We start from the raw sequence: 55,720 nt of genomic DNA, 5'->3' as shown, positions 1-55,720 counted from the left end.
GACCGCCGGGCCGCTTCCGGGTCGGGCCGGAGGCTGGGCCGGACTGGGAACACGTCCGGCCGGGAACGGGTTCCGGGTCAGGTCCGCATCAGGCGGGCGATGGCGGCGGTGGCCTCTTCGACCTTGGCGTCCATCTCGGCGCCGCCGTCCAGCGCCGCGTGGGCGACGCAGTGGCGCAGGTGCTCCTCCAGGAGCTGGAGCGCGAAGGACTGGAGGGCCTTGGTGGAGGCCGAGACCTGGGTGAGTATGTCGATGCAGTAGACGTCTTCGTCCACCATGCGCTGGAGTCCGCGGATCTGGCCCTCGATCCGGCGCAGCCGTTTGAGGTGCGCGTCCTTGTTCTTGGTGTAGCCGTGTTCGCCGGTGACCTGGTGTGCCGAGCACGCCTCGGAGGTGGCCTCCGCCACAGTGTCCGGCGTGTGCGCCTCTGGCGACGTCATGAGGTCCTCCCGTGGTCGAAGAGGGGCGGACGGTTGTGTTCCACACCTCGTCTCGATACCCCTGGCGGGTATATGATACCGGACTTCGCGGAGCCCGCTTCAGTGCGCGAGCCTCCATGGGTGACACTGGGGGTCGCCGGTTCGCCGTGGCCGGATGATGCGCCTAGCATCAACTCGACCGACACCGATGCATTCCGAGGACCCCCAGTGCGCTTTCGTCTGACCCCCAGGGAGACGAGCTTCTACGACATGTTCGCGGCATCCGCGGACAACATCGTGACGGGCTCGAAGCTCCTCATGGAACTGCTCGGGGCGGATTCCTCCGCGCGCGCCGAGATCGCCGAACGGATGCGGGCCGCCGAGCATGCGGGGGACGACGCGACGCACGCGATCTTCCACCAGCTCAACTCCTCCTTCATCACGCCGTTCGACCGTGAGGACATCTACAACCTCGCGTCCTCGCTCGACGACATCATGGACTTCATGGAGGAGGCCGTCGATCTCGTCGTCCTCTACCAGATCGAGGAGCTGCCCAAGGGGGTCGAGCAGCAGATCGAGGTCCTCTCGCGGGCGGCCGAGCTGACCGCCGAGGCCATGCCGAACCTGCGCACCATGGCGAACCTCACCGAGTACTGGATCGAGGTCAACCGCCTGGAGAACCAGGCCGACCAGATCCACCGCAAGCTGCTCGCGCACCTGTTCAACGGCAAGTACGACGCGATCGAGGTCATGAAGCTCAAGCAGGTCGTCGATGTGCTGGAGGAGGCGGCCGACGCGTTCGAGCACGTCGCCAACACCGTCGAGACCATCGCGGTCAAGGAGTCCTGACCCTCCGTGGACACCTTCGCGCTGATCATGACCGTCGGGGTCGCGCTCTTCTTCACCTACACGAACGGCTTCCACGACTCCGCGAACGCCATCGCGACCTCGGTCTCCACGCGCGCGCTGACCCCGCGCGCCGCGCTGGCCATGGCCGCCGTGATGAACCTCGCGGGTGCCTTCCTCGGCAGCGGCGTCGCCAAGACGGTGAGCGAAGGGCTCATCCAGACCCCGCACGGCTCCAGCGGCATGGGCATCTTGTTCGCCGCGCTCGTCGGCGCCATCGCCTGGAACCTCGTCACCTGGTACTTCGGCCTGCCCTCGTCCTCCAGCCACGCACTGTTCGGCGGCATGGTGGGCGCGGCGCTCGCGGGCGGTATCGCCGTGCACTGGTCCGGCGTGATCGAGAAGATCGTGCTGCCGATGTTCATCTCGCCGATCATCGGGCTGCTGCTCGGCTACCTGGTGATGTGCGTCATCCTGTGGCTCTTCCGCAAGTCGAACCCGCACCGCGCCAAGAGGGGCTTCCGTATAGCGCAGACCGTCTCCGCCGCCGGCATGGCGCTGGGGCACGGCCTCCAGGACGCGCAGAAGACCATGGGCGTCGTGGTGATGGCCCTGAGTATCGCCGAGGTCCAGGAGCACAACGAGATCCCGGTCTGGGTCAAGATCGCCTGCGCGGCGATGCTTTCGCTGGGTACGTACGCGGGAGGCTGGCGGATCATGCGCACGCTGGGGCGGCGCATCATCGAACTCGACCCGCCGCAGGGTTTCGCGGCGGAGACCACCGCCGCCTCCGTGATGTACACCGCGTCGTTCATGTTCCACGCGCCGATCTCGACCACGCACGTGATCACTTCGGCGATCATGGGCGTGGGCGCCACCAAGCGGGTCAGCGCGGTGCGCTGGGGGGTCGCGAAGAACATCATCCTGGGGTGGTTCATCACGATGCCCGCCGCGGCGGTGACCGCGGCCGTCGTCTTCTGGGCGGTCAAGCTGGTCTTCGGCTGAGGGCCGCGGTTGGGCTCGCGCCGGTTCGGCTCTTGCCCCCGCCTTTTCACCGTTTCCTTCTTGAGGCGGCCGGGCCTCCTGGTTTCTGTGCCCCCACATCGCCGGACGGGCTGCGAACAGCCCGTCCGGCGATGTGGGGGCACCTCCCGGCCCGAAGGCTGGGGGAGAGCCTGAACGCAAGCGGGGGCGCCGCCGCAGAGGTAACGACACCGCACCTCACAACAACGCGCCCCCGCCCGGAGGGAAGGGTGCCCGCGGTGGCACCGCCATGCAGCACCGCGGGCGGTCAGTGGGGTGAAAGCCGCCCGGCCTTCACCCGTCGGCGTTCACCCGAAGCGGCCCGAGATGTAGTCCTCGGTGGCCTGGACCGACGGGTTGGAGAAGATCCGCTGTGTGTCGTCGATCTCGACGAGGCGGCCGGGGTCGCCCACCTTGGCGAGGTTGAAGAACGCGGTGCGGTCCGAGACGCGGGCCGCCTGCTGCATGTTGTGCGTCACGATGACGATCGTGAAGCGCGACTTCAGCTCGCCGATCAGGTCCTCGATGGCGAGGGTGGAGATCGGGTCGAGTGCCGAGCACGGCTCGTCCATGAGCAGCACCTGCGGTTCGACGGCGATGGCGCGCGCGATGCACAGCCGCTGCTGCTGGCCGCCGGAGAGGCCCGAGCCGGGCTTGTTCAGGCGGTCCTTGACCTCGTTCCACAAGTTGGCGCCCTTGAGGGACTTCTCGACGATGCCGTCGAGGTCCTTCTTCTTGAAGTCGCCGTTGAGGCGCAGGCCGGCCGCGACGTTGTCGTAGATGGACATCGTCGGGAACGGGTTGGGCCGCTGGAAGACCATGCCGATGGTGCGGCGTACGGAGACCGGGTCCACGCCCGTGCCGTACAGGTCCTCGTCGTCGAGCATCACCTTGCCCTCGACCCGGCCGCCGGGGGTGACCTCGTGCATGCGGTTGAGGGTGCGCAAGAAGGTGGACTTGCCGCAGCCGGAGGGGCCGATGAAGGCGGTCACGGAGCGGGGTTCGACGGTCATGGATATGTCGTCGATGGCGCGGAAGCCGCCGTAGTAGGCGGACAGGCCGCTTACGTCGATGCGCTTGGCCATGGGAATCACTCTCTTAGTGCTTGGGGGCCTTCCAGCGGGCGATGCCGCGGGCGACCAGGTTGAGGATCATGACGAAGGCGATCAGCACGAGGGCGGCTGCCCAGGCGCGGTCGTAGGACGGCACGTTGCCGTTGGCCCACTGCTCGTAGATGTAGTACGGCAGCGAGGACTGGGCGCCTTCGAAGGGGTTCGCGTTGATCTGGGCCGAGCCGAAGACCAGCAGCAGGACGGGGGCCGACTCGCCCGCGATGCGTGCGACGGCCAGCATGATGCCCGTCGTGATGCCGCCGATGGCGGTGGGCAGCACGACCTTGAGGATCGTCTTCCACTTGGGCACGCCCAGGGCGAGCGACGCCTCGCGCAGCTCGTTGGGGACGAGCTTGAGCATCTCCTCCGTCGAGCGGACGACGATCGGCATCATCAAGATGGCCAGCGCCATGGCGCCCGCGAAGCCCGAGTATCCGAAGTCGAGGATGATGATCCAGAAGGAGAGGACGAACAGGCCGGCGACGATCGAGGGGATGCCGGTCATGACGTCCACGAAGAAGGTGACGGCCTTGGCCAGCTTGCCGGTGCCGTACTCCACCAGGTAGATCGCGGTCAGCAGCCCGATGGGCGCGGCGATCACGGTGGCGATGCCCACCTGTTCCAGGGTGCCGATCAGCGCGTGGTAGATGCCGCCGCCCGGCTCCAGGGTGATCACTCCGTTCATGGAGTGACTCAGGAAGTAGCCGTCCAGGATCTTCGAACCCCGCGCGATCGTCTCCCAGATGAGGGAGGCCAGCGGGATGACGGCGATCAGGAAGCAGACCCAGATGAGGCTGGTGGCCAGCCGGTCCTTGGCCTGCCGGCCGCCCTCGACCGCGCCGGCCAGGGCGGCGGTGAGTGCGACATAGAGCAGTGCGGCGATCAGGCCCCACTGGACGCGGCTGTCCAGTCCGCCCAGCACGCCGATGGCGACGCCGAGCGCGACCGAGGCCGCGGCGATCCCGAGCGGGGCCCAGCGCGGCAGCCGGGGCTGGCGCAGGGTGGGGGTCGGCTGGTCGGGTTCCACGGGGGCTTCGGCGGGGTTGGTGGCGAATGTCTGGCTCATCAGGCGTTCGCTCCCGAGTACTCCTTGCGGCGGGCGATGATCAGCCGGGCCGCGCCGTTGACCAGCAGGGTGATGAGGAACAGGACCAGGCCGGAGGCGATCAGCGCGTCACGGCCCATGGATCCGGCCTCCTTGAAGCCGGCGGCGATGTTCTGCGCGAAGGTGCCGCCGCCCGGGTCGAGCAGGCTGGCGCTGATCAGGAAGCTGGGGGAGAGGACCGTGGCGACGGCCATCGTCTCGCCCAGCGCGCGGCCCAGGCCCAGCATCGAGGCGCTGATCACGCCGGAGCGGCCGAAGGGCAGCACCGACATGCGGATGACCTCCCAGCGGGTGGCGCCCAGCGCGAGCGCGGCCTCCTCGTGCATCTTGGGCGCCTGCCGGAAGACCTCGCGGGAGACGTTGGTGACGATCGGCAAGATCATGATCGCCAGCAGGATCCCGACGGTGAACAGGGAGCGCGCGGCGCCGCCGCCGTAGGTGAACAGCCCGGTCCAGCCCAGGAAGCCGTCCAGCCACTCGTAGAGGCCGGTCAGATGGGGGACGAGGAAGAGCGCGCCCCACAGGCCGTACACGATCGAGGGAACGGCGGCCAGCAGGTCGATCACATAGCCGAGGGGGGTCGCGAGCTTGCGCGGCGCGTAGTGGGAGATGAACAGCGCGATGCCGACGGCGACGGGTACGGCCAGCACCATCGCGATGATCGAGCTGACGACGGTACCGAAGGCCAGGACGGCGATGCCGAAGACGGGCGGGTCCGCGTTGGCGTCCCACTCGAAGGTGGTGAGGAAGTTGCCTTCGTCGGCGCCGATGGCCAGCGCGGCGCGCCAGGTGAGGAAGACCGCGATGGCGGCCATGATCACCAGGAGGGCGATTCCGGACCCCTTGGAGAGACCGAGGAATATCTTGTCGCCCTTGCGGGTCCCACCCCTGACGGGCGGGTTTTCTGTAGCCATGGTTTCTCCGGTCTGACTGGTGCGGGCCGCTGCGCGCTTCGCGTTGCTGCGCGGACCAGCCCTTGGCGGTGCACCGGATGTTCACTTTCCGCGCTTTCCGGGATATTTGGGGCGCGGTGTGGCGTGCGAGGGAGCGGTGGCGGTGGGTTCGGCACCGCCGGACCGCTCCGTCTCGCTGTTGCCGTTCTTCTGCTGCTTCTGCTTCTGCTGTCGCCGTTGCCGCGGGGAGGCCCGCGGCAACGGCGGTTCAGGTCAGCTCAGGCTGTCCACCGTCGTGCGGACCTTGCCGATGATCTCGTCGGGGATCGGCGCGTAGCCCTTGTCGGAGAGGGCCTTTTGGCCGTCCTCGCTCGCGGTGTACTTCAGGAAGGACTTCGTCGCCTTCAGCGACTCCTTCTTGTTGCCCTTGTCGCAGGTGACCTCGTAGGTCGCCAGGACGATCGGGTAGGCGCCGTCCGCCTTCGTCTTGTAGTTCAGGTCGAGGGCGAGGTCCTTGCCCTTGCCGACGACCTTGGCCTCCGAGATGGCCTTGGAGGCGTTGTCCGTCGTGGCCTCGACGGGCGCGCTGGCACCGGTGTCGAGCTTGACGGTGTTCAGGTCGTTGCCGGTCGCGTAGGACAGCTCGACGTAGCCGATGGCGCCGTCGTTCTGCTTGACGTTCGTCGCGATGCCGGAGGAGCCGTCGGCGCCCTGGCCGCCCTTGCCGGCCCACGCCTTGGCGGGCTCGTGCTTCCAGGCGGCCGGGGCCGCGGTGTTGAGGTACTTGGTGAAGTTGTCGGTGGTGCCCGACTCGTCCGAGCGGTGGAACGCCTGGATCTTGGTGCCCGGCAGCTTCGCGTCCGGGTTGAGCTTCTTGATCTCCGGGTCGTTCCACTTGGTGATCTTCGAGTCGAAGATCTTGCCCAGCACGTCGGCGTTCAGCACCAGGTCATCGACGCCGCTGACGTTGTAGGTGACGGCCACCGGGCCGCCGACCATCGGCAGGTTGATGCCCTGGCCGCCCTTGCAGACCTTCTTGGACTGGGCGACCTCGTCCGGCTTGAGCGCCGAGTCCGAGCCCGCGAAGGCCGTCTTGCCCTGGAGGAACTCCTGGATGCCCGCGCCCGATCCGGTGGGCTTGTAGTTGAGCTGGGTGTTGCCGCACGCCGACTGGTAGGTCTGCGTCCACACGTCCATCGCGTTCTTCTGCGCGCTGGAGCCGGAGGCGAGCAGCTTGCCCTCACCGTCACACTTGATCTTGCTGGCGGCCTTGGTGTTCTCGCCGCCGGATCCACCGGAGTTGTTGTCCGAGCCGCAGGCGCTCAGGACCAGGGCGCCACAGGCCGCGAGAGCGCCGAGAGCTACGGCGCTGAGCCGGTTGGTGCGCTGAAGCTTCACTTTCGTTCAGTTCCTTCCTGGACCCGGAGAGGCGGCCGGGCGGCCGTCTGGCTCTCTGGCTATGGGGCGCGGTCCCCGCTGAACGGAGCGACGCGCTCTTGGTACGGCCGAAATTAGGCAGATCAGGTGAATCGGCCAACGGAGCTGAGTGAACGCGGAGTGAACCTCGGCGGTCAGCCCGGTGCCCCAGTCTGCCGGGGGCCTCGCACCCCCGGTGCGGCCCGCCGCACTCGTACCCCCGCCGCCGACGGGGACTCTCTCCCGGCGCGTACTCATCAGTACACGGCTCTGTCGGTTTCGGGGACGGCATGGCACCATCCGCTGAGTTGGCCTCAGTTGACCATACAAACAGGGGGTGGCCCGGGTGGGGTGGCCGCAGACCAGTTCGACCCTCTTATCGGAACGAGACGGCTCTCCCGGGGTGCCCGGCACGCGCGGCACCTCGGCGCCGCGTGACGCACAGGGCACGCACGGTGCCAGGGTGCGCGGCATGCGCGGCGCCCTCGTCGTCGCCTGCGCCACGGCGCTCCTCGCCGGGTCCGCACTCGGCACGGCTCACGCGGAGCCCCGCACGCCCGGGCCCGGGAAGCCCGGACCCCGCGCCGAACCGGACAACCCCAGGCCGGATGAGCCCCATCTGGGCAAACCCGACCTGGAGCGGATCCGCAAGGACATCGAGCGGCTGCACGATCGCGCCGAGTCCGCGACGGACGCCTACAACGCGGCCGAGGACAAGGTCGAGAAGCAGCAGAAAGCCATCGTCCAGCTCGCCAAGCGCATCGACTCCACCCAGGGCAAGCTCGACAAGCTCACCACCACCGCGGGCGCCATGGCCCGCGCGCAGTACCGCTCCGGCGGCATGCCCGACGAGGCCAGGCTGATGCTCGCCGACGACCCGGCGAGCTTCCTGCACGACGTCTCCCTCGTACGCAAGGGCCAGCAGGCCACCCGTGGAGTCCTCGGCAGCCTCGGCAAGACCCGCGCCACGCTGGAGGATTACGCCGCGGACGCCACCGACGAGTGGAAGAAACTGGAGAAGAACCGGAAGAAGAAGAAAGCCGCCAAGAAGAAGATCACCGCGCAGCTGAAGAAGGCCGAGTCCATCGAATCGGGGCTCAAGGAGAAGGAGCGCGAGCGGCTGCGGCGGCTGGAGAGCAGGGCCGCCAGGGCGGCGCAGGCCAAGTGGCTGAGATCCGGCGCGATCAAGGGCCTGGAGAAGAGCGCGGCCAAGGCGTCCCCGGCCGGTCGGCGCGCCATCGCGTGGGCGTCCCGGCAGATCGGCAAGGACTACGTGTGGGGCGCCGAGGGCCCCGACACCTTCGACTGCTCCGGGCTGACGATGCGGGCCTGGGGGGCGGCGGGCAAGCGCATTCCGCGCACCTCGCAGGAGCAGTGGAAGCAGCTGCCCAGGGTCCCCGTCGGGAAGATGCGGCCGGGGGACCTGATCATCTACAAGAAGGACGCGAGCCACGTCGGGATCTACGTCGGCGACGGCGCGCTCTTGCACGCGCCGCGCACCGGGCGGCAGGTCACGGTCGAGGGCGCGGGCACGATGCCGATCCTGGGCGTCGTACGGCCCGACAAGTGAGCCGGGTCACCGTACGGGGGTTGCGAATCGGCGCCGCCGTGGGCGGGTGGGCGGTGGGCTGTCGGAGCCGATGCCGGTGTCCGGCGATGCCGGTGCAGGCGAGGCTGGTGCCCGGTGGTGTGACGCTGGTGCCCGGCGGTGTTCGGTGCCGGCGGGGTGAGATCGGACACGGCGGGGGCCGCGTGACGTTGGTCATGCACAGGCCGACATTTCCTGCCCTTTGAGAGGCGAACTCCCGTTTTTCCGGCGGCATATGACGAAGGCGGGTTGCCCTCAGCCATTCCGTACGTGTGCGCGAGAGCGCTAAGGTCTCGTCCGATAGCCCGGGATGACGAGCGGCCGACCAGCGCGCGCGTTCCGGGCTGAACCATGGTGGCGGGCCATCTGGTGCGCCACCACGCCGCCCTCGGGGGAGGGAGAGGTCCCATCATGTCCGTAAGCGCGCCTTCAGCGGCCTCCGCGCCGCAGACGGCGGCACAGGCCGTGTCCGGCCAGGCTCCGCCCGCGGAGCAGCAGGGCGCGGGCGGCATCGGTCTGACCCTGCTCGTGATCGAGGACGATCCGGCGGGTGCCCTGAGCGTGCCGCGCATGCTGGACGAAGGCGGCAGGCCCGTCAAGGTGCGCACGGCGCGCAATCTGACCGAGGCCGCACGGCTGCTCACCGACGATGTCCACTGCATCCTGCTCGACCTCTCGCTGCCCTGCGACGAGGCGGGCGGGGACAGCGCCGACCGCATCGACCGCATCGACCGTAGCGACCGTTTGGACAGCGCCGCCGCCGCGCGGGAGTGCCGCCTCCGGGGCCAGGGCGACGGCGACGGGACGCGCGTGCGGGGCGCGCGGTACGGGACCGGCGCGGCCGGTGGGGGCGAGGCCGGGCGTGTGGGCGACGCGGCACCCGCGTACGACGCGCCGCACGCGCCCCATGCGAACGGCGAAAGGCACGCCAGTGGCGAGTGCTACGCGAGTAGCGGGGCGTACGCGAGCCTCGGGAGGGGCGTGAGCGCCGGGACGGACGTGAGCGCCGGAACGGGGGCGGGCCTCGGTACGCGGGCGGGCGAAGGGGCGCGGGAGACGGAGGGGACCCGCGGGGACAGCGACGGGACGGCTCGCGAGGGCGCTGCGGCGGAGTCGGGCGAGCTGGAGATCCTGCGGCGGGTCCTGCGTATGGCGCCCCGGCACGCGGTGCTGGCGCTCACCGACGGCGCCGACGCGGAGCGCGACGCCGACGCCGTACGGGTCGGCGCACAGGACTACCTCATCCGCGACGAACTCGACGGCAGGCTGCTGACCCGCGCCATCCGCTACGCCGTCGAGCGCAAGCGCAACGACCTGGCCCAGCGCCAGCTCACCGAGACCCGGCTGCGGGCCCAGGAGAACGCCCGGCTGGAGCGCGGGCTGCTGCCCAGACCGCTGCTGGAGGGCAGCGAACTGCGGTTCGCCGCGCGCTACCGCCCCGGCCGCTCCCGCGCCCTGCTCGGCGGCGACTTCTACGACACCGTGCGCACGCCCGACGGCACGGTGCACGCCATGATCGGCGACGTGTGCGGCCACGGCCCGGACGAGGCCGCCCTCGGCGTCGAACTCCGTATCGCCTGGCGCGCGCTGACCTTCGCCGGGCTGTGCGGGGACGCGCTGCTCAGCACACTCCAGAAGGTGCTGGAGCACGAGCGGGCCAGCGAGGAGATCTTCGCGACGCTGTGCACCGTGGACATCGACTCCGACGGCCGCAGCGCGGGCATCTGCCTCGCGGGGCACCCCTCACCGCTGTTCGCGGGCGCCGGGGGCGCCGCGCCCAGGGTGCTGCCCTATGACGAGAGCGGGCCGGCGCTGGGACTGCTGCCGAAAGCCCGCTGGCCGCGCCGACGGGTGGCACTGGGCCGCGCCTGGAGCCTGATGATGTACACGGACGGGCTGATCGAGGGCCGCGTGGACGAGGGCGCGGGCGGCAAGGAGCGGCTCGGACAGCAGGGCATGCTCGACATCGTCTCCCGGCGGATGGCGGAGGGAGCCCGCGGCGAGCGGCTGCTGGACGCGACGATGAACGATGTGCGGCACCTCAACGGCGGCGAGCTGACGGACGATGTGGCCGTCCTGCTGCTGGACCGGGCCGCTGACCGCTGAGCTGCCGAGCCGCTCAACTGCTGAGCCCGGCGAGCCGGCCGCGAGCAGCGGACTTGGGCACCCAGGCTTGGGCGCGTGGGTTTGGGCGCGTGGGCTTGGGGTGCTCGGGCCCACCGAGCGCCGGGGGCCGGGGAGTGCGGGGGCGGGAACCGGGAGCGGCGGGGCAGGGGAGGGGGTCAGCGGCCGTTGAACGGTCCGTAGGGACCGTCGCTGCTGCTGCCGCCCCTGCGGCGACCGCCTCTGCCGCCACCGCTGATCTGCTTGAGCGCCGGGCGGACGTCCACGATGTAGACGATGCTGGCGACCAGGCCGGCGAGCGTGAGGAGCATCCCGAGGCCCGGGATCGGCAGCAGATTCACCACGACGGCGATGCCCAGGATGATCAGCCAGAACTGCTTGGTCTGCTTGTCGGCGGCGCGGTAGGCGTCCTCGCGCCGGATCGCCCCGTCGACAAAGGCGAACACTGCCAGGGCGAGGATGACGAGGTTGATCAGCCCCATCACTGTCGTGAAGCCCTGCATCAGCATGGTGTCCACACTCCTGGTCGGTCTCGGTCGCTGTCTCGTCGCTCTCCGGGCGCGGGCGGGCCGTTGGCCGTCGGGTCACGGTACCCCAGCACGGGAAGAACGGGCCGGGCACGTGAATGGTGCCCGGCCCGTCCGTATCCCGTCCATCTCCGTCTGCCGATGCGCGGTCTGCCGATGCGCGGTCTGGCGATGCGCGCGGGCAGGACGGTCGGGACGGTCAGGAACCAGCCTTGGGAGGCGAGGACGGCTTGCGCGGCGTGGCGTTCTTGCGGGTGGTCCCGCTCTTCTTGCTGCCGGCCGCGGAACCGGAGGATCCGGAGGCCCCGGGGGTCTTGGCGCTGGAGCCTGTTGCGGAGGTTGCGGAGGTTGCGGAGGTGCCGGAGGCGGACTCGGGCCCGGTCTTCGTCCCGTTCGAGGGGGTGCCCGTCGCGGTGTCGGCCGGGGGCTCGGCGACCTTCACGGGCTCGCGCCGCACCGTCACCTCGGTGACATCGGGCTCGTCGTCGCCCTCGCCCCGCCAGTTCTTGACCGCCTCGCGTCCGCGTACGGCCAGTTCGTCGTAGGTCTCACGGGCCTTGACCGCGTACTCCGCCGCGACGCCGAGGCTCTGGAGCGCGAGATGCTGCGCCTGCTCACGGAGCTTCTTGATGTCGGTGTCGATCCCGCCGAGGGTCTCGCTGACCTTCGCCTGGGTCTCCTTGGCCTGCTGGGTGACCTTCGCCTGTACTTCCTTCGGGTCCGTCTCGCGCACGGCGGCGAGGGCCTGCGGCGCCTCTTCGCGGAGCTTGTCGAGGACACCGGCGGCGAAGTAGAGCGGCGTCGGGTCGGTGAGGGTCTTGCGCAGGTCGTTCGCGTTGGGCATGAGGGTGCGCCTCCGTGGCTGAACTCGTTGGCCGGCTGAACTCGTTGACTCGTTGACTCGTCGCTCGTGAACTCGCGGCATGGGCTGATCCGCGGTGCGGCTCCGGCGTTGCCGTTCGTACGTCTGCTGCTCTCAGGTCCGCTGCCCGTCGGACCCGGGCTCAGGTCCGGAACCGGAACCGGTGCCGGGCCCGGAACCGGTGCCAGGTCTGGACCCGGCGCCGGGGCGGTCCGGGCCTGCCTCCTGGGCGGGCTCCTCCTGCCCCCGGCCGTTCTCCTTGCGGAACGACTCGTAGATCTGGAGCAGCGCCTGCTTCTGCTGTTCGTTGATCGACGGATCCGCGAGGATCGCGGCGGGCACCTGGAGCAGGTCCTGCCGGTCGCGCTCGTCGAGAATTCCGGCCTGCACGTAGAGCGTCTCCGCCGAGATCCGCAGTGCCTTGGCCAACTGCTGGAGGATCTCCGCGCTCGGCTTGCGCAGGCCGCGTTCGATCTGACTCAGGTACGGGTTCGAGACACCGGCGGCGTCGGCGAGCTGCCGCAGGGACAACTTCGCGTTCCGCCGCTGCTCCCGCAGGAACTCCCCGACATTCCCGACATTGAGCGAGGCCATGTCCCCCAGCGTGCACCCTGTTGCTAACTTTTGCAAGCATCTCGCTTGCAAGTGTGGCCCTGCGGTGCGGAGGGTTGGCGAGGCTGAGCGCGGTAGGTGTCGTCTGGGCGAGACATCTGCCGTATGCCGCCTACCTGATGACCGGCGGCTGCGGGATGCGCGTGCGAGGGTCTGGTCAGGAGGTGGGGAGGAGCCAGGGGCAGGTGGACCGTCATGATCAGGTGGCAGGTCTCGTCGCCCGCTCCGCGGTAGGTACGGGGGGTGTCGCCGTCGAAGGTGGCGGTCTGGCCGGTCCGGCCGGTCCGGCCGGGGTGCTCCGTGCCGTCGAGGACGAGGACCATCTGGCCCGAGGTGACGCTGACGGTCTCCACGACTCCGGCCTGACGGGGATGGCTCGGGTAGTCCTCCCCCGGCTCCAGCCGCCAGAGCCACACCTCGACCGAGGACTCCGCCCGCGTCGCCTTCCTCCTCGAAACCCTCCACGCCAGCCGCGACGGCCGCCTCCTCAAGACCGCCGCCGAGGAACTGACCGGCCTGCTCCTGCCCCACACCGAGCAGACACGGGTGCACTGACTCGGCCCGCAGCGGCCCGAGGCAGCCGTCCTCGCCCTCTGAGCGCGTGCGGCTGCTGAAGCGGCGACGGCCGCGACCGGGCCCGGGGCGGTCAGCGGCCGGGGACGGGCAGGGCTCCCTCGGTGTACTGGGCGCGCCCGAAGCCGAACGACCAGTCCTGGGGGCCGTTCTCGAAGACGGAGACGAAGACGTCCTCGCCACCGATACCGAGGGATTCCAGCCGTTCCGCGAGGGTGCGGAAAACGCGTTGCTTGACCTCGGTGGTGCGGCCTTCCTGGGTGAAGATCTGGATCATCACCAGCTGGTCGCTGCGCTCGAAGCCGAGTCCGGCGTCGAGGGCGATGACGTGGTCGGCGTCGTGCTCGGTGACGATCTGGAACCTGTCCCGCTCGGGGATGCCCAGCACGTCCACCAGCGAGCGGTGCGTCGCGTCGGCGATGGCCCGTAGCTCGTCGGGACGGCGGCCACGGATGAGATCGATGCGTACCAGAGGCATGCCGGTGGCTCCTTGTGTGGGGTGTGGGGCGTCGTGTGTGGTGCGGAGGGCTGTGGGGTGGGCAGGTCAGCGGGGCAGCCGTACCCAGGTGCCGTGGTCGGCGACCGCCGGCAGGGACGACAGGCCGGCCTCGTAGAAAGCGTGCTCGATCTCAGACCGGCCCTCGGAGAAGTGCGCCCAGCCGTCGTAGTGGGCCGGGATGACGAGGTCCGCGCCGAGGACGGCGGCTGCGGCGGCGCCGCGGCTGTCCAGGGACAGCGGACGGCCGTCGAACTTCGCCGGGACGCGTGCCGCTCCCGCGTGCAGCACGGCCACGTCGATGCGCGGCGCCTCGCGGGAGATCTCCGCGACCGTACGGATCGAGGCGTTGTCGCCGCTCACATAGACGGTGGGAAGCCCCTGTCCCGCCAGCACGAACCCGATGACCTGGCAGTTGACGTGGCCGTCGTCGCGTTCGCCGTCCTCGGGGCCGTGGACCGCGGGCACCGCTGTGACGCTGAGATCGCCGCCGTCCGGGCGTTCGAGGGTGTGGGTCTGCCAGGCGGCGAGGCCGGTCGCGGGAGTGCCGAGGCGCTCGGCGCCGCCCGTGGCGGTGTGCAGCAGCGGGGCTGCCCGCGCGAAGGCGCGGCCACGCTCGTCGAAGTTGTCCGCGTGGCTGTCGTGGCTGACCAGCACCAGATCCACTGGCCCCACCGCGTTCTCGTCGGCTGCGGGACCGGCCGTCTTGGTGAGGTATCCGTGCGGGCCGGGCTCGTCGAAGGTCGGATCGCTGACGATGCGCAGCCCGCCGAGGTCGATGACCGCCGTGGGGCCGCCCGGGACGGTGATCGCGCATTCCTGCCGGGGCAGTTGTGCCGTGCTCATCGGCGTCCTCGCTGCGTGGTCGGGGTGTGGTGCTGCGTGGCCGGGTCGGGCGTGTGTCGCCTGTTGCCCTGTTGCCGTGTTGTGGCTTGTTGCCTGTCGTGTGACCGACGCTAATGACCGCCTTGTCCGGCCGGAAATGCCTGGCACGACGCATGCATGGATAACAGGCATGGACGCAGCCCATCGGCGCGCCGCCGCGCGCGTCAGGGCGTTGAGCCCCAGAGGGCGGCGTCCAGGAACTGGCGGATCAGGGTGCGCTGGGGTGCGTCCTGGCGGTGGATGAGGCTGACCGGGCTGGGCGGGGCGCCGGTCAGGGGTACGAAGCGGAGGGCCGGATGCCGGGTGCGGCGGCGGGCGACCTCGGGGACGATGCCGATACCGCGGCCGGTGGCGACCGTCTCCAGCCACTCGTCGTAGTTGGCTGTCTCGATGATCTGGGCCGGGCGCAGGTCGGCGGGCCAGGACCAGGGGCCGGTGGTGCCGCTGACCGTGTTGACGACCAGTGGCCAGTGCCGCACGTCCGACCAGGCCAGGTGGTCCATGCGTGCCAGGTCGCAGTGCTCGGAGCACACGGCGATGCGCGGTTCGTCGGCCAGCCGTACGGCACGGGCGCCGCTGGGGGTTTCGACGTCTCCGCGGACGAACGCGATATCGACGGTGTGGCGGCGCAGGGCCTGGAGGGGGTCGTCGGTGCGCGTCAGGACGACTGAGGCGCCCGTGGTCTTCTCGAAGGAGCTGACCGTCTGCTGTGCCCAGGGGTCGGGCAGCAGCCAGCTGAAGCCGAGGCGCAGCGTGACGCGGCGGCTCACCGACGCGAGAGCCTCGTCCATGGTCGCCAGGACCCGCTCGGCGTGTACGAGGAACTGTGCGCCGGTCTCGGTCAGTTCGACGTGCCGCGAGGAGCGGTCCAGCAGGCGGACACTCAGCTTGCCCTCCAGTTGCGCGATGGTGCGGCTCAGGGCCGGCTGCGTGATCAGCAGTTCCCCGGCGGCCCGGGAGAACGAGCGGTGGCGGGCCACGGCCGTGAAGGCCCGCAGGTGGCGCAGCTCCACGTCCGTGACGTCCATGCCCCGGCCGCCCCTCTCACTCGTCCGTGTCCGCTCACTCGTCCGTGTCTGCCATGCCTGCGGCGCCCTCCGCTGCATGACGGCAGCCCTGCCTGCGACGCCTCCGACGCATCACGCCAGCCATGCCTGCGGCGCATAGTGGCAGCGTAATCGGCATTTCACAGGTGCGCAGGGGCTGCTTAGCGTCGAAGACAGCCCGTGGACCACACCAGGAAGGTGCCCCAGCAGTGAAGTCGTCAGCAGCCGTCCGGCCCCCGGTGGCCGGAAAGATATCGGCTCCGCCCCGCCCGGGAACACCGTCGCCGTGGGCGATCGTCGCCCAGGCCGCGTCCGCCCTCGCCGTGGCGATGGGGATCGGCCGATTCGTCTACACCCCGATCCTTCCCCTCATGCACGAGCAGGCGGGACTCTCCTCGGCGCTCGGGGCGAACCTGGCCACGGCGAACTTCGCCGGCTACCTCGCCGGTGCCCTGGCCGGCATCGCCGCCCCCGCCCTCGTACGGTCCACCCTGGCGCTGCGCAGTTCGCTCCTCGTCCTGGTGGCGACGCTGGCGCTCATGCCGGTCACGCACGACGGCACCGCCTGGTTCGGCCTGCGCCTCGTGGCCGGTGCCGCCAGTGCGCTGGTCTTCGTGATCGCCGTCAGCGCGATGCTCTCCCGCCTTCAAACCCACCCCCACCCCCACGCCCACCACCTGGTCGGCTGGGGCTTCGGCGGGGTCGGTGCCGGGATCGCCCTGTCCGGTCTGCTGGTCGCCGCGGTGCAGGCCGCCTCCACCTGGCAGGCCGCCTGGTGGACCTGCGCCGCGCTCGCCGCCGTACTAGGCGCCCCGGCCTGGCGGCTCGCTCTGCAGCCGGAAGCCGCCGGCACCAGAACTCCTGCGGCGCCGCACGCCGAACGACCCCGTACCCACCGCTGGTTCCTCGCCCTGTTCGCCAGCTACACCTTCGAGGGCATCGGCTACATCATCGCCGGAACCTTCCTGGTCGCCGCGATCCAAAAGGATGTGGGCGGCAGGCTCGGCGGCGGAGCCTGGATCGTGGTCGGCCTCGCCGCCCTGCCCTCCTGTGCGCTGTGGACCCGCCTGGCCCGCCGCTGGTCCCGCCCGGCCCTCCTGCTCACCTCGCTGACCATCCAGGCCGCCGGTATCGCCCTGCCCGCGCTGCTCGGCGGCGCCACGTCCGCGCTCGTCTCCGCCGTCCTGTTCGGCGCCACCTTCATGGGCGTCAGCACCATCGCCCTGTCCATCGGCAGCCATCTGCGAGTGCCCCGGGCCGTGGCCCTGTTGACCGCCGGATACAGCATCGGCCAGATCCTCGGCCCGTTGCTGGCCGCCCCGCTGCTCCACCACGGTTACCAGCAGGCACTGCTGCTCGGCAGCGCGATGGTCCTCGCCGCCGCGACCGCGTCCGCCGCGGTCTGCGTCCGCTTCCCGCACCACCTCGGCTCTGTGACCGCGACGGCCTGACACCTCCACATTCACCAGGGCCTGACTCCGCTGCCTTCACCAGGGCCTGACTCCGCTGCCTTCACCAGGAGTTGTCGTGCGCGCGTTGATATCCGACCTCGGAACAGACCTTCCCCGCGTACATCCTGGGCTCGCAGGCGCGGGCGATGCCATCGCCATCGTCGTCACCACCTCCACCTCCACCTCCACCTCCATCTCCATCGCCCTGTCCCACCGCCGCGATCCCAGCCCAACGGACCTCGAAATCCTCCTGTCCGCCCCGAAAAAGCACAGTTGCCCCGCCCCAGGGTGCGCACTAAGGTCGCCCAGGTGACTGCCGGGTCGGCCATGGGCCACACACGAGTGAGGCGCCCGGCCTCGGCGTGAGCGCGAGGCGGGCAAGAGCCCCGCCCCCTCTCCGGATCTTCCCTCCCAGCGCTCTTCCAGCGCAGCGCACTTCCAGCGCCCTCCCAGAGCCCTCGCACGGCGCTCTGCCCAGCGGATTCAAGACCCGGAGACACGCCTCAGATGTCACTAGATCAGCAGCGGCACGAAAACAACTCCCCGTTGGCCACGGCCGGCGTCCAGTTGAACCACACCGCTGTTTACGCCGCCGACCGCCAGCTTTCGGCCGAGTTCATCGCCACGATCCTGGGCCTGAAAGTCAGCGCTCCGTTCGGGCCGTTCCTGCCCGTCGACCTCGGCAACGGTGTGACGCTCGACTACTACGAAAAGCGCGACGAGCCGATCCAGCCCCAGCACTACGCGTTCCTCGTTCCCGACGAGCAGTTCGACACCATGATCGCCCGGCTGGACGCGGTCGAGGTCGTCCACTACGCCGACCCCCACCACACCGAACCCGGCCGTATCAACCGCCTCTTCGGGGGACGGGGCGCGTACTTCGCCGACCCGGACGGCCACAACATGGAGATCATGACCCGGCCCTATGTCCGGCCCTAGAAGGCCGTCCGACGGCAGCATGTCGGGCTCCACCCCCGCCTCCGGTCACCCGCCTCCGGTCACCTGTCGCTCGTTGCCCGTCGCCAGTTGGGCCTCAGCGTCTCGCTCGATCTGAGACATCGCACGTCAGGGCGCTGCTCTGCCTGACGTGAGCGGGTGCGGAGTCTGTCGTGCGCCGTCACGGCCACGTACCTTCGCGGCATGGATGACGAGGTCTTCCGGGCTTGCCGGGCTTGCCGGGCTTGCCGGGCTTTCCGATCTTTCCGGAATGTCCGGGATATCCGGGTGTTCCAGTCTTTCCGGGAGCGTCGGCTGGCCGCGATCTATGATCCGCTCGATCCCGACCGCAGCGACCTGGATGCCTACCTCGGCCTCGCGGATCGGCCTCGCGGAAGAGTGCGGAGCAGGACACGTCCTGGACATCGGCTGTGGCACAGGTGTCTTCGCTCTTCTCCTGGCCGGGCGCGGGGTCGGCGTTGTCGGCGCCGACCCCGCTGCGGCTTCGATCGACGTGGCCAAGTCCAAGCCCGGCAGCGAGAAGGTCCAGTGGGTCTGCGGGGACGCGACAGTGCTTCCCCCGCTCCACGCCGATCTCGCGACCATGACGGCGAACGTCGCACAAGAGATTGCCGAGCCCGAAGCGTGGCGGGCGAACTTGCGCGGTGCTTACGAAGCCCTGCGGCCGGGCGGGCAGTTGGCGTTCGAGACGCGGAACCCGGCGCGGCGGGCCTGGGTGTCATGGAATCGCGAGGCTTCCCACAAGGTGACAGAGGTGCCCGGCGTCGGCACCGTGGAGAGCTGGGTGGACCTGCTCGATGTGACCGGAGCGCTCGTGAGTTTCCGTTGGAACTACGTGTTCGCCGCGGACGGGCAGGTGCTGGCGTCGGATTCGACGCTGCGGTTCCGTGAGCGCCAGGAAGTCGAACGCGACCTGGTCGCACACGGGTTTGTGGTGGAAGACGTACGCGATGCCCCTGACCGGCCGGGCAGGGAGTTCGTCTTCATCGCCTCCCGCCCGGCATCAACTCGCCGCTCGCCGAGGGCCGGTCGGGGCCGGTCCCGCAAGTGATCCGAGGCACGTGCCGCCATCTTTCGGCTCTCGTGCTGGGCCTGGGCTGGTCCTCGGCTGGGCCTGTCGGGGGTTTCGGCGGGCCTGATATGGGTCTGGGCGGGGGTTCGGTGGGTCTGGGCGGGCCTGGGGTGGGCGGCCCTTCAGCGGCGTACGGATTCGCGGCGTGGCGCGGGCGCCCACCCGTGCGCCGGGTCACCACCCGGCGCCCCTCGTGCGCCGGGTCACCAGTTGATGGCGTTGTCCATCGACGTCTGCCAGTACGTGACCTTGATCGAGTCGTCCACGTAGACGCCCTTGGCGGGGAGCGCGGGGTGGGCGCCCTTGCCGACGCTTTCGTTGCCGGAGCGGCCCTGGAAGTAGACGGCCAGGGAGTTCTCCGTCCGGCCGTTGGAGCCGCTGCCGTCGGTGGCCGACAGGTTCACGCCCGCGTAACCGGACTCGCCCGGCCGGAGGCCGACGACCGCCTGCGGCTTGGTGTTCTCATCGACCGGCGGCACCGACTGGGCCTCACCGAAGGCGACAGCCGGATACCCGTACAGGAAGCAGGTCTTCTTGCCGGTGTTGGTGACGGTGAGGAGCATGCGGTTCACCGGGCGCTTCAGCGGAGCCGCGACGGTCTTGGTATTGGAGCCCTCGCAGGTGACGAACTTGCCGGAGGAAGCGGAAGCCGGGGCCGACTTGGCGACAGGGGCCGACTTCGCGTCGCCGGACGAGCCGTCGGCTGACGCCTGCTTGTGCGCGGACGCGGCCGACTTGGTGGAGAAGCTGGACGTGGACGAGTTCGCCGGCGCGCTCTTGTCGTCCCCGCTCTTCGCGCTGCCGCACGCGGTGAGGGAGAGCGCGGCGAGCGCGACGGTCGCGGCGGCCGTCACCAGCCGGGTACGGGAGTGGGGGTGGGCGTGGGAGGGGGTGTGGGTGCGGGCGGGAGTGTGGGAGGGGGTGCGGGGGTGGCGGATGCTGGACATGTGGGCAGTGCCCCTTCGGTGTTCGAGCGGGAGTGATGCTTGGATGACTGGAGCTTGTGGGGTGACCCGTCCCAGCCGCCATGATCTGCTGCCAGTTGGGGACGCTGGAACACTGAAACAGGCTCTGAACTGGGGAAACGTAGGGTCCTTGGAATGCGGGAATGGGACGTGGGGGAGTAGTGGAGCGAGTGTCGGAGGCGACGGGGGCCGGGGGGCGGGACGGGTTCGCGGCACTGCTGCGCGAGTTGAAGGACCGCTCGGGCCTGAGCTACGGGGCGCTGGCCAAGCGGCTGCACATGAGCACATCGACGCTGCACCGCTACTGCAACGGCACGGCGCTCCCGAACGAGTACGCGCCCGCTGAGCGTCTCGCACGCGTGTGCCGTGCGACGCCGCAGGAGCTGATGGAACTGCACCGGCGATGGATCCTCGCGGACGCGGCGCGCAGGGGGAGGGGCGAGCAGGGCGCGGTGGCCGGGTCGTCCGGGGCGGGGGAGGCGGCTGGCGCGGCTCGGGGGGACGGCTCGTCGGAGGCGGCGGATACCGGTTCGACGGGGGACGCGGCGGAGCGGTCGAATACGGCGTCCACGCCGGGACCGGACCCAGCATCTCCGTCCACGCCGGAGCCGACACCGACACCGACATCGGCCTCGACATCCGCTTCGGGATCGGCGCCGACACCGGCATCGGTATCGGTATCGGCGCCTGCGGTCACATCGGACTCCGCCGCCGCCCCGGATGGGGCGTCCTCGCCCGGCCGGGACAGCGCGGACGGCGAAGGCGGGGAGGACGGCGAGACTGCCGGGGACGGTGGCGAGGACGGCGAGGGTGGCGGCGAAGTCGGTGGGGGCGGTGAACCGGTCGCGATCGACGCGCCGGGCGAGCCCACGCCATCGGTGCCACGGGGCCGTCGTCGTAGCGCGCTGATCGCCGCCGCCGCGGTGACCGCCGTGCTGGGAGCCGTCGCGCTCGCCGTCAGCGTCCCCTTCGGCGGGGGCGGCAACGGTGCGGCGAACCAACGGGAAGCCGGTGCCGCCGCGACCACCGGCGGCCCGGAGCCGTCGGGCGTACGCTCCGCCCCCCGCTCCCCGGGAGCCAAAACCCACGGGCCCTCCGGCTCCGCCCCGGCCTCCGCCGACGAGTCCGGCAAGAGCAGACCCGGCGCCTCGCAGGGCGGGGACGGGCGGGGTGTGGCCGGGGCCGACAAGGGCGGCGGTGCCGCACCGCTGAACGTCGCCATCCGCCCCTACGTCTACGAAAGTCCGTGCAGCCAGCACTTCCTCGTGGACAGCGGGCCCGAGCAGGTCGGCCCGCCCGCGAACGAGCAGGACGCGCCGCGCTGGGCCGCCGCCTACGGCGCGGTCTCCTCGGGGGAACAGCGGGTCGCCCTCACCGTTCAGGGCACCGGGCGAGAGACGGTCGTGCTGGAGGCGTTGCATGTGCGCGTCGTCGCCAAGGGTGCGCCGCTCGCCTGGAACGACTATGCGATGGGTGTCGGCTGCGGTGGCGGAGTCGGCACCAAGTCGTTCGACATCGACCTCGACAAGGGCAGCCCCCGGGCTGCCGTCAAGAACGGCCAGCGCGACTTCCCGTACAAGGTCAGCGAGTCCGACCCGGAGGTCTTCTACGTCACCGCGCACACCAAGGCGCACGATGTGCGCTGGGACCTCAGCCTGGAGTGGTCCAGCGGCAGCCGCCGCGGCACGGTGCACCTCGACAGCGCCGGTACCCCGTTCCGCACGAGCGGGGGCGCCGGCCGGCCGGGCTACGACTACCCGTTGGGCGGCGGCGAGTGGGTCGAGCGAGAGGGCTGACCGGTCACGCGGCGGGTCAGGGCTGCGGTGCCCCGGCCCGCGCGGCAACTCCGGCGGGGCCGTACAGGCCGGACTTCGTCGTACTGGGCCGACGTCGCTGTCCCGGGCGGGCTTCGGGGCTCCGGCGACCCGGGGCGGTGGCCGACGATCGCCGCCGCACTCGGCGTTTGCGTGTGCGGCACGCCGCGCGGCCATTTCCTTGCGGATACGGGAAGTGATCACACCGCACGCCCACAGCCGCCCTAGCGTTCGGGCATGACCCGAACGCACCCGCACACCCACACTCCCACTCACCCCGACGCCAACCCCCATCCCCATCCCCATCCGCACTCGCACTCCACTCCGCACCCACTCCATGCCGACGATCAGGCCGACATCGCCGACCAGGCCGAGATTCTCGACCTGGACGCGGAAGTCCTGGCCGAACACATCGCGGCCCTCACCCGATGGCTTCCCCTCCAGTCGCCCCCTGCCCGGATCGTGGATCTGGGCTGCGGTACGGGAGCGGGCACCTTCGCCCTCCTGAACCGCTTCCCCGAGGCGCGCGTCACCGCGGTCGATGCCTCGGCCGGGCACCTACAGCGCCTGCGGGAGAAGGCAAGCGCCCGGGGCGTGGAGGGACGCGTGCACACCGTCCAGGCCGACCTCGACGAAGCCGACTGGCCCGACCTCGGCGCACCCCAACTGGTGTGGGCGTCCGCCTCGATGCACCACATGGCCCACCCCGGCCGCGCCCTGCGCAACGTCCACGCCCTGCTCGCGCCGGGAGGGCTGTTCGCGGTGGTGGAGCTGGCCGGCTTCCCCCGCTTCCTACCCGAGACGGCCCCGGAGGACCGCCCCGGTCTGGAGGAGCGCTGCCATGAGGCGAGCGACCACTTCCACGCCGAGCACGTGTCCCACCGCGGCGCCGACTGGGGGCCGATGCTGACCGAGGCCGGATTCACCGTCGAGGGCGAACGCACGCTCGCCGTGGGCATCGACGGCACCCGTGACGAGGCGGTCGGCGCGTACGCCCTCGGCAGTCTGCGGCGCATGCGCCACAGCGTTGCCGACGCGCTCTCCTCCGAGGACCTCGCAGCGCTCGACCGGCTGCTCGACACCGACAGCCCCCACAGCGTCCTCCGCCGCGAAGACCTCGCCGTGCGCACGGAACGCACCGTCTGGGCGGCGCGCCGCGACAACTGACCCCCGGCCCGCCGCTCTCGCTCTCGGCGAGGGTGTCGCCCCGCGTCTCTCCCGTCTCCTGTGAAGGCCGCGTACCGGCGCATCCCTTGTACGCGGGACGCGTGTACCCGGCGCGGGCCGACCGGCTGGCGGTTCGGCGTCATCGATCCGGCGCCTTCGAGGAGTCGGAGGTGAAGGCGCCGGCCCGGGCGGCGAGCACCGCGGCGCGGGCCGCGCGTACGGGAAGCCCGGGGTCCGGCTCGTTCCTGAGCAGGACGCGCTCGTGGTAGACGGGGGCGGTGGCCGTGACGAGGAGCCCGCGCGCGTCGACCGCTTCGAGGGGGCCGGGCAACTCCTCGCGGTCCACCGCCCGGTGCACCACCTCCGCGCAGCGCTCGTAGCGGTCCTCCCAGAAGCGGTGCAGGGCGCTCGCCGCCTCGTCGGAGCGGAACGAGGCGGCGATCAGCGCGTATGTCACGGGCGGGTCCTCCTCCATCGCGTACTGGACCTCCTCGTTCAACGCGGTCAGGTCGCCCTCCAGCGAACCCGTGTCCGCCGGGTGCCAGGTGTCGTCGCCGGCGGCGTCGAGCACGTCGGCGAGCAGCCCGCCGACATCCCGCCAGCGGCGGTAGACCGTCGCGCGGTGCACGCCGGAGCGGGCCGCGACCGCGTCGATCGTCAGGCCGTCGTAGCCGAACTCGACCAGCAGCGGCCCCACGGCGTCCAGAACCTGCGAGCGCACGCGCGCCGTACGCCCGCCGGGCCGCCGCGGGCGGTCCCGTTCCCCAGGGGTGTCCGCTCCGTCCTCGTCCGCCGTGGTCATTTTCCGAACCCTGTTGCCATCTCGGTTCTCGTCATGCCAACATCTTAACGCGACACACGTCGCGGTAAAACCCCCCGTGGTGAACCCGTCACGGGAAGAGAGCGAGAAAAGGAGTCGCCGATGCTCTTCCGAAGCGTCCATCTGGCCCCTCGGCCCGCCCCGGCCGTCCCACCCCCGACCGCTCCGGAGAGCACGCATGCCCACACAGATCACGGCACGGGCCGTCACGAAGTCCTACGAAGGCCGGACCGTTCTCGACGGGATCAGCTGCGCATTCTCGGCGGGTGAGCGCGCGGGGATCGTCGGGGAGAACGGTTCGGGGAAGACAACCCTGCTACGCCTGCTCGCCGGGCGCGAGGAGCCCGATGAGGGCGAGACCATCCTGCGCGCGGACGGCGGCGTGGGCTACCTCGCCCAGGAAGAGCCGCTGCCACCGGAGTTGACCGCCCAGCAGGTCATTGACCGGGCAATGGGCGAGCTGCGCGCGATGGAAGACCGCCTGCGCGCCCTGGAAGCGGCGATATCCGAGGGAGACGCCTCGGGGCTCCCCGAGTACGGCGAGCTGCTGACCGCCTTCGAGGTGCGCGGCGGCTATGACGCGGAGGCACGCGTCGAGCGTGCGCTGCACGGGCTGGGCCTGGGAGAGCTGCCCCGGGGCCGCACTGTGGACAAGCTCTCCGGCGGCGAGCGTGTGCGGCTGCGCCTTGCCGCTCTCCTCGCCGCGAGCCCCGAAGTCCTGCTCCTGGACGAGCCCACCAACCACCTCGACGACGCCGCGCTCAGCTGGCTGGAGGAGCACCTGCGTGCCCGCCGCGGCACCACGGTGGCGGTATCGCACGACCGGACCTTCCTGGAGCGCTTCGCGACGACACTGCTGGAGGTGGACGCCGACCGGGCCCAACTCGTCCGCTACGGGAAGGGATATGAGGGCTATCTCAAAGAGAAGGCGGCGGTCCGAAGGCGCTGGGCCGAGGCACATGAACGGTGGCTGTCCGAGACGGAGCGGCTCCGCGAAGCCGTGGCGACCACGGCACGCAGGGTCGCCCCGGGAAGGGGGATGAAGGATGGCAACAAGATGGCGTACGACCGCGCGGGAGGCCGCGTCCAGCAGTCGCTCGCCGGCCGGGTACGCAACGCGGAGGAACGGCTGCGCCGCCTGCTGGACAATCCCGTCCCGCCCCCGCCGGTACCGCTCCGCTTCACCCCGGCTCCCCACTGGGGCGGGCGGCACGAGAGCGGTCCGCACGGCAGCGGGCCGGATGGGGGTGGGGGCGGCGGTGCGGTGCTGGAGGCTGAAGGGGTCGGCGTCCGGGGGCGGCTGGCCCGCACGGATATGTCGGTCGCGGCGGGAGACCGGCTGCTGGTGACGGGGCCGAACGGCGCGGGTAAGAGCACCCTTTTGAGCGTCCTCGCGGGAGAGCTGGCCCCCGAAACCGGCCGGGTGACCCGAAGAGAGCGGGTGGCCTACCTCCCCCAGGACCCCGGGCCGTCCTCCGCCCGGCCGGGCGTGACGCTGCTGGAGGCGTACGCGCAGGGCCGGCCCGGCGCCCCGGAGGCCCACCGGGAGCATCTGCTGTCCCTCGGCCTGTTCGCCCCGGAGCGGTTGGAGGTGCGGGTGGACCGGCTGTCCACCGGCCAGCGGCAGCGACTGGCCCTGGCACGGCTGCTCGACGTACGAGCCGGTGTACTGCTGCTGGACGAACCGACCAACCACCTCTCGCCCGCGCTGATGGAGGAACTGGAGGAGGCCCTGGACGCGTTCGAGGGCGCGCTCGTCGTCGTCAGCCACGACCGCAGACTGCGGCAGCGCTGGCGGGGTACCCAGCTGACCCTGACCGGAGAAGCGGCCTCGGCGGGGCCCCGGCAGCGAAGACACACGAGGAAGACCAGAGAGGAGGGAGACAGCAGTGCGGGAGACCGACATCAGGGAGACCGACATGCGAAAGACAAGCATGAGAGGGGAGGAGTCCTCGATGAGCAGCCGGGTTCCTGAGCGCGGCACGCGCGAGGTCGTCGTAGAGACCGTCGCGGCCCTGCCCGAGGGTGCCGGCCCCTATGACGTGGTCACCGGAGCGGACGGCGCGCTGTGGGTCACCCTCGTACACGCGGGAGCCATCGCCCGCCTCACGCCCGAGGACGACGGCGCCGCCACCTGCGCCGTCACCACCTACGGCCTCGACGTGCCGAGTTGTGGCCCCACCGTGATCACGCCGGGGCCGGACGGCGCGCTGTGGTTCGCCCGGACGCGGGACCACCGGATCGGGCGGATCACGGTGGACGGCCGGGCGGAGTCGTTCGCGCTGCCAACCCCCGAGTGTGGCCCGTACGGCATAGCGGCGGGCCCCGACGGCGCCCTGTGGTTCACGCAGACCAACGCCGACCGGATCGGCCGTATCACCACGGCGGGAGAGGTCTGCGAGTTCCCTCTGCCCATCATCGGCGCGTTCCCCTCCGCGTTGGTGGCGGGACCGGACGACGCACTCTGGTTCACCCTCAACCAGGCTGACGCGCTGGGCCGGATCGACGTGGCAGGGAAGATCACGCTCCACCCGCTGCCGACCAAGGGCGCCGGACCTGTCGGCATCACGTCCACCCCCACCCCCACCCCCGCTCTCTCCTCCGGTGGTGCGAGCGGCGGGGACGTGGGAGGGCTGTGGTTCGTGGAGATCGGCGCCGGCCGGCTGGGCCGGCTCACTCCGGCCAGCCGCAGCCCGAGAGCCCGCGACGGGCAAACCGCCGCGTCGAAGAGCCACATCGAGGAGTTCATCCTCCCCGACGCCGAAGCGAGACCGCATGCCGTGGTCGTGGACCAGGACGGCGGGTGCTGGTTCACCGAATGGCAGGCGAACCGCGTGGGAGCACTCACACCGGACGGCCGCCTCACCGAACACGACCTGCCCGCCCCCCGGTCGGAACCGCACGGCCTGACGGTGGGGCCGGACGGTGCCGTCTATGTCGCGCTGGAGAGAGGGGAGGTGGTTCGCGTCCGTACGGTGGTGACCCGGCCTGACCGCAGCCGGTGACCTGACCGGACATCGGTGGCACGACTGGACGTCACTGGCCCGACTGGACGACGCCCACTCGACCGGACGTCAGCGGCTTGACCTGGATGTGGCGGCTGACCGACTGGGCGCCCGACCCGACGCCTGACCCGGCACCCGGCACGGGTCCCGCCCCGGGCGGCAATTCGGTTGGTCAGGGGGCCTGGGCGCTGTGAGGATGCGGTCATGGGGCGCTCTTTTGATGATCTCGTGGCAGAGGCCGGTTCGGCGACTGTCGATGGCTGGGACTTCTCCTGGCTGGAAGGCCGGGCGACCGAGGCGCGGCCGTCGTGGGGGTACCAGCAGCTCATGAGCGGACGACTGGCCGCCGCCTCGGCCGCGCTGGACCTCCAGACCGGTGGCGGCGAGGTGCTCGCGGGAGCGGAGAAGCTGCCGCCTGTGATGGCCGCCACCGAGTCCTGGCCGCCCAATGTCGCCAAGGCGACGGCGCTGCTGAGGCCGCGCGGGGTGGTCGTCGTCGCGGACCCGGACGAGCCGCCGCTGCCGTTCGCGGATGGGGCCTTCGACCTGGTGACCAGTCGTCATCCGGTCCGCGCCTGGTGGGCCGAGATCGCCCGCGTCCTGGAGCCCGGCGGCAGCTATTTCGCCCAGCATGTGGGCCCGGCCTCGGTCTTCGAGCTGGTCGAGTACTTCCTCGGCCCGCAGCCCGAGGCGCGCGAGCGGCGCAGGCCCGAGGACGAGCGCGTGGCGGCGGAGGATGCCGGGCTCCGGGTGATCGACCTGCGGTCCGAGCGGCTGCGCATGGAGTTCTACGACATCGGCGCGGTCGTCTACTTCCTGCGCAAGGTCGTCTGGATGGTGCCGGGGTTCACCGTCGAGCGATACCGCGAGCGGCTGCGGGAGTTGCACGAGCAGATCGAGTCCGAGGGCCCCTTCGCCGCGTACTCGGCCCGTTTTCTCATCGAGGCCCGCAAGCCCGAGTCCGAGTCCGAGTCCGAGTAACACCCGCCGACCGCGCCCCCCGGGGCCGATGAGTCCGTCTGCGTCCGTTGAGCCGGTGCTGTCTCCCTCACTCGTGGGAGCACCGACGTGGAGCCGGGGCGCCCCATGAGGTGCGGGCAACCTCGTGGGGCAAAACGGCGTCTTCCTCCCCAGATGGCCACTGAGCCGACAAGACCGCTGGTGGCCAGGCCAGTTCACGTCCAACGGGGGGACGATCTTGTCCGAGATCACGGAAAAGATTGAGCACTTTTTCCAGGACGGCACCGGAGCCGATGGAGGTGCCGCAGCCGAGGGAGCCACCGGCGCCGCGGGCGTCACCGGAGCTACCGGGGTTACTGGTGACGCGGCATCCGGCGCCGAGATTTCCGGCGCGCCGGACACCCCCGACGCCGCCGAGGCCATCGCGGGCGCTCCCACGGCCGACGGCCTGACGCCCTACGTCGATGGGCTGCGCGTACCGCCCACGCTGCGGCCCGAGCCGACCGGCGACCCGCGCGGCAGCCAGGTCGAGGTCGAGTTGACCGAGACCTGGACGCGGCTGCACTCCCAGCTCCCGCCGACCCGGGTGTGGGCCTACAACGGCCACTTTCCGGGACCCACGTTCGAGGTGCGCCGGGGCCAGCGGATCCGGGTGGCCTGGACGAACCGGCTGACGGGGGTGTTCCCCGTCACCCATGTCGCCGTGGGCGCCGGCACGTCGGCGGATCCCCTGGTCAACCACCCTGGCAGGGACGGCGTCAAGCCCGATCCGGATGTCGCGGCGCTGCCCGGCTGGAGCGTCACCCACCTGCACGGTGCCGTGACCGGCGGCGGCAACGACGGCTGGGCGGAGAACGCGGTCGCCTACGGCGACACCCAGCTGTCCGAGTATCCGAACGACCACCAGGCCACCCAGTGGTGGTATCACGACCATGGCATGAACATCACCCGGTGGAACGTCTACGCCGGCCTGGTCGGCACGTATCTCATCCGGGACGCGGAGGAGGACGCGCTGGGTCTGCCCCGTGGCGCGTACGAGATCCCGCTGGTGCTGGCCGACCGCAATCTGGACGAGGACGAGGACGGGCGGCTCAACGGCCGGCTGCTCCACAAGGTCCGCAATCTGGGCCCCGATCCGGAGTCCGGCAAGGACGTCACCCTTCCGGTTACCGCGCCCTTCTCAACGGTCAACGGCACGATCTGGCCTTATCTGGACGTCGAGCCGCGCTGGTACCGCTTCCGCCTGCTCAACGCCTCCAACGCCCGCGTCTACAACCTCGCCCTGGTGGACGAGAAGGGCACCCCGGTGCCGGACGGAACGGTCAAGCAGATCGGCAGCGACGGGGGCCTGCTGCCTCGTCCGGTGGACATCACCTTCGCCGACGACGCCGACCCCGCGAAGCGCAAGCTGTTGTCCGCGGCGCCCGCCGAGCGCTTCGACCTGCTGATCGACTTCCGTGCGCTGCGCGGCAAGAAGCTGCGGCTGGTCAACGTGGGCAACGCCCCCTTCGGGCAGCCGGATCCGGCGAGGAACATCCCGTATCCCCAGGTCATGGAGTTCCGGGTGGGTGCCGGGCCGGTGGCGGAGCCGTTCGTGCTGCCGGGGACCCTCTCCGGTTCGTTCGAGCGGCTCACACACGACATTCCGCACAACCACCGGCTGATCGTGCTCAGCCCGCCCGGCACGGTGGGCGGCGGCGGTCACCCGGAGATCTGGGAGATGACCGACATCACCGAGGAGGTCGGGGAAGGGCCGGTCCCGCAGGCCGAAGGGGTCGTGCGGGTACAGGGCCGGGACGGCAAGCTGAAGACCTACCGCCGCATCGCCCGGACGTTCGATGACACATTGGGCTTCAAGGTCGCGCAGAACGACTACGAGCAGTGGAGCTTCCTCAATCTGGGCGGCCCCACCCACCCCATGCACATCCATCTGGCCGACTTCCAGGTGCTGAGCAGGGATGTCTTCGACGTCTCCGGCTTCGACCCGGCGGCGGGCGGCACCCAGGAGGACAAGCCGGTCGTCTTCGACCCGGCCAGGCCCGTTCCCGTCGCGCCGAACGAGGCGGGCTGGAAGGACGTCTTCCAGGTCCCGGCCGGCCAGATGGTGAACGTCCTCGGCCGCTTCGACGGGGCGCACGGACGGTTCATGTACCACTGCCATCTGCTGGAGCACGAGGACATGGGCATGATGCGGCCGTTCGTCGTCATGCCGCGCGAGGTCCTCAAGTTCGACCATGGCCACGCGGGTCACGGCGGTGGTCACGACGGGGGCCATGACGGTGGTCACGGCAACGGCCACAGTGAGGGCCACGGCGCCTAGTTGCACCGACGCGCGTCACCCTGGCCCGCGCACCGCGCGCGGCCGCGCTGTCGCGCCGGGCGAGGACGCGCCGTCATGCCCGTTCCCCGCCGCACAGCAACGGTGCGGCGGGGCATGACATGACATGACACGGCATGGCAGGGCGAGCGGGGGGAGCAGGCGGCTCAGGTGTCGCTGCCGAAGAGATCGAGCAGTTCCCGTTTCTCGAACATCCGGGCGGAGTCCACGGCCGAGGGCGTCCCGCCGTGCGGATCGGCGCCGGCCTCGAAGAGGATCCGCACCACGTCGTCCTCGCCCTTGAAGACCGCGCCCGCGAGCGGGGTCTGGCCCCGGTCGTTGGCGCGTTCCGGGTCGGCGCCGCGGGAGAGGAGGGCGCGCACCGTCTCGGGGTGGCCGTGGTAGGCGGCCAGCATCAGCAGGGAATCGCCCTTGTCGTTGGTGAGATTGGCGGGAACGCCCGCGTCCACGTAGGCGCCGACGGTGTCGGTGTCGCCGTGCCGGGCGAGATCGAAGATCTTCTGGGCCAGCTCAAGGACCTCGGGGTCGTGTGCGGGCTCGTCGCTGGCGGGTGTGGGTGCGTCGGTCATGCGGCCACCCTACGCACGAGGCCGTGCCCGGCCCCGTCCAAGCCACCGGCCCCGTCCAAGCCGCCGGGCCCGTCTACGACGCCGGTCCCGTCCACGATGCCGGTCCTGCCCAAGACGGCCGGTCCCGTCCGAGCCGCCGCGGTGGGGGAGCCGCACAGCCGACAAGCACCCGCACCTTTGTGAAGCACAGTCGGGGGGCGCCCCCGAAGGGGCGCGGGGAACGGCGCGCCCAGCCCATGAGCACCCGCACCCTGCGAAGCACAAACAGGGGCACCCCCGACCAGCACACTCCGCCGGAAGGCGAAGGAGCCCGCCGCCAGGCAACAAACCGAGCCCCGCCTCCGTCCGCCGAGCCCCGCCTCCATCCGCCGAGCCCCGCCTCCATCCGCTGCGGCCGTCCGCTGCGGCTGTCCGGCGGGCCCCCGTCCGCCCCGCTACACATGCGCGCACGGGTCCACGGCCAGCAGCACCTCGCGCAGCGAGGAGACGATGTGCGCGGCCCCCGCCTCGCGCAGCTCCCGTTCCTTGCGCTTCCCGTGCGGCGCGTATCCCACGAACGCGACGCCTGCGGCCCGTGCCGCCGCCAGGTCGCGCGGTGCGTCCCCGATCATCACGGAGTCCTGTGCCGCCACCCCGGTCGATGCCAGGGCCCGCAGCAGACAGTCGGGGTCCGGTTTCATCCGCAGCCCGTCCCCGTCGTAGAGGCGGCCGTGCACATGGCCCTCGAACGGTTTCAGCAGGTCCCGGGCCGCGAGGTACCGCTCGACCGCCTCGCGCGAGTTGTTGGTCGTCACGGCCAGGCCCCGCCCGGTGGCGTGCAGCGTGCGTATCAGTCTGTCCGCGTACCCGGTGGGGTAGGCCCCCTCGGCGGCGGTCATCTCTTCGCGGGTGAGCGCCTGTTCGATGCGGAGTGCGGTGCCGTCGGCCACCAGTGCGGGGTTCTCGAAGGCGGCGGCGAGCACGGTCTGGGGGTCGTCGTCGGGCGGCAGCGACCCGTCCATGTCGTAGGCGCAGCGCAGCCGTGCGGCGATTCCGCCCGGACGGCGGCTGTGGAAGAGGTCGCATACGGGTCCGTCGAAGTCGAGCAGTACGGACTTCGCGGAGCCGACAAGTGCGTGCATCGGGGTCGTCCTCCCGGTCGTACGGGCCGTACATGTCGTGCACAGGTCATACGCAGCCCGTATGCGGGCCGTATGCGGGCCGTGCGCGGGTCATACGCGGCCGGGTGTGCCGTACGCGTCATGGCCCGGGACAACTATCCCCAGCTGCGCACCTGCCGTACAGCGCCGAACGCCGCGTAAGCGTCCTCCACTTCGGCCGGGGTGGGCACCTCGCGCAGCCCCAGCTCCTCGGCCCCGCGTGCCAGCACCTGGTGCACCTCCTTGGCGGAGGCACGCAGCCGCTCTCGCCGGAGCCGCGCGGACGCGACACCAGCACCAGCACCAGCGCCGGTGCTGGTGCCGGCACCGGCACCGGCATCTGCCCCTGCGCCGCGTGCGCCGAGGAGCGCACCGGCGTGCCGGACGACGTCGGTGTAGACGGACTGCGCGCGCTTGTAGGCGAGGTAGCGGGGCAGGTCCGCCTCGGTTCCGGCGGTGGACCCGGGCAGGACGCGGGACATGACGTCCTGCCAGCGCTGGATCACCTCGCGACGCTGGCGGGCCGGGTAGTGCGTGAGGTAGAGGTGTGTGGCCAGGTCGTAGAGGGGGTCGCCGAGCATGGCCAGCTCCCAGTCGATGGTCCACAGGTCCCCGGCCTCGTCCACGATGAAGTTGGCGCGGTGCAGGTCGCCGTGGAGCAGGCAGAAGGGCCGGGGGGTGAGCGCGGCGGCGGCTGCGGCCAGGGGGGAGCGCGCGCCCAGCGCCCCGCGCGGCAGCCCGAGCTGGTTGAACAGCCGCCCGTAGCGCGGCAGATGGCGTCGGTAGGCCCGTTCGCGGGTGAAGCGGATCAGCGAGCGCAGAAAGCCGGCGCTGTCGCCGTCGGCCGGGCGGTCCTCGGCCCGGCACAGTCGGGGGACGGGGAATCCGGCGGGCCGCATGGCGCCCAGCCGCGCGAACGTCTCCATGATCTGGTCCAGGTGTCCCGCGCCGAGGGGCGTGCCCGCGGGGGCGAGCGCGTCGAGCGGGGTGCCCTCGATGAAGCCGTGCAGTGACGGGCCTTCGCCGAGACGGTGGACCGGAGGGATACGGGGCAGCCTGCGCCGGGCCAGTTCGGTGAGCAGGGCGTCCTCGGAGGCGAAGCAGCGGCGGTCGAACCACAGGGCGTCCTCCCGGGGTTCGCCGACCTTCACCCGGCCGGTGCCGGGGAAGTCGGCGGAGGGGCTGACGACGTACCACTCGCGGTGGTAACCCCGCAGCGGGCCGTGCACGCTGCCGACTTCCGTGGCCTTGTGCAGCGCTGTCGATGTCATGCGAGGGCCTCGGCGGTCGGCTGGGCGGTGCGCGCGGGGCGCGGACCCGGCACTGTAACGCCGTACCCGGAGCATCCCCTCGCAGGGCGCTCGCCCTTCACCCGAAGGAGGGCGCGCCACGGCACCCGTGCGGGGAGGCGCGCGCCCCCGCCGGGAAGACCGGCCCGGTCGGGGAATCCGGCCCGGTCGGGGACATGGGGTACGCCGGGGAAACGAGCCGCACCAGGGAGCCCGGCTCCGCCGGAGAAACGCGGACTCGGTCCGAGGCGGCTCCGGATCATTCCGAGGCGAAGGGGACGGAGATCGTGCTCCACAGGGAGTCGAAGAACAGCTGCGACTCCTCCACGAAGACCGACTCCTGTTCGTCCCGGGCCTCCGCTCCCCGCGTGGAGCGGAAGATCTTGGCGGTGAGGCCGAGGACGTCGTAGATCGTCATCTGCTCGCCCTCGAAGTCGGCCTCCTCGTTGCGGACGACTTGGTAGTAGCCGATGAGCGCCTCGTCGCCGTTGAGCAGGTACAGCTTGTGGGTCGGGGTGAGCGGAACGGTCCTGACCGTGACGGAGACCTCTACGTTGTACAGCGACAGTGAGGCCAAGGTGCTCTGCAGGACGGCCACATAGGTGGACTGCATCCGGTGCAGGCGCCTGCGCGGCTTCGGGTCGTCGGGGTTCTCGACGAGCCGGGGCAGCGCCAAGTGGGCATCCAGGCTCGGGATGAGAACGCGCGCGGTGACCGAGCGGGGGGCGAGCCGGCGGTCCATGATCTGACGCACCGGCCAGGCCAGCGCGTTGTTCAGCGTCTCGGTGGTGAGCGAGAACGCGTCAATGGTGACGTGCTCGGCTTGAAATGCCGCATGGAGACGGTCCGTCAGCTCGACTCCTGCGATGCGCGGCGCCTCGTCCTGATGACGGGGCTCGGCCACGGTCGGTGAGGCGCCTCTGCCCACGTTGTCCAGGAGGCCCTCCTGGGCGAGGGCGGCGAGGGCCTCGCGTACGGCGCTGCGGCCGACGCCGAACTCGGTCTCCAGTCGGCGCTGGGTGGGCAGCCGGTCGCCGGGCTGGAACTCGCCGCTCCGGATGCGCTCACGGAGGGTGTCGGCGACCACCTCGCGCGGGCGGCGGCCGTTTGTGGAGGCGCGCTTACTGGTCACGCCAAGACCCTACAACTTCCGGCCAGGAGGTGGGAGTTGTAGGCCAAGTGTTTTCAGATGGCTGATAACTGGGAATATACCGAGTGAAGTTGGCTGACAACTTCACGATATCGCAACCAAGTTCGCCAATTGGTCGCCGTCTCCGCTGCCGCCCCCTGCGCCGGAGCCGCGCAATCCCCGCCCGTCCAACGCCGCACGGGCGCCCCGCATCCGGCATCACCGCATCCGGCATCACCGCATCGGCATCACCGCCCCCGGTACCGCCGCAGCAGTACCGGCGTATCCGGCATCACCGCATCCGGTTTCACCCTTCCCCCGTGTTCCGAGAAGGAGGGATCTCCATGCCATTGATCGCGCTCATCGCCGCAGCGGGCGTCGTCTCGTTCGAACAGCTCGTCCAGATGCGTTTCGGAGGGCTCGGCCTCGTGGGTTGCCTGCTCCTGAGCATCGGTCTCAAGGCCAAGCACGTGGGGTGCAGCTGCGCGGGAGCCCTCGTGCTCGCGACGCTGCTGCTCCAGACCTAGTGCTCTGACTCAGAGATCCTCGACAAGGTCGCCGCTTACTGTCGACGACTCTCTGACTCGGATCACTGGCTGCGTCCGACAGGCACAGGTCGCGGTCACCTGCCGAAAGCGGACCCCCTCCGGGCCGGTCCGCTCCGGTCCGGCCAACCCGGTTTCGCCAACCCGGTTCCGCCCCGGCCCAGTCCGCCCGGCCGCCGTCATGCCGCCTTCCCCTCTCTTGCCCCACGCCCCCGGGGGAGGCGGTTTGAGGACGGCCTCGGGGCGCGAACAACCGCCGATGGGCGCCGGGCCCCCGGAAGGCCGGGTCTCAGAAGGAGTCGGGGCACCACGGCCGCCGGGCGGTGCGGAAGAGCCGTTCGGCCTCCGCCACGGCGCCGGGCCGCTCCTCGGTCACCCGGCCCAGTGCGTGCAGCCGCACCGCGGACTCGTCGCCCAGATACAGCGCGCCCAGTTCGGACACGTCCAGTGACAGACCGGGCTCCTCGTGGGTCGCCTCGCACGCGGCGCCCTCCGGTCCGGCCTCCAGGCGGTAACGTCCGCCCGCGTAGCCGTCCTTGTCGCGTACTTCCAGCACCAGCGAGCCCGCCGTCGGGTAGGTGCGCGCCGCCAGCATGCGCGGTACGTCCAGGGGGCGCAGCCACAGGAAGTCGGCGTGGGTGAGCGTGCGGGCCGCGCGCGGGTCGGGCAGCAGCAGCGGCAGGAGGTCGTCGGGGGCGCGCAGTCCGGTGCGGACGCGCTGGATCCAGTCCATCGAGAGCACGAACCGCCACAGCGCCCGCTCGCCCGCCGGGGCCGTGGCGAACAGGTCCGCCACCGTGACGGTCTGCTCGGGCAGTTTGGCCCGCCACACGTCGTCGGAGCTGTAGGTCACGGCGCCGCCCACCGTGCCGTCGGCGTCCCGGTAGACCGCGTGGAAGGGGGGAGCCACGGGCTCGGCGAAGCGGAGGATGCCGCACTGGAGGTCCCACCAGCGGTCCGTACGGTCGATGGCCCCCTGTCGCCCCGCACCCGCGCGGAACCTCTCGTGGGCCTCGGGTGCCAGGCGCCGGAAGTCTCCGGCGTCCACGATCTCCACGCTGCCGCCGTCACCGAGGTCGGCGGGGCCCGCGTAGCGCCGGTCCAGCCCGGTACGGGAGACGGTGACCTCCCACTCGGTGACCCAGCTCGCCGGACCGAACCCGAAGCGTCCGTATATGGGGTATTCGGCGGCTATGAGGGAGGCCATGGCGTCGCCGCGCTCCCTGGCCGCCCGCAGCGCGTGGGCCATCATTCCGCTCAGCAGCCCGCGCCGCCGGTGCGTGGGTGTGACGGTGACGTTGGTGACGGCGCACACAGGCAGTTCGGCGCCGCCGGGCACGGTCATCCGCTGCGGCATCGTGCGGAAGGTGCCCACGCAGCGGGCCCCGTCGTACGCCCCCTGTGTACGGGCCGGGTCGGCGCCGCCGGAGCGGACCGCCACTTCCTCGTCGGTGACGGTCGGGCCACGGTAGAAGCCGGTGGAGACGGCGCGCAGCCACTCGGGAAGTTCCTCGGGACCGGCCAGCGTGCGGATCTCGACGGGGTTCGGCATGCGGCACACCGTAGGCAGCCGGTACCGGCCGCCGCACCTGTATTTCGCCCCCCGGCAGCGGCCGGGGGTGTGTTTCCCCTCGGCGACCGGGGGCGGGAGTCAGCGCGCCGGGCCCTGCGCCGACTGGTCAGAACGCCGCGCGGATCTCGCCGACGGGCTCGCCGCCGCCCAGCAGCGGTGCCGCGGCAAGCCGTTCCAGGACCGGGGAGCGCACGCCCAGTTCGTCCTTCAGTACCCGCGCGAGCACCGGACCCAGAGCGCGGAGCGCGCCGTCGTCCAGCTTGAGGGCGAGCGCGCGGCCGTCCGGCAGCGCCAGCCCCTGTACGCCCTCGGCGCCCACCTTGCTGACGGTGCCGGGCAGCTCGCGCATCAGCCAGGTGTCGTGCCGGCGGCTGCCCGCCACGTACTCCGGGTGCGCCCGCATCGCCTCGGCGACCTTGCCCTCCGGCGTCTCGGGCGAGGCCAGCGCCAGGGTGCGGAAGCCGCGTGCGAGCCCGGTCAGCGAGACGGCCATGAGCGGCGCCCCGCAGCCGTCCACCCCGGTGTGCGCCACCGGGTCGCCGGTCGCCTCCTCCAAGGTGGTGCGGATGACCTGCTGGAGCGGGTGTTCCGGGTGGAGGTAGCTCTCCAGCGGCCAGCCGTTGAGCTTGCAGGCGGCGAGCATCGCGGTGTGCTTGCCCGAGCAGTTCATCGTCGTACGCTCGCGCGCGTGCCCCGAGGCGAGATAGGACTCCGCCTCTTCCGGGTCCAGCGGCAGGTCGGCGGGGCAGCGCAGGTCGGAGGCGGCCAGTCCGTGCTCGGCGAGCATCTTGTGGACCAGGTCGAGCTGGAAGGGCTCTCCCGAGTGGCTCGCGGAGGCCAGCGCCAGCCGTTCGCCGGACAGTGGGAGCCCGGTGCGCAGGACCCCGGCGGCCTGGAAGGGCTTGTTCGCGGAGCGCGGGTAGACGGCGGCCTCCGGGTCGCCCAGCGCGAACGTCACACTTCCGTCGGCGGCCAGGGCCACCAGCGAACCCCTGTGCTGCCCCTCGATGAAGCCGGACCTGACGACCTCGGCGAGCACGGGGGGTATGACAGCGGGCATGGATGGGGACCTTTCGGGGCGATTCGGGCACATGCGCGGACGCGCACAGCCTTCACCGTAACCGGACATCCCCGTACGGAATCCGGACGCCCCCCACCCGCCCCGGCGCGGGCGGCGGACCGGCCGCCCGCCACGGCAGCGCGACCGCCATCCCTCGCGTCAGCGGACCGGCCGTCCCGTACGGCGACAACGAGGGCCGGTCACCGGTCACCGGTCCCGGCCACCGTCGTCACCGGCCCCGGCCACCGGTCACTGTCGTCGTCGCCGGTCACCGGCCACCGGTCACCGGTCACCGGTCACCGGCTTCACGGTCACGGCAGCAGGTCGTCCACCTGCGCCTCGCCCTCGCGGTAGCGGCGGGCGATCTCGGTGCTGCATCCGTCGGCGGTGCGCTGGAGGGACTGGCGGTGGCGCGAGACCTGTTGCTCGTAGTGCACCAGGCGGCCCATCGCGTCGTGCAGTTCCTCGTCCGTGCGGGCCGTGAGGTCGCTCAGCTCGACCTCGGCGAGCATCTCCTCGGCCAGCTGCCGGTACTCGTCGCTGCGCGGTGCGCCGAGCGTCACATGCCGCGCCGAGGAACGGTGGCTGGAGGGGCCGTCGGCCAGGATCTCCGGCAGCAGGTCCAGCAGCGGCGAGCCCGGCGAGGTGCGGCGGGCCAGCTCCGCGCGGAGGATGTCGATCCGCCCCTGGAGCAGCCGGCGCACATAGCTGAGGTCCGCCTCGTCCTGCTGCGCCTCACGCCGCAGGGTGCGCAGCTCCGGCAGCCGCAGTGTGTGCAGTTCGGGCCCGCTCTCCTCGCGGAGCGCCTCCCGTGCCCCCCGCTGCCGTGGCGGCAGGCAACGTACGGGTGTCCGGCCGGCTCCGGTTGTGCTCATGGGCGTGTCCCCTCATCCCCATCGCGCGGTAACTGCTGAACGCACCGCGTGTGCGCATCGTGCCACTGTGTGGCGTCCGCGTGCAGCGGCCCGGCACCCATACGGCGGCAGCGCGGCGTGGCGAATGGCGACGCGGCATCATGGCGGGATGCGAGCTGTGGTGCAGAGAGTGGACGGGGCGAGTGTCGTCGTGGACGGGGCGACCGTTGGTCGGATAGTCGGCGAAGGTCTGTGCGTGCTGGTGGGAGTCACCCACGATGACACGGCGGCCAAGGCGGCGCAGCTGGCACGCAAACTGTGGTCCGTGCGGATTCTCCACGGGGAGAAGTCCTGTTCGGACACGGGCGCGCCGCTGCTGGTCATCAGCCAGTTCACTCTCTACGGTGACGCGCGCAAGGGGCGGCGGCCCACCTGGAGCGGGGCCGCGCCGGGCGAGATCGCCGAGCCGCTGGTCGATGAGGTGGTCGCCCAACTCCGCGCGCTGGGCGCGGAGGTCGAGACGGGGGTCTTCGGCGCCGACATGAAGGTCTCCCTCACGAACGACGGCCCGTTCACCGTTTCGGTGGAGGTCTGAGGGCGCCGGGCGGGCGGGATGCAGCCCGCCCGCCGGGCGGGCGGGATGCAGCCCGCCCGGCTATCGAGGACGAGCTCCCCCGCCTCCGGCCGGGAGGTGCCCCCGAGAGCCTCCGGCCGGGAGGTGCCCCCAGCGCGATTCCTGGACGGGGCGGACGGGGTGGACGGGGTCCGACAGTCGGGGGCCGCTACGGCGCGACGACGACCTCCTGCGCCGCCGCGGTGGCTTCCTCCCCGGCGATCAGCGCGGCGTCCACCGGCACGTTCCGCTTCACCAGGGCGAGTGCGATCGGACCCAGCTCGTGGTGGCGCGCCGAGGTCGTGATGAAGCCGATCGCGCGCCCCTCGGCGCCGTCGGCGGCGAGCCGCACCGCGTCGCCGTGCACCGGCAGCCGCACCTCGCTGCCGTCCAGGTGCAGGAAGACCAGACGGCGCGGAGGTTTCCCCAGGTTGTGGACGCGGGCGACGGTCTCCTGGCCCCGGTAGCAGCCCTTCTGGAGGTGGACGGCCGAGCCGATCCAGCCCACCTCGTGGGGGATCGTGCGGTGGTCGGTCTCCATGCCGAGGCGCGGCCGGTGCGCCTCGACGCGCAGGGCCTCGTAGGCGAGTACGCCGATCGCGGGGGCGTGGCTGTCGGCGAAGCCCCCGAGCGAGCCGCGCGGCAGGAACACATCCCGCCCGTGTGCCGCCTCCCGTACGGCGGCGGTGTCCTCGGGGACGGTGGCGATGGAGCCGGCCGGCAGGTGGACCACCGCGAACTCGGCCGTGCGGTCGGCGATCTCCACGCGGTAGAAGAACCGCATGCTCTCCAGGTAGGAGATGAGTTCCCGCTGTTTGCCGGGCTCGGTGTGCATCCACACCGTCTCCCCGTCGTCCACGAGCTGGAGCGCCTGCTCGATGTGCCCGTTGGCGGAGAGGATCAGCGCCTCGGTGGCCTCTCCGGCCGGGAGCTTCTCCACGTGCTGGGTGAGCAGGAGGTGCAGCCAGGAGAGCCGGTCGGCGCCGGAGACGGTGACCACGCCGCGGTGGGAGAGGTCCACGAAGCCGGTGCCGTCGGCGAGGGCGCGCTGCTCCTTGAACAGGTCGCCGTAGTGTGCCGCGACCCCCTCGTCCGGGGCCTCGGCCGCCACCGCGCCCGGCAGGGTCAGCAGGGGACTGGCGACGGGGCCGGCGCTGGGGCTGGAGGAGCTGCTGGAGGACATGCGTCCAGCCTACGACGCCTCGTCGGGGGCCTTCGAGACGCAGTTTCCGCAGCGGCCGAAGATCGCGAAGTGCTTCATGTCGGTCTCGAAGCCGAAGCGTTCGCGCAGGGTGGCGGTGAAGGGTTCGGCCACCGACAAGTCGGCCTCGATCACCTCGGTGCAGTCCCTGCACACCAGGTGCATGTGGTGGTGCCGGTCGGCGAGGTGGTAGGTGGGGGCGCCGTGGCCCAGGTGGGCGTGGGAGACCAGGCCCAGCTCTTCGAGCAGCTCAAGGGTGCGGTAGACGGTCGAGATGTTCACGCTGTCGGCCGTGCGGCGCACTTCGGCGAGGATGTCGTCCGGCGTGGAGTGCTCCAGCTTGTCCACGGCCTTCAGGACGAGCTGACGCTGCGGAGTCAGCCGGTATCCGCGCGCCCTCAGATCGCTCTGCCAGTCGGTGGTAGCCACGGCTCCAGTGTAGGAGAGCGCGGCCCCGGCGGACGCTCCCGAGCGGCGGCTGCCCCGCGCCCGGCCCTGCCGCGCTCCAGGAGCCCGTACGCCGGGAGGGGGCGGGAGGGGGACAGGAGGGGAGGGGCCGCCGCCCCTCCCCTCCTGTCACTGCGACCGGTCGCCCCTCCCGGTCACCGCGGCTGCCGCGACCGCGAGGGCGGCAGCCGGGGGTTTCAGTCCTTGGCGGTCTTGCGGCGCTGTGCCAGGAAGACGGCCGCGCCGCCGACCACGACGAGGGCGCCGGCCCCGCCGAGCAGCAGCGGGGTGTTGGAGTTGCTGCCGGTCTCGGCCAGGTCACCGCCGCCGCCGGAGCCGCCCTTGTCCGAACCGCCGTTGGGTGCCGGGGTGTTGGAGTCGTCGGAGGGCTTCTCGGTGGGCTTCTCCGAGGGCTTCGCGGTGGGCTTCTCCGTGGGCTTCTCGGAGGGCTTGCCGGTCGGCTTGGTGGTGGGCTTCTCGGTCGGCTCCGGGGGCTTCGGCTTGCTGGTGGGCTTGCCGCCGTCCCAATCAGGTGCGTCGACCGAGTAGTTCATGGTCTTGTCGTTGTTGGTGGTGTCCGGGTCGGTCTTGTCGCCCTTGATGCTGGTGCGCAGCGTCTGCTTCTTGCCGGAGATGAAGCCCGGGATGTTGACCGTCTCGGCCTCGTCCTGGTCGCCCTTCAGGTCGAACGAGACGACGACCTGCTTGTCCGAGACGGACTGGACGGTGAGGTGGTGGTTGTACGCCTTGCCGTCTTCGACGTCGCGCTTGAAGGACGGCTTGTTGCCGCCCTTGCGGGTGTCGAAGTGGATGTTCTTGGCGCCGGTCACGGTGAGCGTGGCCCGGGTGCTCTCGGGGCCGGTGTTGCCCACGACGATGCCGAAGCCGTCCTTGACCTCGCCGTTCGCCTTGTTGTAGAGGAATCCGGTCGCGGGGCCGGCGTTCAGGTTGGCGCCGCCTGCGGCGAAGGCGGAACCCGCGGCGGCGAACTGAGTAGCCGTCAGGCCGCCGAGGAGTGCGACGGTTGCGGCGGCGGCGGTGATGCGTGAACGATTCACAGAAGAGCCTTTTCCCCGTTGGGACAGCCGAGTGGCGAGGTGGTACGCGTTGCAGAAGCGCGACCGCACTCGTGTCGGGTGAATGAATGGGCCATTCTTATCACTCGGTGGCACGCATTAGTAGTCGTACCGACAGCCGCCCGACGGCTCAGTAGCGTGCCCATGCGCCCTTGACCTGCAACTTTACGCGGACAGGACGCCCGTGGTGGTAGGGAACGTTCAGATCTGTCGACGGTCTCTCGCATGCTCTCCACATTCGTGACCGCCCCGATACGCGGAGTGCGGGCCTCCGCCGGGAGGGCGCGTGAAGGCGAGAAGGCGTGAAGGCGAGAACATGAGAAGGCGGCCGGCGGTGACCGCCGACCGCCTGGAAGCGTCGGGAAAAAAGGGGTGCCGGGGCCGCCGCGATGAGCCGCTGCCGGGGCGCCGGGACGGGGGACCGGACCCCTCGGGGCCGGTACGAGCCGCCGCTCGGGGCTACTTGAAGAAGGCGATGCCGTCGTCGGGCAGGTCCACGATGTCCTTTGCCCACTCGCTCGGATCGACGACCTTCTTCAGGTGCGCCGACATGTAGGGCTGAAGCGGCACCTGCGGGGTGGACTTCTCGCCGACCCACATCAGATCGCTGTTCACATACCCGTACAGCCGCTTGCCGCCGCTGTACTCACCGGCGGACGCGGTACGCGCCACGGCGTCGGTCACCAGGTCGATCTGCGGCTTCTGATCGGCCAGTTCGCCGTACCAGATCTCGGCGATGCCCTGGTCGCGGATCATGACGACCTCGACCTTGCGGTCCTTGTCGATCCGCCAGTAACCCGTCTCGGTCTCCAGCGGGCGGACCTTTTTGCCCTCCTGGTCCAGCTCCCAGGAGTGGGAGACGTACTCCAGGAAGTCACGGCCGTCGTGGCTGAAGGAGACCTCCTGGCCGAAGTTGCACTTGTCCTGGCCCTCGCCCTGCTCATTGTCGAGGGCTGCGACGCCCGCGCCGGTCCACCTGCCGAGCAGGAAGGCGAGGGGGACAAGGTCCGGGTGGAGGTCGGACGGGATCTCGATCATGTCAGCGCTGGCCCTCGTAGAGCTTCTTGAAGGTGAGACCGGCGAAGGCCACGGTGCCGACGCAGACCAGGACCATCAGGGCGGTGAAGAATGCCTCAAGCACGGGGGCTCTCCTTGTGCGGTGTACTCGGACGCGGCCGAGTCTAATCGCCATGCGGAAAGCCGGCTTCCCGAGGCCCCGCCCCGGGACCTCGGCGGAGGTCAGAGCCCGGAAAGGGCCCTCATCAGCGGACGAGGTCCGGGGATCAGTAGACGAGGGCCTGGGCGCCCTCGGCCATGATCTCGCTGACGAAGACGGGCGCTCCCGCGATACGGACACCCTCGATGACGTCCTCGGCGCCGATCTCCCGGCGGGCGGCGCACTGGGTGCACAGCGTGATCCGGCCGTTCGCCCGCACGGCGGCCATGAGATCCGGCAGCGGCGCCGCGTGCGGCAGCGTGAACTCGGCCGCCTTGCCGGGGAGCGCGAACCACGCGGACTCGCCGGTCAGCCACAGGCTCACCGGTACGCCGCTCGCCGCCGCCACGGAGGCGACGGTGAACGCCTGCGAACACCGCTCGGGCACGTCGGCGCCCGCGGTGACCTTGATGACCAGCGTGCTGTGGGCTGCCATGCCCCCACCTTACGGTCCGGCGGGCGGGCGCTCCGCCCTCGCGGAACGCCCGCCCGCCCGACCCGTGCGGTCAGCCGGCCGGTCAGTCGGACGGGCGGCCGGTCAGACGGCGATGGCCACCTCGGCGACGCCGCCCTGCTGGGCGACGACCTTCCGGTCGGCCGTCCCGCCGGGGACCAGCGCCCGGAGGGTCCACGTGCCCTCGGCCGCGTAGAAGCGGAACTGGCCGGTCGCGGAGGTGGGGACCTCCGCCGTGAACTCGCCGGTCGCATCCAGCAGCCGGACGTAGCCGGTGACGGGCTCGCCGTCACGGGTGACGCTGCCTTGGATGGTGGTCTCGCCGGGCTTGATCGTGGCGGCGTCCGGGCCGCCGGCCTGTGCTCCGCACATGGTGTTCTCCCTCAGTGGTTCGCGGGCTCGGGGAATGGGTCAGGGACAGGAGACAGCGGGGCCCCGGGGTCAGTTCGAGCCCAGTTCGACCGGCACGCCCACGAGGGAGCCGTACTCGGTCCAGGAGCCGTCGTAGTTCTTCACGTTCTGCTGGCCGAGCAGCTCGTGCAGCACGAACCAGGTGTGAGCGGAGCGCTCGCCGATGCGGCAGTAGGCGATGGTGTCCTTGCCGAGATCGACACCCTCGCCCTCGTACAGCGCCTTCAGCTCGTCGTCCGACTTGAAGGTGCCGTCGTCGTTGGCCGACTTCGACCACGGGATGTTGCGCGCGCTGGGCACGTGCCCGGGGCGCTGCGACTGCTCCTGCGGCAGGTGGGCCGGGGCGAGCAGCTTGCCGCTGAACTCGTCGGGGGAGCGCACATCGACCAGGTTGAGGGAGCCGATGGCCGCCACGACCTCCTCGCGGAAGGCGCGGAGGGAGGTGTCCTGCGGCTTGGCCTTGTAGTCGGTGGCCGCGCGCTCGGGGACCTCGGAGCCGTCGACCAGGTCGCGGGAGTCCAGTTCCCACTTCTTGCGACCGCCGTCGAGGAGCTTGACGTCCTGGTGGCCGTAGAGCTTGAAGTACCAGTACGCGTAGGCGGCGAACCAGTTGTTGTTGCCGCCGTAGAGCACGACGGTGTCGTCGTTGGCGATGCCCTTGGCGGAGAGCAGCTTCTCGAAGCCCTCCTGGTCCACGAAGTCGCGGCGCACCGGGTCCTGGAGGTCCTGCTTCCAGTCGATGCGGACGGCGTTCTTGATGTGGTTCTTGTCGTAGGCCGAGGTGTCCTCGTCCACCTCGACGATGACGGTCTTGGGGTCGTCGATACGGGCCTCGACCCAGTCGGCATCGACGAGGACGTCGCTGCGGCTCATGCTGTGTCTCCTCATGGGGTGGGTGGATACGGCGGAACGGCTGGAGGGGAACGGGTGCGCGCTCGCACTGCCGGCCGGGTGCGCGGATGCACGAGTACGCGGCGGTGCGGTCGCGCGGCTGCGCGAGGGTGCTCGCGTGCGGATGCGGCACCCCGTGCACGGCGCTGTGCGGCGGTGACGCGGCGGTGCGGGTGCGTGGCTGCGCGGTTGCGTGCGATGCCGCGCCATCGGGCGCGGGGAGGCGTACGGACTGCCTCGCGGCGGCGGAGATGCCGGGCGTGCGCCCCGTCAGCGGGAGCCGCGACAGAGCATGGCGGCGATGCGGCACAGGTCCACTGCCCGGCGCTTCGTGAGATCCGCCTGTCGCTTCATGGGCTCGATCGTAAGGACGAGTACGGGGCCGTGTCACCGCCGATCCGCACTCTGAGACGCATTTGTCCGCGATGCGAGAAGCGATGAAAGGCGTGCCCCGGGATCCGTGCCGCGGTGCGGCTGTCCGCCTGCGGATTTCTGCCCTGCGGTCCTGAAGGTCTCGCCCCTCGGACGCGGTGGCCGCGCGGGGCGCACGGGGCGCGAAGGCGGAGGGCGGTCCGTGGGGGTGCGGTCCTCCGGCACCACCGGGCGGGTGCCTCGTGGCCGGGCGCCGTCGCGGCGGGAAGGGAGGGGCTTGTCGCCCCTCGGCCCGCAGCGCGTGTCGTCACGGGCGAGGCCCGGTGTCCTCGCGCGTGCGTCGCCGGAGAGCGGGTCGCCCTCGCGGTGGTGTTCAGCGGCGGTGTTGGACTGTGTCGGACGGTGTTCGGCCAGGGCGGCCCGGTCCGGCGGAAGCCGGAAGGCGGCGGCCGGTCCGGCGGGCCCCCGCGGGAGCGGTGTTCCGGCACCGCCGGGCAGGTGCGTGGTGGTCGGGCGCCGTTGCGGTGGGAGGTGAGGGGCGCTCAGCGCGCCAGGCTGATGTCGCTGCCCGTCATGGACAGGTCGATGCCGGTCCTGGTGGTCTTGACCTTCTCCAGCTTCAGGCCCTCGGGCAGCTGGTCGATACGGCGCTCGAAGTCGATCTTCCTGCGGATGGTGCTCTCGACCCCGGGGATCTTGTGGCCGGGCACCTCGCGGGCGTGCAGCCGCAGCGTGTCGCCGCCGGCCACGCTGACCGTGCTGAGGACGCTGCGCTCGATGGGGTGGTCCACCAGCGGCACCATCACGCTGGCGGTCACCTTCACCCGGTCCTTGCCGGACTTGTTCTTGCCGCCGTAGCCGACGCGCACGCCCTCGTCCGCCGCCTTCGACAAGTCGGCGTAGGAGATGTGGACGCTGCCGGTGACGTGGTCGGCGACGGCGGAGCTGAGGTCGCTGGCGAAGGCCACCTCGCGGGCCTCCATCGTGATGTCGGTCAGCCGCACCTGCCGGCCGCCCGTGGACGCGGTGATGCTGCCCACGTCCACGCTGACCTTGTCGAGGTTGCCGAAGGCGGCCTGGGTCAGGAAGGGGAACCCGCCGATCGAGACGGAGGCTTTGGTGGAGGCGGGCAGGTCCAGCTCGTTCTTGAGCCGGTCGGCAGCCTCGTCCTCCGCCATGCCCACCGCGATCCTGTCGGCCGCGACGAAGAGCCCGGCAAGGACCACCAGGACCACAAGTCCTATGCGGAGTGCGCGCATTTCCTCGGTTCCCCTATGAGTTGGCTGACCGTGAGCGTAACCCGCTACACGCACCGCGCCCGCACACAGGTTCCACTCCCCCCGCGCACTCGCACGTACGTACCTCCTGCCGGGCCGGTCCGCCGGTTGCCGGGCCGGCCCTCACGGCCGCCGCTCACATCAGGGCGCGGCCCAGAAGCCAGAGGGCCGGGGTGGCCAGGGTCAGCGGGAGGGCCACGCCCGCGGTCATGTGGACGAAGCGGGAGGGGAAGTCGTAGCCGGCGACCCGCAGCCCGATCAGCGCGCACACCCCGGCCGCCAGGCCGGACAACGCGGCGGAGGGGCCCGTTCCGGTGAGCTGGCCGAGGGCCAGGCCCGCGCCTGATGCGGCGGCCAGCGCCACCAGCGGCGAGACGTACGCGGGCAGCGGCAGGGCACGCGCCAGCGCGGCGACGGCCACCGCGCCCGCGCCCACCGTCACCGCGTCGGCCTCCGAGGGGATCATTCCGGCGGCCAGCACCGTGAGCGCCGTCGAGGCCAGCCCCGCCGTGAGGGCGTAGAGGCGTTCGTCGGGGCTGGAGTGGTTGCGCAACTGGAGCACCAGGGACAGGACGCACCAGACGCCGACGGTCCCGATCAGCACCGTCGGCGCCCGGTCGCCCTCGGTGAGGAGCAGCCCCACATCGGCGGCGATACCCGCGAGGAATGCCAGTGCGATGCCCTGCCGTGCGGGCCACATCCCGTTGAGGCGGTACCAGCCGGCCGCCGTGAGGGCCTGGAGCAGCACCACGGGGCCGGTCAGCGCGCCGTGTCCCAGCTGCGCGGCCCCCGCCAGCAGCGCGGCGAGCACGGCCGTGACCGCCGCGGGCCGGATCCCCGGCGCGATGATCGGCGACCCGGTGCGCCGCGGATCCCCCTCGGGCGCGGACGCCTGCGGGGCCGGACCCGGGGAGGACGGTGCGGGCGTGGATGTTCCCGCGGGCGCGGGCCGGGGCTGGGGTTGCGCCTGACGCGGTTGTGGCTGCGCCTGATGCGGCTGCGGGCGATGCGGCTGCGGGTGCGGGTGTGATTGCGGGTGGGGCTGCGGTTGTGCGTAGGGGTGTGCCTGCGGCTGCTCGTACGCCTGCGGCGGCTGGGCGTACGGCTGCGCCTGCCGGTGCCGCTCGTAGGGCTGCGGTTCCGGGTGCGGCTGCGGTTGTGGCTGGGACTGGCCGTATGGCTGGGGCTGGGGCTGGGCGTACGGCTGGGGCTGGGCGGTGTGTTCGGGAGGGAGCGGGCCGGCGCCCGGACGGGCCGGGAGCTCGTGCGGGTAGGGCTGCGCCTGCGACGGGGACTGCGACTCGTACGGTGCGGGGCCGGTGTCCCGCGTGACTTCGTACGTCGGCTCGAACGACTGTTGCGGACAGGGTGCTTCGTACGGCATCCCGTAGGCCCCCTGCCCCCCGTAAGCGCCGTGCCCCCCATAAGCGCTGTGCTGCCCCTGCTGTCCGTAGGCGCCGTACGGGTCCTGGTATCCGCCCTGGGGCCCGCCCTGGCCGACTGCCCCGTACGCGTCCGGGCCGTACGCCTCGGACCCGTACCGGTCGGCGCCGGGGTCGTCGTACGGCCACGGCTGCTGCGGGGGCAGTGGTGGGGACTGGTCATCGGGGGTGCCGGGGCTGCCGGAGTCGCGGTGCGCCCCGTGGCCGTCCCCGTGTCCGCGTCCGTGTCCGCGTCCGTGTCCGTCCCCGTACTCGTACCGGCCCTGGCCGCCCGTCACAGCGCACCCCCTGCGAACGGCGGGAGCACCTCGACGGTGCCGCCCTCGCGCAGCGGAACCGCCGCGTGCTCGCGCGCACCGACCGGGTCGCCGTCCACGAGGAACGAGCAGCGCAGCAGCACCCGGGCGAACTCCGGGCGCTGGGTGTGCGTCTCGCGGGCGCGGTGGAGCGCCTCGGCGAGCGTGCTGGCTTCGTATGGCTCCTCCGCCGTACCGGCGGCGGCCTTCGCCGCGGCCCAGTAGCGGATCGTGCCGCTCGCCATGGTGGGGCTCCCTCTCAGCCGTCCGTGCTCTCGTCGCCCGCTGTGCTGTCGGCGCCGCCGGTTTCGCGCGGGCCGCCCGCGCCGCGTGGGCCGTCGGCGGCGCGGCTCCCATGATGGCGCCTCGCGCCGGATGTCCGTGCACGGGCCGGTGCGCTGTCGCGGAGCCGCTCACCCACCCAGTCCCCGATCCGGTGCAGCAGCGGCATCGCGGCGGCGTTCTCCGCGTGCCCGAAACCGGGCACCACCCACAGCTCGCACCCCTCGGGGCCCGCCGCCTGCGCGAGGGAGCGCGGGTGGTCCAGGGGGAAGTACGGGTCGCGGTCGCCGTGCACCACCAGCAGCGGTACCGGGGCGATGAGCGGCGCGGCGGCGACCGGGGACAGCGGCACCGGATCCCAGTCCTCGGGGTGGATGCGGGTACGGAGCCCATAGCGGGCCACCAGCCGGCCGAGCGGACGCTGCACCGCCCAGTGCAGCCGCCGCATGGGCGCGGTTCCCCGGTAGTACCAGCGCGCGGGTGCGCTCACCGCGACGACGGCGTCGGCACCGGCGTCCGCCGCCGGCCCGGCGCCGGGAGCGCACGCACCCGTGCGCCCCCCATGCCCCGCAGCGGCGGACGACGACCGTGCGTGACCATCCGCCGTATGCGGGCCGTACAGCGCACCGTGTCGCAGGACCACCGAGCCGCCCATCGAGAAGCCCACGGTGGCCACCTCGCGGTGCCCCAGCGAACGGGCCCAGGCGACGGCCGCCGCCAGATCGAGCACCTCCAGGTCACCCACCGTCGAACGTCCCCCGGAGCCGCCATGGCCCCGGAACGAGAAGGTGATCACCGCCGCGTGCTCGGTGAACGCGGTCGCCGCGCAGCGCAGCGCGGGGCGGTCCAGGTGCCCGGTGAAACCGTGCGCGAGCACGATCGCACCCACCTCGGCGCCGCCCCGCGGCCCCCGTCCGCGCGGGCCCGCGTACGGCTCGTACAGCGCCTCGATGCGGACGCCGTCCGCTGCCCGCAACTCCTTGCGCACCGCCCCCACTTCACCACTCTCCGTGACGGGTGTGGGGGCGTGCGGACGGGAAGCGCGAGCGAGGTCACATGCCGGGCGGTCGGTCATGTGGGTATTCTGCTCGGCAAGGAGGATCCGGGCAGCGTCGCCCCCGGGTCCTTTTGTGCTTTCCGGAGGCCGCTCCTGCGGGAGGAACCGGCCACCGGGCAGCGCCGTACGAAGCAGTGCCGACACTTCCCCCGGGCACCCGGCCCGGGTGGCACCCCGCAGCGGGGTGCCAGGAGGGAACTCGACGTCATGGGCAAGCGAAAGCGAAACGTGCAGAACCGAGACCGCTCGAAAGCACACCATCCGACTCCGCCGCACGCCCTCCCGGCGAAGGGGGCCGGCCGCGCATGAGTTCGCTGCTTCTTCTCACCAACGCGCTCCAGCCGTCCACCGAGGTGCTCCCCGCACTGGGCCTGCTCCTGCACAACGTGCGCGTCGCACCCGCCGAAGCCGCCGCGCTCGTGGACGCGCCGCCCTCCGACGTGATCCTCGTCGACGGGCGCCGCGACCTGCCGCAGGTCCGCTCGCTGTGCCAGCTCCTGCGCTCCACCGGGCCCGGCTGCCCGCTGATGCTGATCGTGACGGAGGGCGGGCTCGCCGCCGTCACCGCCGAGTGGGGCGTGGACGACGTCCTCCTCGACTCGGCCGGCCCCGCCGAGGTCGAGGCCCGGCTCCGCCTCGCCACCGGCCGTCGGCAGCTCGCCGCCGACGACAGCCCCATGGAGATCCGCAACGGAGACCTGTCGGTGGACGAGGCCACCTACAGCGCCAAGCTGAAGGGCCGGGTCCTGGACCTGACGTTCAAGGAGTTCGAACTTTTGAAGTTCCTGGCCCAGCACCCCGGCCGCGTGTTCACCCGCGCCCAACTGCTCCAGGAAGTGTGGGGGTACGACTACTTCGGCGGCACCCGCACCGTGGACGTCCACGTACGGCGGCTCCGCGCGAAACTCGGCCCCGAACACGAGGCCCTGATCGGGACCGTGCGCAACGTGGGCTACCGCTTTGTCTCTCCCGAGAAGGGGGACGCGCGGAAGGGCGGCGAGGGCCGCCCCTCGGCGGAGGAGAGGTCCGTCGCGGACGAGGCGACGCGGGTTGCCCGGGCGGCGGCTGTGGAGGCCGGCGCCTCCCGCCGCCCCGACTCCCGCTGAGACCTCCCCATCGGAGGGGCGGCCTCGCCGCTGGGGCTGGTGTGCGTCGCGGTCTGCGAGCGGCGCTGTGGTCGCTCGCGCAGTTCCCCGCGCCCCTGTCGGGGCGCCCCGACAGGGGCGCGGGGAACTGCGCGCTCAGCCGGTCGCCGGGCGGCAGGCGGGGTGAAAGCCTGACCCTGGCGGTGGGTTGCCGCCCCGTGGGGGCCGGCACCGGGCGGAACCGGGCACCGTATGAGTGGACGGCACCCCGCGAGGGGGACACGCGTAGACTTCCGCGCGTGGCCAAGGTGACGCGCGACGACGTGGCAAGACTGGCGGGGACCTCGACGGCCGTGGTCAGTTATGTGATCAACAACGGCCCCCGGCCGGTCGCACCGGCCACCAAGGAGCGGGTGCTCGCCGCGATCAAGGAGTTGGGGTACCGCCCCGACCGCGTCGCCCAGGCGATGGCCTCGCGGCGGACGGATCTCATAGGTCTGATCGTTCCCGACGCCCGGCAGCCGTTCTTCGGGGAGATGGCGCACGCCATCGAACAGGCGGCGGCGGAGCGCGGACAGATGGTGCTGGTCGGCAACTCCGACTATCTCGACGAGCGCGAGGTCCACTATCTGCGGGCGTTCTTGGGGATGCGGGTCTCGGGTCTCATCCTGATCAGCGCGGGCCCCAGCGAGCACGCGGCGGCGGAGATCGACGCGTGGGAGGCCCGCGTCGTGCTGATGCACCGTCGGCCCGAGGCCATCGACGACGTGGCCGTCGTGCTGGACGACACGGGCGGCGCGCAGCTGGCGACCCGTCACCTGCTGGAGCACGGGCACGAGTACGTGGCGTGCCTGGGCGGGGTGGAATCGACGCCCGAGCAGGGCGACCCGGTGACCGATCACATCGAGGGCTGGAGCCGGGCCATGCGGGAGGCCGGCCGCTCGACGGAGGGCCGGCTGTTCCAGTCGCCGTACAACCGCTACGACACCTACCGTGTCGCGCTGGATCTGCTGGCGGGCCCGGACCGGCCGACCGCGCTGTTCTGCGCCACGGACGACCAGGCCATCGGGGTGCTGCGGGCGGCGCGGGAGCTGGATCTGGACGTACCCGGCGAGTTGGCGGTGGTCGGTTTCGACGACGTGAAGGAGGCGGCGTTGACGGATCCGCCGCTGACGACGGTCGGCTCGGACCGCGAGGCGATGGCCAAGGCCGCCGTGGACCTGGTGCTGGACGATTCGCTGCGCGTCTCCAGTACGCGCAACGGGGGCGTGCAGGGGGGCAAGGGCCGGGTACGGCAGTTCCCTTCGGGCCTGGTCATCCGGCGCTCGTGCGGGTGTCACCCGCCGAAGCCTTACTGATCTTTTCGTAAGTTCGGTGGGTGTGGTGGGTGGATGGTCAGGCCGGTATGGGTGAGGAATGACCATGGCAGTCGGGGGTTGGTGTTGATGCGGTGGATGCCTTGCTCGGTGGCGTCGGCGACATCGCGAGGTGGTCGCCTGCGGGGTTGGCGAGTTCACGCTTCTTGAGCGAGGACCGCAGCAGTTCCACCGGGTTCAGCTCGGGTGCGCAGGGATGTCCACGGCCCTCACGACCGCCTGGCCGGCCGCGGGCTCGACGTCATCACTCCCGCGCCGGCGGACCGCGCGTTCGTCCACCAGGTCATCTTCAATGGACACAGCCGGAAGTGTGCGTCGAACCAAACGGTTTGGGCGTTGTTCTCAGTCCGAGCGAGGGAACATGCGCTCGACGGCGGCCACCAGCGCGGCGCGGCGGGCGGCGATGGAGGGGTCCACGGCCTGGCCTGCGGCAGCGGCGGCGATTTCGGGCTGACCTGCCCAGGTCATGGCGATCTGGTTGATCAGGGCGAGGACGTCGACCGGGTCCCAGGCCGGGTCGAGCAGTCCGATGCGCTGTGCGTCGCGGAGTTGGTCGAGCTTGCCGGTGATCGTGGCCTGGAGGGGGCCGGCGGTGTTGTCCGCGGGCTCGGTCAGCTCCAGGCGGCCCCACATGATCAGGCGGTAGTGGTCCGGACGTGCCGTGAAGTGGTCGAAGAGGATGCCGGCATATCCGGGCAGGTCGGCCGGGTCCAGCCGAGTGGCCTCGATGAGTGCGGTCGTCTCGCGTTCGGCGACGTGCGCGTACAGGGCTTCCTTGCTGCGGAAGTAGGCGTAGACGCGTTCCTTGCTCGTCCTGGCCTGTTTGGCGATGCGGTCCACGCGGGCGCCGGCGATCCCGTGCCGGGCGAACTCCTCCTTGGCCGCGGCGACGATCCGCTGGCGCGTGGAGTCGGCGGACTCGCCCGCGACGGCGGCGTCCGAGGTCTGGCCAGGGTTGGTGGAGCGAGGCATGAGCCCAGGATAGGCGACCGAACCGTTCGGTTTGCTTTGCGCTCCGGGCAGGCGTAGGTTCACACCGAACAGTTTGGTTTGGTCAGCTAGGGGCTGCCGCCATGACACGAGGAGCGATCTCATGCAGCACCGCACTCTGGGACAGCCGGGACTGCGCGTCTCCGCGCTGGGACTGGGCGTGATGGGGATGACCATGGCCTACGGCCCCTCGAACGACGAGGACGGCATCTCCACCATCCGCCGCGCCCACGAACTCGGAGTCGACTTCTTCGACACCGCCGAGCTGTACGGCCAAGGCACCGGCAGCAACGAGACGCTGCTCGGCAGCGCGGTCAAGGACTTCCGCGACGAGGTCGTCCTGGCCACCAAGTTCGGCTTCGACATGGCCGACAAGACGCCGGGGAGCGGCGTCAACAGCCGCCCGGACAACATCCGCAAGGTCGCCGAGAACAGCCTGCGCTACCTCCAGACCGACCGCATCGACCTCTTCTACCAGCACATCTCCGACCCCGACGTACCGGCCGAGGAGGTCGCCGGCACTGTCGGCGACCTGATCGCCGAGGGCAAGGTGCAGCACTTCGGCCTGAGCAACGTCGGCCCGCGGTACATCCGCCGCGCCCACGCCGTCACCCCGGTCACAGCCCTTCAGTACGAGTACTCGGTCTTCGAACGCGAAGCAGAGGACGAGATCCTGCCGGTCCTGCGGGAATTGGGGATCGGCCTGGTGCCGTACTCGCCGCTCGGCCGCGGCTTCCTCTCCGGCGTGGTCAAGCCCGCTGACGAGTACCCCGAGGGCGACATGCGCCGCTGGGACGAGCGCTGGCAGGGCGAGAACTACGCCTACAACCTGAACGCCGCCGAGCAGCTCCGAAAGCTTGCCGCCGCCAAGGGCATCACCCCCGCCCAGCTCGCCCTGGCCTGGCTGCTCGCCCAGGGTGAGGACGTCATCCCGATCCCGGGCACCCGCAGCGCCACACGTCTGGAGGAGAACGTCGGCGCCGCCGACGCGGAACTCACCGAGGCCGACCTGGCCCGTATCCGGGAGGTCCTCCCCCAGGGCTCCGCAGGCAGCCGCTACCCGGCCTCGATCATGGCCGGCTTCCGCACCGATTGACAGCCCGTACACCAAGTTCGGCGGTCCTGGGCATACGGCGGCCGGCAGCGGCGGCATGTCCTCCCAGGCGGGGCCGGGACCGGGGTCTGTGCCCACGTGCGCACCAGCCACGGCGCGCCCTGCTCCTCCTGATCAACCTCGGGTCAACCGCTGACGGACGATCCGGCGGGGTGCCGGGGGTGTGACCGGCAGGGCTTCCCGGAACGCGGGCGGCAGAAAGCCACTTCTGCGGATTGGCCTGGTCGATGTAAGCCGAAGATAACTTCGGGCTTTCTCAGCGCCTCCTCAGAGCCCTCTCATGTTGGCGCGCCACTGTCAGTGGCATGGACAACACGAGGGACAGCAGCAGGGACAGCAGCAGGGACAGCGGCAGGGACAGCGGGACGGGCCACGGGGCGGACGGCATGGTGGACAGCGCGGCGGCGGCCGAGGTGGGCGGCCCGCAGGTGCCGCCCGGTGGCCAGGGTGGTGGCGGCGCGGAGCCGACGGGAGACGCCACCCCGGCGTTCGGCACCGCCGCGCCCGCCACCCCGGAGTTCGGCACTGCCGCGTCCGGCCCGGCCGCGTCCGGCCGTGGCGCCGCCGAGACCGCCGCGTTCCCCGCCGTCGCACCCGGCACCGGGGCCCCTGGCCCCGACGCCGTGTCCGGCCCGCCCGTGCCGCCCCCGCCGCCGCTTCCCCCGTACGCGGCGTTCCCGGGGGAGGGGCCGGGGTACGGCGCCGAGCCGGGTGGGCAGTACGCGTCGCACGCGGGCGGGCGGCGGCGGATGCGCAGGCCGGCGGCGCTTATCACGGCGGTGGCCGTGGGCGCGGCGGTCATCGGAGGCGGCACCGCCTTCAGCATGGAGAAGCTGCTGGGCGGCGGCGCGGGCTCCTCGTCCTCCGTTTCGGCGGCGCAGAGCAGCAGTACGGCGGCGAAGGGCACGGCAGCCCGGGTGGCGCAGGAGGTGAGCCCGAGCGTGGTGGAGATCAACGCGTCCAGCGGGTCGGGTGAGTCCACCGGTTCGGGTGTCGTGATCACCAAGGGCGGCGAGATCGTCACCAACAACCACGTCGTGTCCGGCGCCGACACCGTGCAGGTCTCCTTCAGCAACGGCAAGAAGGTGACGGGGAAGGTCACGGGCACCGATCCGGACAAGGACCTCGCCCTGGTCAAGGTCGGCGACACCGACGGGCTCAAGCCGGCCACGCTGGGCGACTCGGACTCGGTGGGCGTCGGGGACGGGGTGGTCGCCATCGGTTCGCCCGAGGGCCTGTCGGGGACGGTCACCAGCGGCATCGTCTCGGCCAAGGACCGGAACGTGAAGGTCCAGAAGGAGGACGGCAATTCCGGCGGCCAGTCGCAGGACGGTGGCGACGGCGGCAACGGCGGCAGCGGGGGCTCGGGCGACTGGCCGTTCGAGTTCGACGGCGGCCAGTACAACGGTGGGGTGAGCGGGGAGACCACCACCTACAAGGCCATCCAGACCGATGCCTCCCTCAACCCGGGCAACTCCGGAGGTGCACTGGTCAACATGGCCGGGCAGGTCATCGGCATCAACTCCGCGATGCTGCCCGCGGGTTCGGGCGGCGGGCAGGCCGCCCAGTCCAGTTCGGGCAGTGTGGGCCTCGGCTTCGCGATCCCCGTCAACGACCTGAAGAAGGACCTGGACACCCTGCGGGACGGGAATGCGTGAGGCGGCCTCGCCCCGCGCGCTCCCGGGCGCGCGTCCGGAATCGTCCCCCGGGCCGGACGTGTCCCCGCGTCCGTACGCGCCCCCGCCTCCGGACTCGTCCCCGGGTCCGTTCCCGGGCCCGGGCCCGTTCCCGAATGTGAGTCCGGACGCGTCCCCGCCCCCGTACGCGCCACCGCCTCCGGACACGTATCCGCACGCACATCCGGGTCCGGGTCCGCACCCGGACCA

At 71.4% G+C, this 55,720-nt stretch carries 51 protein-coding genes and 2 pseudogenes; 19 read left to right on the top strand and 34 right to left on the bottom strand.

All coding sequences use genetic code 11. The features are described from left to right. Nucleotides 1-77 precede the first annotated feature (77 nt). Complete coding sequence (locus tag ABD339_RS20880) at nt 78-440, bottom strand: metal-sensitive transcriptional regulator (RefSeq protein WP_344567911.1); 363 nt, start codon at nt 438-440, stop codon at nt 78-80. Nucleotides 441-647: 207 nt separating this feature from the next. On the opposite strand from ABD339_RS20880, the gene ABD339_RS20875 reads away from it, so the two are divergent. Together ABD339_RS20875 and ABD339_RS20870 are read left to right on the top strand one after the other, a co-directional pair. Beyond that, entirely contained in the window at nt 648-1,268 is a 621-nt protein-coding gene (locus ABD339_RS20875) for a DUF47 domain-containing protein (protein WP_326689460.1), read from the top strand. A gap of 6 nt (nt 1,269-1,274) precedes the next feature. Then, nucleotides 1,275-2,270, top strand: coding sequence for an inorganic phosphate transporter (locus tag ABD339_RS20870; RefSeq protein WP_344567910.1), 996 nt, complete (start codon nt 1,275-1,277; stop codon nt 2,268-2,270). Nucleotides 2,271-2,596: 326 nt separating this feature from the next. Here the strand turns inward: ABD339_RS20870 and pstB are convergent, their stop codons facing one another. The 4 genes from pstB to pstS form a co-directional block, all read right to left on the bottom strand. Further along, a complete protein-coding gene (pstB, locus tag ABD339_RS20865) occupies nt 2,597-3,373 on the bottom strand; it encodes a phosphate ABC transporter ATP-binding protein PstB (RefSeq protein WP_344567909.1) in 777 nt (258 codons plus the stop codon). Nucleotides 3,374-3,386: 13 nt separating this feature from the next. Next, a complete protein-coding gene (gene pstA, locus ABD339_RS20860; RefSeq protein WP_344567908.1) occupies nt 3,387-4,466 on the bottom strand; it encodes a phosphate ABC transporter permease PstA in 1,080 nt (359 codons plus the stop codon). Beyond that, nucleotides 4,466-5,419, bottom strand: a complete 954-nt coding sequence (gene pstC / locus ABD339_RS20855) for a phosphate ABC transporter permease subunit PstC (protein ID WP_344567907.1) — start codon at nt 5,417-5,419, stop codon at nt 4,466-4,468. Before pstC ends, pstA begins: the two co-directional genes overlap by 1 nt. Nucleotides 5,420-5,671: 252 nt before the next feature. Next, nucleotides 5,672-6,796, bottom strand: a complete 1,125-nt coding sequence (gene pstS / locus ABD339_RS20850; protein WP_344567906.1) for a phosphate ABC transporter substrate-binding protein PstS — start codon at nt 6,794-6,796, stop codon at nt 5,672-5,674. A gap of 490 nt (nt 6,797-7,286) precedes the next feature. Between pstS and ABD339_RS20845 the strand changes: the two genes are divergently transcribed. Together ABD339_RS20845 and ABD339_RS20840 are read left to right on the top strand one after the other, a co-directional pair. Continuing rightward, on the top strand, nt 7,287-8,384 hold the full coding sequence (locus ABD339_RS20845; protein ID WP_344567944.1) for a C40 family peptidase: 1,098 nt from the start codon (nt 7,287-7,289) through the stop codon (nt 8,382-8,384). 429 nt (nt 8,385-8,813) lie between these two features. Further along, the gene (locus tag ABD339_RS20840; protein ID WP_344567905.1) at nt 8,814-10,508 is read left to right on the top strand and encodes a SpoIIE family protein phosphatase; all 1,695 of its coding nucleotides are present in this window, start codon (nt 8,814-8,816) and stop codon (nt 10,506-10,508) included. Nucleotides 10,509-10,684: 176 nt separating this feature from the next. Here ABD339_RS20840 and ABD339_RS20835 read toward each other — a convergent pair whose 3' ends face one another. From ABD339_RS20835 to ABD339_RS20805, 7 genes and pseudogenes are all read right to left on the bottom strand, one after another. Beyond that, the gene (locus tag ABD339_RS20835) at nt 10,685-11,035 is read right to left on the bottom strand and encodes a DUF2516 family protein (RefSeq protein WP_344567904.1); all 351 of its coding nucleotides are present in this window, start codon (nt 11,033-11,035) and stop codon (nt 10,685-10,687) included. 217 nt (nt 11,036-11,252) lie between these two features. After that, the gene (locus ABD339_RS20830) at nt 11,253-11,897 is read right to left on the bottom strand and encodes a hypothetical protein (protein ID WP_344567903.1); all 645 of its coding nucleotides are present in this window, start codon (nt 11,895-11,897) and stop codon (nt 11,253-11,255) included. Between the two features lie 132 nt (nt 11,898-12,029). Beyond that, nucleotides 12,030-12,509, bottom strand: a complete 480-nt coding sequence (locus ABD339_RS20825; protein ID WP_344567902.1) for a helix-turn-helix domain-containing protein — start codon at nt 12,507-12,509, stop codon at nt 12,030-12,032. Between the two features lie 188 nt (nt 12,510-12,697). Next, a pseudogene (locus ABD339_RS20820) lies at nt 12,698-12,952 on the bottom strand (cupin domain-containing protein); the annotation flags it as partial. 221 nt (nt 12,953-13,173) lie between these two features. Further along, nucleotides 13,174-13,578, bottom strand: coding sequence for a tautomerase family protein (locus ABD339_RS20815; protein WP_344567901.1), 405 nt, complete (start codon nt 13,576-13,578; stop codon nt 13,174-13,176). Nucleotides 13,579-13,644: 66 nt separating this feature from the next. Continuing rightward, entirely contained in the window at nt 13,645-14,442 is a 798-nt protein-coding gene (locus tag ABD339_RS20810; RefSeq protein WP_344567900.1) for an MBL fold metallo-hydrolase, read from the bottom strand. A gap of 203 nt (nt 14,443-14,645) precedes the next feature. Beyond that, nucleotides 14,646-15,509, bottom strand: a complete 864-nt coding sequence (locus ABD339_RS20805) for a LysR family transcriptional regulator (protein ID WP_344567899.1) — start codon at nt 15,507-15,509, stop codon at nt 14,646-14,648. 347 nt (nt 15,510-15,856) lie between these two features. On the opposite strand from ABD339_RS20805, the gene ABD339_RS20800 reads away from it, so the two are divergent. The 3 genes and pseudogenes from ABD339_RS20800 to ABD339_RS20790 all read left to right on the top strand — a co-directional run bounded on the left by ABD339_RS20800 (nt 15,857) and on the right by ABD339_RS20790 (nt 18,986). Then, a complete protein-coding gene (locus ABD339_RS20800) occupies nt 15,857-16,978 on the top strand; it encodes a YbfB/YjiJ family MFS transporter (protein ID WP_344567943.1) in 1,122 nt (373 codons plus the stop codon). A gap of 507 nt (nt 16,979-17,485) precedes the next feature. Continuing rightward, nucleotides 17,486-17,917: a VOC family protein gene (locus ABD339_RS20795; RefSeq protein ID WP_344567898.1), complete on the top strand. Its 432-nt coding sequence runs from the start codon at nt 17,486-17,488 to the stop codon at nt 17,915-17,917. A gap of 285 nt (nt 17,918-18,202) precedes the next feature. Next, nucleotides 18,203-18,986 (top strand): annotated as a pseudogene (locus tag ABD339_RS20790) (class I SAM-dependent methyltransferase). 224 nt (nt 18,987-19,210) lie between these two features. Here the strand turns inward: ABD339_RS20790 and ABD339_RS20785 are convergent. Continuing rightward, complete coding sequence (locus ABD339_RS20785; protein ID WP_344567897.1) at nt 19,211-19,954, bottom strand: DUF4232 domain-containing protein; 744 nt, start codon at nt 19,952-19,954, stop codon at nt 19,211-19,213. 188 nt (nt 19,955-20,142) lie between these two features. On the opposite strand from ABD339_RS20785, the gene ABD339_RS20780 reads away from it, so the two are divergent. Beyond that, nucleotides 20,143-21,768: a helix-turn-helix domain-containing protein gene (locus ABD339_RS20780; protein ID WP_344567896.1), complete on the top strand. Its 1,626-nt coding sequence runs from the start codon at nt 20,143-20,145 to the stop codon at nt 21,766-21,768. 255 nt (nt 21,769-22,023) lie between these two features. Further along, the gene (locus tag ABD339_RS20775) at nt 22,024-22,953 is read left to right on the top strand and encodes a class I SAM-dependent methyltransferase (protein ID WP_344567895.1); all 930 of its coding nucleotides are present in this window, start codon (nt 22,024-22,026) and stop codon (nt 22,951-22,953) included. A gap of 139 nt (nt 22,954-23,092) precedes the next feature. Here ABD339_RS20775 and ABD339_RS20770 read toward each other — a convergent pair whose 3' ends face one another. After that, on the bottom strand, nt 23,093-23,755 hold the full coding sequence (locus tag ABD339_RS20770) for a TetR/AcrR family transcriptional regulator (protein WP_344567894.1): 663 nt from the start codon (nt 23,753-23,755) through the stop codon (nt 23,093-23,095). Nucleotides 23,756-23,951: 196 nt separating this feature from the next. Between ABD339_RS20770 and ABD339_RS20765 the strand changes: the two genes are divergently transcribed. From ABD339_RS20765 to phsA, 4 genes are all read left to right on the top strand, one after another. Next, the gene (locus tag ABD339_RS20765; protein ID WP_344567893.1) at nt 23,952-25,748 is read left to right on the top strand and encodes an ABC-F family ATP-binding cassette domain-containing protein; all 1,797 of its coding nucleotides are present in this window, start codon (nt 23,952-23,954) and stop codon (nt 25,746-25,748) included. After that, nucleotides 25,729-26,778, top strand: coding sequence for a Vgb family protein (locus ABD339_RS20760; RefSeq protein WP_344567892.1), 1,050 nt, complete (start codon nt 25,729-25,731; stop codon nt 26,776-26,778). Before ABD339_RS20765 ends, ABD339_RS20760 begins: the two co-directional genes overlap by 20 nt. 204 nt (nt 26,779-26,982) lie before the next feature. Continuing rightward, a complete protein-coding gene (locus ABD339_RS20755; RefSeq protein ID WP_344567891.1) occupies nt 26,983-27,759 on the top strand; it encodes a class I SAM-dependent methyltransferase in 777 nt (258 codons plus the stop codon). 361 nt (nt 27,760-28,120) lie between these two features. Continuing rightward, nucleotides 28,121-30,058 carry an O-aminophenol oxidase PhsA gene (phsA, locus tag ABD339_RS20750; RefSeq protein ID WP_425576044.1) on the top strand — a complete coding sequence of 646 codons (1,938 nt, stop codon included), beginning with the start codon at nt 28,121-28,123 and terminating at the stop codon, nt 30,056-30,058. A 164-nt stretch (nt 30,059-30,222) separates the two neighbouring features. On the opposite strand, the gene ABD339_RS20745 is transcribed toward phsA, so the two are convergent. The 4 genes from ABD339_RS20745 to ABD339_RS20730 form a co-directional block, all read right to left on the bottom strand. After that, nucleotides 30,223-30,645 carry an ankyrin repeat domain-containing protein gene (locus ABD339_RS20745; RefSeq protein WP_344567890.1) on the bottom strand — a complete coding sequence of 141 codons (423 nt, stop codon included), beginning with the start codon at nt 30,643-30,645 and terminating at the stop codon, nt 30,223-30,225. 434 nt (nt 30,646-31,079) lie between these two features. Continuing rightward, a complete protein-coding gene (locus tag ABD339_RS20740; RefSeq protein WP_344567889.1) occupies nt 31,080-31,766 on the bottom strand; it encodes an HAD family hydrolase in 687 nt (228 codons plus the stop codon). A 134-nt stretch (nt 31,767-31,900) separates the two neighbouring features. Next, entirely contained in the window at nt 31,901-33,055 is a 1,155-nt protein-coding gene (locus tag ABD339_RS20735) for a phosphotransferase (protein ID WP_344567888.1), read from the bottom strand. A 277-nt stretch (nt 33,056-33,332) separates the two neighbouring features. Beyond that, a complete protein-coding gene (locus ABD339_RS20730) occupies nt 33,333-34,205 on the bottom strand; it encodes a winged helix-turn-helix domain-containing protein (protein WP_344567887.1) in 873 nt (290 codons plus the stop codon). Nucleotides 34,206-34,546: 341 nt separating this feature from the next. Here ABD339_RS20730 and ABD339_RS20725 point away from each other — a divergent pair, with 341 nt between their 5' ends. Continuing rightward, the gene (locus ABD339_RS20725; protein WP_344567886.1) at nt 34,547-34,729 is read left to right on the top strand and encodes a hypothetical protein; all 183 of its coding nucleotides are present in this window, start codon (nt 34,547-34,549) and stop codon (nt 34,727-34,729) included. A 307-nt stretch (nt 34,730-35,036) separates the two neighbouring features. Here ABD339_RS20725 and ABD339_RS20720 read toward each other — a convergent pair whose 3' ends face one another. The 3 genes from ABD339_RS20720 to ABD339_RS20710 all read right to left on the bottom strand — a co-directional run bounded on the left by ABD339_RS20720 (nt 35,037) and on the right by ABD339_RS20710 (nt 38,255). Next, the gene (locus tag ABD339_RS20720) at nt 35,037-36,299 is read right to left on the bottom strand and encodes a GNAT family N-acetyltransferase (protein ID WP_344567885.1); all 1,263 of its coding nucleotides are present in this window, start codon (nt 36,297-36,299) and stop codon (nt 35,037-35,039) included. A 127-nt stretch (nt 36,300-36,426) separates the two neighbouring features. Further along, nucleotides 36,427-37,380, bottom strand: coding sequence for an asparaginase (locus tag ABD339_RS20715; protein WP_344567884.1), 954 nt, complete (start codon nt 37,378-37,380; stop codon nt 36,427-36,429). A gap of 311 nt (nt 37,381-37,691) precedes the next feature. After that, complete coding sequence (locus ABD339_RS20710; RefSeq protein ID WP_344567883.1) at nt 37,692-38,255, bottom strand: RsiG family protein; 564 nt, start codon at nt 38,253-38,255, stop codon at nt 37,692-37,694. Nucleotides 38,256-38,403: 148 nt separating this feature from the next. On the opposite strand from ABD339_RS20710, the gene dtd reads away from it, so the two are divergent. After that, on the top strand, nt 38,404-38,829 hold the full coding sequence (dtd, locus tag ABD339_RS20705; RefSeq protein ID WP_344567882.1) for a D-aminoacyl-tRNA deacylase: 426 nt from the start codon (nt 38,404-38,406) through the stop codon (nt 38,827-38,829). 187 nt (nt 38,830-39,016) lie between these two features. On the opposite strand, the gene ygfZ is transcribed toward dtd, so the two are convergent. The 11 genes from ygfZ to ABD339_RS20650 all read right to left on the bottom strand — a co-directional run bounded on the left by ygfZ (nt 39,017) and on the right by ABD339_RS20650 (nt 49,287). Continuing rightward, nucleotides 39,017-40,030, bottom strand: a complete 1,014-nt coding sequence (gene ygfZ / locus ABD339_RS20700; protein ID WP_344567881.1) for a CAF17-like 4Fe-4S cluster assembly/insertion protein YgfZ — start codon at nt 40,028-40,030, stop codon at nt 39,017-39,019. Between the two features lie 9 nt (nt 40,031-40,039). Continuing rightward, complete coding sequence (locus ABD339_RS20695) at nt 40,040-40,477, bottom strand: Fur family transcriptional regulator (RefSeq protein WP_344567880.1); 438 nt, start codon at nt 40,475-40,477, stop codon at nt 40,040-40,042. Nucleotides 40,478-40,692: 215 nt separating this feature from the next. Further along, a complete protein-coding gene (locus ABD339_RS20690; RefSeq protein ID WP_344567879.1) occupies nt 40,693-41,553 on the bottom strand; it encodes an LAETG motif-containing sortase-dependent surface protein in 861 nt (286 codons plus the stop codon). A gap of 477 nt (nt 41,554-42,030) precedes the next feature. Beyond that, nucleotides 42,031-42,609: a heme-binding beta-barrel domain-containing protein gene (locus ABD339_RS20685; RefSeq protein ID WP_344567878.1), complete on the bottom strand. Its 579-nt coding sequence runs from the start codon at nt 42,607-42,609 to the stop codon at nt 42,031-42,033. Between the two features lie 245 nt (nt 42,610-42,854). After that, a complete protein-coding gene (locus ABD339_RS20680) occupies nt 42,855-43,223 on the bottom strand; it encodes a DsrE family protein (protein WP_344567877.1) in 369 nt (122 codons plus the stop codon). 102 nt (nt 43,224-43,325) lie between these two features. Further along, on the bottom strand, nt 43,326-43,613 hold the full coding sequence (locus tag ABD339_RS20675; RefSeq protein ID WP_344567876.1) for a DUF1416 domain-containing protein: 288 nt from the start codon (nt 43,611-43,613) through the stop codon (nt 43,326-43,328). Between the two features lie 69 nt (nt 43,614-43,682). Continuing rightward, on the bottom strand, nt 43,683-44,525 hold the full coding sequence (locus ABD339_RS20670; RefSeq protein WP_344567875.1) for a sulfurtransferase: 843 nt from the start codon (nt 44,523-44,525) through the stop codon (nt 43,683-43,685). 932 nt (nt 44,526-45,457) lie between these two features. After that, nucleotides 45,458-46,174, bottom strand: coding sequence for an LmeA family phospholipid-binding protein (locus ABD339_RS20665; protein WP_344567874.1), 717 nt, complete (start codon nt 46,172-46,174; stop codon nt 45,458-45,460). A 154-nt stretch (nt 46,175-46,328) separates the two neighbouring features. Further along, the gene (locus ABD339_RS20660; protein WP_344567873.1) at nt 46,329-47,912 is read right to left on the bottom strand and encodes a hypothetical protein; all 1,584 of its coding nucleotides are present in this window, start codon (nt 47,910-47,912) and stop codon (nt 46,329-46,331) included. Further along, complete coding sequence (locus ABD339_RS20655) at nt 47,909-48,175, bottom strand: MoaD/ThiS family protein (RefSeq protein ID WP_344567872.1); 267 nt, start codon at nt 48,173-48,175, stop codon at nt 47,909-47,911. Before ABD339_RS20655 ends, ABD339_RS20660 begins: the two co-directional genes overlap by 4 nt. A 14-nt stretch (nt 48,176-48,189) precedes the next feature. Next, a complete protein-coding gene (locus ABD339_RS20650; protein ID WP_344567871.1) occupies nt 48,190-49,287 on the bottom strand; it encodes an alpha/beta hydrolase family protein in 1,098 nt (365 codons plus the stop codon). A 287-nt stretch (nt 49,288-49,574) separates the two neighbouring features. Between ABD339_RS20650 and ABD339_RS20645 the strand changes: the two genes are divergently transcribed. Together ABD339_RS20645 and ABD339_RS20640 are read left to right on the top strand one after the other, a co-directional pair. Further along, a complete protein-coding gene (locus ABD339_RS20645) occupies nt 49,575-50,375 on the top strand; it encodes a response regulator transcription factor (protein WP_344567870.1) in 801 nt (266 codons plus the stop codon). A gap of 278 nt (nt 50,376-50,653) precedes the next feature. Further along, on the top strand, nt 50,654-51,712 hold the full coding sequence (locus tag ABD339_RS20640) for a LacI family DNA-binding transcriptional regulator (protein WP_344567869.1): 1,059 nt from the start codon (nt 50,654-50,656) through the stop codon (nt 51,710-51,712). Between the two features lie 195 nt (nt 51,713-51,907). Here the strand turns inward: ABD339_RS20640 and ABD339_RS20635 are convergent, their stop codons facing one another. Further along, the gene (locus ABD339_RS20635) at nt 51,908-52,030 is read right to left on the bottom strand and encodes a hypothetical protein (protein ID WP_344567868.1); all 123 of its coding nucleotides are present in this window, start codon (nt 52,028-52,030) and stop codon (nt 51,908-51,910) included. A gap of 42 nt (nt 52,031-52,072) precedes the next feature. After that, the gene (locus ABD339_RS20630) at nt 52,073-52,702 is read right to left on the bottom strand and encodes a TetR/AcrR family transcriptional regulator (RefSeq protein WP_344567867.1); all 630 of its coding nucleotides are present in this window, start codon (nt 52,700-52,702) and stop codon (nt 52,073-52,075) included. Between the two features lie 121 nt (nt 52,703-52,823). Between ABD339_RS20630 and ABD339_RS20625 the strand changes: the two genes are divergently transcribed. Both ABD339_RS20625 and ABD339_RS20620 read left to right on the top strand, forming a co-directional pair. Next, nucleotides 52,824-53,816: an aldo/keto reductase gene (locus ABD339_RS20625; protein ID WP_344567866.1), complete on the top strand. Its 993-nt coding sequence runs from the start codon at nt 52,824-52,826 to the stop codon at nt 53,814-53,816. A 404-nt stretch (nt 53,817-54,220) separates the two neighbouring features. After that, entirely contained in the window at nt 54,221-55,492 is a 1,272-nt protein-coding gene (locus ABD339_RS20620; RefSeq protein ID WP_425576043.1) for a S1C family serine protease, read from the top strand. Nucleotides 55,493-55,720 lie beyond the last annotated feature (228 nt).

The organism is Streptomyces axinellae, from assembly GCF_039532135.1.
Lineage (GTDB): Bacteria > Actinomycetota > Actinomycetes > Streptomycetales > Streptomycetaceae > Streptomyces > Streptomyces axinellae.
The sequence above is the reverse complement of the archived record's forward strand: the minus strand, read 5'-3'. Positions and strand labels throughout refer to the sequence as shown.

Bases quoted from the DNA above. Each gene is read 5' to 3' on its own strand.
- pstA (WP_344567908.1), bottom strand. From the start codon at position 4,466: ATGAGCCAGACATTCGCCACCAACCCCGCCGAAGCCCCCGTGGAACCC.
- ABD339_RS20825 (WP_344567902.1), bottom strand. From the start codon at position 12,509: ATGGCCTCGCTCAATGTCGGGAATGTCGGGGAGTTCCTGCGGGAGCAG.
- ABD339_RS20800 (WP_344567943.1), top strand. From the start codon at position 15,857: ATGGGGATCGGCCGATTCGTCTACACCCCGATCCTTCCCCTCATGCAC.
- ABD339_RS20835 (WP_344567904.1), bottom strand. From the start codon at position 11,035: ATGCTGATGCAGGGCTTCACGACAGTGATGGGGCTGATCAACCTCGTC.
- ABD339_RS20745 (WP_344567890.1), bottom strand. From the start codon at position 30,645: ATGACCGACGCACCCACACCCGCCAGCGACGAGCCCGCACACGACCCC.
- ABD339_RS20710 (WP_344567883.1), bottom strand. From the start codon at position 38,255: ATGAGCACAACCGGAGCCGGCCGGACACCCGTACGTTGCCTGCCGCCA.
- ABD339_RS20830 (WP_344567903.1), bottom strand. From the start codon at position 11,897: ATGCCCAACGCGAACGACCTGCGCAAGACCCTCACCGACCCGACGCCG.
- ABD339_RS20665 (WP_344567874.1), bottom strand. From the start codon at position 46,174: ATGCGCGCACTCCGCATAGGACTTGTGGTCCTGGTGGTCCTTGCCGGG.
- ABD339_RS20740 (WP_344567889.1), bottom strand. From the start codon at position 31,766: ATGCACGCACTTGTCGGCTCCGCGAAGTCCGTACTGCTCGACTTCGAC.
- pstB (WP_344567909.1), bottom strand. From the start codon at position 3,373: ATGGCCAAGCGCATCGACGTAAGCGGCCTGTCCGCCTACTACGGCGGC.
- ABD339_RS20725 (WP_344567886.1), top strand. From the start codon at position 34,547: ATGCCATTGATCGCGCTCATCGCCGCAGCGGGCGTCGTCTCGTTCGAA.
- ABD339_RS20670 (WP_344567875.1), bottom strand. From the start codon at position 44,525: ATGAGCCGCAGCGACGTCCTCGTCGATGCCGACTGGGTCGAGGCCCGT.
- pstC (WP_344567907.1), bottom strand. From the start codon at position 5,419: ATGGCTACAGAAAACCCGCCCGTCAGGGGTGGGACCCGCAAGGGCGAC.
- ABD339_RS20645 (WP_344567870.1), top strand. From the start codon at position 49,575: ATGAGTTCGCTGCTTCTTCTCACCAACGCGCTCCAGCCGTCCACCGAG.
- ABD339_RS20810 (WP_344567900.1), bottom strand. From the start codon at position 14,442: ATGAGCACGGCACAACTGCCCCGGCAGGAATGCGCGATCACCGTCCCG.
- ABD339_RS20675 (WP_344567876.1), bottom strand. From the start codon at position 43,613: ATGTGCGGAGCACAGGCCGGCGGCCCGGACGCCGCCACGATCAAGCCC.
- ABD339_RS20815 (WP_344567901.1), bottom strand. From the start codon at position 13,578: ATGCCTCTGGTACGCATCGATCTCATCCGTGGCCGCCGTCCCGACGAG.
- ABD339_RS20880 (WP_344567911.1), bottom strand. From the start codon at position 440: ATGACGTCGCCAGAGGCGCACACGCCGGACACTGTGGCGGAGGCCACC.
- ABD339_RS20630 (WP_344567867.1), bottom strand. From the start codon at position 52,702: ATGCCTCGCTCCACCAACCCTGGCCAGACCTCGGACGCCGCCGTCGCG.
- ABD339_RS20715 (WP_344567884.1), bottom strand. From the start codon at position 37,380: ATGCCCGCTGTCATACCCCCCGTGCTCGCCGAGGTCGTCAGGTCCGGC.
- ABD339_RS20685 (WP_344567878.1), bottom strand. From the start codon at position 42,609: ATGATCGAGATCCCGTCCGACCTCCACCCGGACCTTGTCCCCCTCGCC.
- ABD339_RS20765 (WP_344567893.1), top strand. From the start codon at position 23,952: ATGCCCACACAGATCACGGCACGGGCCGTCACGAAGTCCTACGAAGGC.
- ABD339_RS20845 (WP_344567944.1), top strand. From the start codon at position 7,287: ATGCGCGGCGCCCTCGTCGTCGCCTGCGCCACGGCGCTCCTCGCCGGG.
- ABD339_RS20720 (WP_344567885.1), bottom strand. From the start codon at position 36,299: ATGCCGAACCCCGTCGAGATCCGCACGCTGGCCGGTCCCGAGGAACTT.
- ABD339_RS20775 (WP_344567895.1), top strand. From the start codon at position 22,024: ATGACCCGAACGCACCCGCACACCCACACTCCCACTCACCCCGACGCC.
- ABD339_RS20625 (WP_344567866.1), top strand. From the start codon at position 52,824: ATGCAGCACCGCACTCTGGGACAGCCGGGACTGCGCGTCTCCGCGCTG.
- ABD339_RS20785 (WP_344567897.1), bottom strand. From the start codon at position 19,954: ATGTCCAGCATCCGCCACCCCCGCACCCCCTCCCACACTCCCGCCCGC.
- ABD339_RS20655 (WP_344567872.1), bottom strand. From the start codon at position 48,175: ATGGCGAGCGGCACGATCCGCTACTGGGCCGCGGCGAAGGCCGCCGCC.
- ABD339_RS20650 (WP_344567871.1), bottom strand. From the start codon at position 49,287: ATGACCGACCGCCCGGCATGTGACCTCGCTCGCGCTTCCCGTCCGCAC.
- dtd (WP_344567882.1), top strand. From the start codon at position 38,404: ATGCGAGCTGTGGTGCAGAGAGTGGACGGGGCGAGTGTCGTCGTGGAC.
- ABD339_RS20755 (WP_344567891.1), top strand. From the start codon at position 26,983: ATGGGGCGCTCTTTTGATGATCTCGTGGCAGAGGCCGGTTCGGCGACT.
- ABD339_RS20760 (WP_344567892.1), top strand. From the start codon at position 25,729: ATGAGCAGCCGGGTTCCTGAGCGCGGCACGCGCGAGGTCGTCGTAGAG.
- ABD339_RS20805 (WP_344567899.1), bottom strand. From the start codon at position 15,509: ATGGACGTCACGGACGTGGAGCTGCGCCACCTGCGGGCCTTCACGGCC.
- ABD339_RS20680 (WP_344567877.1), bottom strand. From the start codon at position 43,223: ATGGCAGCCCACAGCACGCTGGTCATCAAGGTCACCGCGGGCGCCGAC.
- ABD339_RS20735 (WP_344567888.1), bottom strand. From the start codon at position 33,055: ATGACATCGACAGCGCTGCACAAGGCCACGGAAGTCGGCAGCGTGCAC.
- ABD339_RS20840 (WP_344567905.1), top strand. From the start codon at position 8,814: ATGTCCGTAAGCGCGCCTTCAGCGGCCTCCGCGCCGCAGACGGCGGCA.
- ABD339_RS20795 (WP_344567898.1), top strand. From the start codon at position 17,486: ATGTCACTAGATCAGCAGCGGCACGAAAACAACTCCCCGTTGGCCACG.
- ABD339_RS20620 (WP_425576043.1), top strand. From the start codon at position 54,221: ATGGTGGACAGCGCGGCGGCGGCCGAGGTGGGCGGCCCGCAGGTGCCG.
- ABD339_RS20770 (WP_344567894.1), bottom strand. From the start codon at position 23,755: ATGACCACGGCGGACGAGGACGGAGCGGACACCCCTGGGGAACGGGAC.
- ygfZ (WP_344567881.1), bottom strand. From the start codon at position 40,030: ATGTCCTCCAGCAGCTCCTCCAGCCCCAGCGCCGGCCCCGTCGCCAGT.